Source organism: Asticcacaulis sp. DW145 (assembly GCF_037101385.1).
Classification (GTDB): domain Bacteria; phylum Pseudomonadota; class Alphaproteobacteria; order Caulobacterales; family Caulobacteraceae; genus Asticcacaulis; species Asticcacaulis currens.
In genome coordinates, this window is the sequence record NZ_AP029025.1 from 1,112,461 (window position 1) to 1,168,036 (window position 55,576).

General features: G+C 62.6%; 53 protein-coding genes (2 of these 53 running past the window's edge). 33 read left to right on the plus strand and 20 right to left on the minus strand.

Going from position 1 to position 55,576, the window contains the following annotated elements; translation table 11 throughout:
• The 7 genes from ruvX to dprA form a co-directional block, all read left to right on the plus strand.
• Positions 1-473, plus strand: the 3' portion of a protein-coding gene (ruvX, locus tag AACH73_RS16320; RefSeq protein WP_126424139.1) for a Holliday junction resolvase RuvX. It extends 31 nt beyond the left edge of the window; only the last 473 of its 504 coding nucleotides appear in the window; the start codon falls outside the window, past its left edge; its stop codon occupies positions 471-473.
• The gene (locus AACH73_RS16325) at positions 470-1,414 is read left to right on the plus strand and encodes an AEC family transporter (protein ID WP_338735887.1); all 945 of its coding nucleotides are present in this window, start codon (positions 470-472) and stop codon (positions 1,412-1,414) included. The genes ruvX and AACH73_RS16325 overlap by 4 nt, the downstream gene beginning before the upstream one ends.
• A gap of 136 nt (positions 1,415-1,550) precedes the next feature.
• A complete protein-coding gene (locus AACH73_RS16330; RefSeq protein WP_338735888.1) occupies positions 1,551-2,597 on the plus strand; it encodes an NAD(P)-dependent alcohol dehydrogenase in 1,047 nt (348 codons plus the stop codon).
• A gap of 91 nt (positions 2,598-2,688) precedes the next feature.
• The gene (locus AACH73_RS16335; protein ID WP_226745240.1) at positions 2,689-3,684 is read left to right on the plus strand and encodes an aspartate carbamoyltransferase catalytic subunit; all 996 of its coding nucleotides are present in this window, start codon (positions 2,689-2,691) and stop codon (positions 3,682-3,684) included.
• Positions 3,681-4,976: a dihydroorotase gene (gene pyrC, locus AACH73_RS16340; protein ID WP_338735889.1), complete on the plus strand. Its 1,296-nt coding sequence runs from the start codon at positions 3,681-3,683 to the stop codon at positions 4,974-4,976. Before AACH73_RS16335 ends, pyrC begins: the two co-directional genes overlap by 4 nt.
• Positions 4,977-5,115: 139 nt before the next feature.
• Positions 5,116-5,763: a glycerol-3-phosphate 1-O-acyltransferase PlsY gene (gene plsY, locus AACH73_RS16345; protein ID WP_338735890.1), complete on the plus strand. Its 648-nt coding sequence runs from the start codon at positions 5,116-5,118 to the stop codon at positions 5,761-5,763.
• Positions 5,764-5,766: 3 nt separating this feature from the next.
• Positions 5,767-6,912, plus strand: a complete 1,146-nt coding sequence (gene dprA / locus AACH73_RS16350; RefSeq protein WP_338735891.1) for a DNA-processing protein DprA — start codon at positions 5,767-5,769, stop codon at positions 6,910-6,912.
• Between the two features lie 5 nt (positions 6,913-6,917).
• Here dprA and AACH73_RS16355 read toward each other — a convergent pair whose 3' ends face one another.
• Entirely contained in the window at positions 6,918-7,103 is a 186-nt protein-coding gene (locus AACH73_RS16355; RefSeq protein ID WP_338735892.1) for a hypothetical protein, read from the minus strand.
• A 201-nt stretch (positions 7,104-7,304) separates the two neighbouring features.
• Here AACH73_RS16355 and topA point away from each other — a divergent pair, with 201 nt between their 5' ends.
• The 3 genes from topA to rpmG all read left to right on the plus strand — a co-directional run bounded on the left by topA (position 7,305) and on the right by rpmG (position 13,444).
• The gene (gene topA, locus AACH73_RS16360) at positions 7,305-9,929 is read left to right on the plus strand and encodes a type I DNA topoisomerase (protein ID WP_338735893.1); all 2,625 of its coding nucleotides are present in this window, start codon (positions 7,305-7,307) and stop codon (positions 9,927-9,929) included.
• A 530-nt stretch (positions 9,930-10,459) separates the two neighbouring features.
• Complete coding sequence (gene rnr, locus AACH73_RS16365; RefSeq protein ID WP_338735894.1) at positions 10,460-12,841, plus strand: ribonuclease R; 2,382 nt, start codon at positions 10,460-10,462, stop codon at positions 12,839-12,841.
• 435 nt (positions 12,842-13,276) lie between these two features.
• A complete protein-coding gene (gene rpmG / locus AACH73_RS16370) occupies positions 13,277-13,444 on the plus strand; it encodes a 50S ribosomal protein L33 (RefSeq protein ID WP_013480935.1) in 168 nt (55 codons plus the stop codon).
• 165 nt (positions 13,445-13,609) lie between these two features.
• Here the strand turns inward: rpmG and AACH73_RS16375 are convergent, their stop codons facing one another.
• From AACH73_RS16375 to AACH73_RS16390, 4 genes are all read right to left on the minus strand, one after another.
• A complete protein-coding gene (locus AACH73_RS16375; protein ID WP_338735895.1) occupies positions 13,610-16,684 on the minus strand; it encodes a TonB-dependent receptor in 3,075 nt (1,024 codons plus the stop codon).
• A 552-nt stretch (positions 16,685-17,236) separates the two neighbouring features.
• Entirely contained in the window at positions 17,237-17,386 is a 150-nt protein-coding gene (locus tag AACH73_RS16380) for a hypothetical protein (protein ID WP_272741846.1), read from the minus strand.
• 75 nt (positions 17,387-17,461) lie between these two features.
• Entirely contained in the window at positions 17,462-18,265 is an 804-nt protein-coding gene (locus tag AACH73_RS16385; RefSeq protein ID WP_338735896.1) for a DUF1499 domain-containing protein, read from the minus strand.
• A gap of 149 nt (positions 18,266-18,414) precedes the next feature.
• Entirely contained in the window at positions 18,415-19,863 is a 1,449-nt protein-coding gene (locus AACH73_RS16390) for a bifunctional aminoglycoside phosphotransferase/ATP-binding protein (RefSeq protein ID WP_272741844.1), read from the minus strand.
• A gap of 94 nt (positions 19,864-19,957) precedes the next feature.
• Between AACH73_RS16390 and AACH73_RS16395 the strand changes: the two genes are divergently transcribed.
• Positions 19,958-20,572 carry an HAD family phosphatase gene (locus AACH73_RS16395; protein ID WP_338735897.1) on the plus strand — a complete coding sequence of 205 codons (615 nt, stop codon included), beginning with the start codon at positions 19,958-19,960 and terminating at the stop codon, positions 20,570-20,572.
• A 399-nt stretch (positions 20,573-20,971) separates the two neighbouring features.
• Here the strand turns inward: AACH73_RS16395 and pdxH are convergent, their stop codons facing one another.
• Positions 20,972-21,622, minus strand: coding sequence for a pyridoxamine 5'-phosphate oxidase (gene pdxH / locus AACH73_RS16400; protein WP_272741842.1), 651 nt, complete (start codon positions 21,620-21,622; stop codon positions 20,972-20,974).
• 121 nt (positions 21,623-21,743) lie between these two features.
• Here pdxH and AACH73_RS16405 point away from each other — a divergent pair, with 121 nt between their 5' ends.
• The 3 genes from AACH73_RS16405 (at position 21,744) to AACH73_RS16415 (ending at position 24,359) form a co-directional block, all read left to right on the plus strand.
• Positions 21,744-22,475 (plus strand): DnaJ C-terminal domain-containing protein, encoded by a 732-nt coding sequence (locus tag AACH73_RS16405; RefSeq protein WP_272741841.1) that lies wholly within the window; start codon positions 21,744-21,746, stop codon positions 22,473-22,475.
• Between the two features lie 170 nt (positions 22,476-22,645).
• On the plus strand, positions 22,646-23,752 hold the full coding sequence (gene aroC / locus AACH73_RS16410; protein WP_272741840.1) for a chorismate synthase: 1,107 nt from the start codon (positions 22,646-22,648) through the stop codon (positions 23,750-23,752).
• 58 nt (positions 23,753-23,810) lie between these two features.
• Positions 23,811-24,359, plus strand: a complete 549-nt coding sequence (locus tag AACH73_RS16415; protein ID WP_272741839.1) for a mismatch-specific DNA-glycosylase — start codon at positions 23,811-23,813, stop codon at positions 24,357-24,359.
• Here AACH73_RS16415 and AACH73_RS16420 read toward each other — a convergent pair.
• Complete coding sequence (locus AACH73_RS16420) at positions 24,334-25,221, minus strand: hypothetical protein (RefSeq protein ID WP_272741838.1); 888 nt, start codon at positions 25,219-25,221, stop codon at positions 24,334-24,336. The genes AACH73_RS16415 and AACH73_RS16420 overlap by 26 nt on opposite strands.
• A complete protein-coding gene (locus AACH73_RS16425) occupies positions 25,218-26,228 on the minus strand; it encodes a glycosyltransferase (protein WP_338735898.1) in 1,011 nt (336 codons plus the stop codon). The genes AACH73_RS16420 and AACH73_RS16425 overlap by 4 nt, the downstream gene beginning before the upstream one ends.
• A 294-nt stretch (positions 26,229-26,522) precedes the next feature.
• Between AACH73_RS16425 and AACH73_RS16430 the strand changes: the two genes are divergently transcribed.
• The 3 genes from AACH73_RS16430 (at position 26,523) to AACH73_RS16440 (ending at position 30,449) form a co-directional block, all read left to right on the plus strand.
• Positions 26,523-27,047 (plus strand): RNA polymerase sigma factor, encoded by a 525-nt coding sequence (locus tag AACH73_RS16430; protein ID WP_272741836.1) that lies wholly within the window; start codon positions 26,523-26,525, stop codon positions 27,045-27,047.
• A gap of 74 nt (positions 27,048-27,121) precedes the next feature.
• A complete protein-coding gene (locus AACH73_RS16435; protein ID WP_338735899.1) occupies positions 27,122-28,081 on the plus strand; it encodes a FecR domain-containing protein in 960 nt (319 codons plus the stop codon).
• Positions 28,026-30,449: a TonB-dependent receptor gene (locus AACH73_RS16440; protein ID WP_272741834.1), complete on the plus strand. Its 2,424-nt coding sequence runs from the start codon at positions 28,026-28,028 to the stop codon at positions 30,447-30,449. The genes AACH73_RS16435 and AACH73_RS16440 overlap by 56 nt, the downstream gene beginning before the upstream one ends.
• Positions 30,450-30,615: 166 nt before the next feature.
• Here the strand turns inward: AACH73_RS16440 and AACH73_RS16445 are convergent, their stop codons facing one another.
• Positions 30,616-30,948 carry a hypothetical protein gene (locus AACH73_RS16445; protein WP_338735900.1) on the minus strand — a complete coding sequence of 111 codons (333 nt, stop codon included), beginning with the start codon at positions 30,946-30,948 and terminating at the stop codon, positions 30,616-30,618.
• A gap of 231 nt (positions 30,949-31,179) precedes the next feature.
• Entirely contained in the window at positions 31,180-31,632 is a 453-nt protein-coding gene (locus tag AACH73_RS16450) for a hypothetical protein (protein WP_272741832.1), read from the minus strand.
• A gap of 627 nt (positions 31,633-32,259) precedes the next feature.
• On the opposite strand from AACH73_RS16450, the gene AACH73_RS16455 reads away from it, so the two are divergent.
• Entirely contained in the window at positions 32,260-32,829 is a 570-nt protein-coding gene (locus tag AACH73_RS16455) for a DNA-3-methyladenine glycosylase I (protein ID WP_338735902.1), read from the plus strand.
• A gap of 43 nt (positions 32,830-32,872) precedes the next feature.
• On the opposite strand, the gene AACH73_RS16460 is transcribed toward AACH73_RS16455, so the two are convergent.
• Positions 32,873-33,640 carry a pseudouridine synthase gene (locus AACH73_RS16460; protein ID WP_338735903.1) on the minus strand — a complete coding sequence of 256 codons (768 nt, stop codon included), beginning with the start codon at positions 33,638-33,640 and terminating at the stop codon, positions 32,873-32,875.
• Between the two features lie 73 nt (positions 33,641-33,713).
• On the opposite strand from AACH73_RS16460, the gene AACH73_RS16465 reads away from it, so the two are divergent.
• Positions 33,714-34,283 carry an SOS response-associated peptidase gene (locus AACH73_RS16465; RefSeq protein WP_338735904.1) on the plus strand — a complete coding sequence of 190 codons (570 nt, stop codon included), beginning with the start codon at positions 33,714-33,716 and terminating at the stop codon, positions 34,281-34,283.
• Positions 34,280-34,843: a uracil-DNA glycosylase family protein gene (locus tag AACH73_RS16470; RefSeq protein ID WP_272741828.1), complete on the plus strand. Its 564-nt coding sequence runs from the start codon at positions 34,280-34,282 to the stop codon at positions 34,841-34,843. The genes AACH73_RS16465 and AACH73_RS16470 overlap by 4 nt, the downstream gene beginning before the upstream one ends.
• Positions 34,844-35,009: 166 nt before the next feature.
• Here the strand turns inward: AACH73_RS16470 and AACH73_RS16475 are convergent, their stop codons facing one another.
• Positions 35,010-35,669, minus strand: a complete 660-nt coding sequence (locus AACH73_RS16475) for a cation transporter (RefSeq protein ID WP_338735905.1) — start codon at positions 35,667-35,669, stop codon at positions 35,010-35,012.
• Positions 35,670-35,806: 137 nt separating this feature from the next.
• Between AACH73_RS16475 and AACH73_RS16480 the strand changes: the two genes are divergently transcribed.
• The gene (locus AACH73_RS16480; protein ID WP_272741826.1) at positions 35,807-36,361 is read left to right on the plus strand and encodes an NADPH-dependent FMN reductase; all 555 of its coding nucleotides are present in this window, start codon (positions 35,807-35,809) and stop codon (positions 36,359-36,361) included.
• 322 nt (positions 36,362-36,683) lie between these two features.
• Here AACH73_RS16480 and AACH73_RS16485 read toward each other — a convergent pair whose 3' ends face one another.
• From AACH73_RS16485 to AACH73_RS16495, 3 genes are all read right to left on the minus strand, one after another.
• Entirely contained in the window at positions 36,684-37,253 is a 570-nt protein-coding gene (locus tag AACH73_RS16485; RefSeq protein ID WP_338735906.1) for a hypothetical protein, read from the minus strand.
• A 52-nt stretch (positions 37,254-37,305) separates the two neighbouring features.
• Entirely contained in the window at positions 37,306-37,443 is a 138-nt protein-coding gene (locus AACH73_RS16490; RefSeq protein WP_272741824.1) for an entericidin A/B family lipoprotein, read from the minus strand.
• Between the two features lie 109 nt (positions 37,444-37,552).
• On the minus strand, positions 37,553-37,759 hold the full coding sequence (locus AACH73_RS16495) for a DUF2061 domain-containing protein (protein WP_338735907.1): 207 nt from the start codon (positions 37,757-37,759) through the stop codon (positions 37,553-37,555).
• A 236-nt stretch (positions 37,760-37,995) separates the two neighbouring features.
• On the opposite strand from AACH73_RS16495, the gene AACH73_RS16500 reads away from it, so the two are divergent.
• Complete coding sequence (locus tag AACH73_RS16500) at positions 37,996-39,189, plus strand: TIGR03862 family flavoprotein (protein WP_272741822.1); 1,194 nt, start codon at positions 37,996-37,998, stop codon at positions 39,187-39,189.
• Positions 39,190-39,195: 6 nt separating this feature from the next.
• Positions 39,196-39,519, plus strand: a complete 324-nt coding sequence (locus AACH73_RS16505) for a low molecular weight protein tyrosine phosphatase family protein (RefSeq protein WP_338735908.1) — start codon at positions 39,196-39,198, stop codon at positions 39,517-39,519.
• Here AACH73_RS16505 and AACH73_RS16510 read toward each other — a convergent pair.
• Positions 39,488-40,348, minus strand: a complete 861-nt coding sequence (locus AACH73_RS16510; protein ID WP_272741820.1) for an NAD-dependent epimerase/dehydratase family protein — start codon at positions 40,346-40,348, stop codon at positions 39,488-39,490. The genes AACH73_RS16505 and AACH73_RS16510 overlap by 32 nt on opposite strands.
• A gap of 377 nt (positions 40,349-40,725) precedes the next feature.
• Here AACH73_RS16510 and AACH73_RS16515 point away from each other — a divergent pair, with 377 nt between their 5' ends.
• Together AACH73_RS16515 and AACH73_RS16520 are read left to right on the plus strand one after the other, a co-directional pair.
• Complete coding sequence (locus AACH73_RS16515) at positions 40,726-42,318, plus strand: UbiD family decarboxylase (RefSeq protein ID WP_272741819.1); 1,593 nt, start codon at positions 40,726-40,728, stop codon at positions 42,316-42,318.
• A gap of 8 nt (positions 42,319-42,326) precedes the next feature.
• Positions 42,327-42,737, plus strand: coding sequence for a hypothetical protein (locus AACH73_RS16520; protein ID WP_272741818.1), 411 nt, complete (start codon positions 42,327-42,329; stop codon positions 42,735-42,737).
• A 535-nt stretch (positions 42,738-43,272) separates the two neighbouring features.
• Here the strand turns inward: AACH73_RS16520 and AACH73_RS16525 are convergent.
• Positions 43,273-43,773 (minus strand): hypothetical protein, encoded by a 501-nt coding sequence (locus tag AACH73_RS16525; RefSeq protein ID WP_338735909.1) that lies wholly within the window; start codon positions 43,771-43,773, stop codon positions 43,273-43,275.
• A 507-nt stretch (positions 43,774-44,280) separates the two neighbouring features.
• On the opposite strand from AACH73_RS16525, the gene AACH73_RS16530 reads away from it, so the two are divergent.
• The gene (locus AACH73_RS16530) at positions 44,281-45,525 is read left to right on the plus strand and encodes an SGNH/GDSL hydrolase family protein (protein ID WP_338735910.1); all 1,245 of its coding nucleotides are present in this window, start codon (positions 44,281-44,283) and stop codon (positions 45,523-45,525) included.
• Positions 45,526-45,579: 54 nt separating this feature from the next.
• The gene (locus AACH73_RS16535) at positions 45,580-45,741 is read left to right on the plus strand and encodes a DUF6496 domain-containing protein (RefSeq protein WP_272741815.1); all 162 of its coding nucleotides are present in this window, start codon (positions 45,580-45,582) and stop codon (positions 45,739-45,741) included.
• Positions 45,742-45,813: 72 nt separating this feature from the next.
• On the opposite strand, the gene AACH73_RS16540 is transcribed toward AACH73_RS16535, so the two are convergent.
• Positions 45,814-47,778, minus strand: a complete 1,965-nt coding sequence (locus AACH73_RS16540) for an EAL domain-containing protein (RefSeq protein WP_338735911.1) — start codon at positions 47,776-47,778, stop codon at positions 45,814-45,816.
• A gap of 188 nt (positions 47,779-47,966) precedes the next feature.
• Between AACH73_RS16540 and AACH73_RS16545 the strand changes: the two genes are divergently transcribed.
• From AACH73_RS16545 to AACH73_RS16555, 3 genes are read left to right on the plus strand one after another with little or no spacing between them, the layout of a single operon-like run.
• Complete coding sequence (locus AACH73_RS16545; RefSeq protein ID WP_272741813.1) at positions 47,967-49,334, plus strand: TldD/PmbA family protein; 1,368 nt, start codon at positions 47,967-47,969, stop codon at positions 49,332-49,334.
• The gene (locus AACH73_RS16550; RefSeq protein WP_338735912.1) at positions 49,334-50,146 is read left to right on the plus strand and encodes a 3'(2'),5'-bisphosphate nucleotidase CysQ; all 813 of its coding nucleotides are present in this window, start codon (positions 49,334-49,336) and stop codon (positions 50,144-50,146) included. Before AACH73_RS16545 ends, AACH73_RS16550 begins: the two co-directional genes overlap by 1 nt.
• A gap of 10 nt (positions 50,147-50,156) precedes the next feature.
• Entirely contained in the window at positions 50,157-50,381 is a 225-nt protein-coding gene (locus AACH73_RS16555) for a DUF4170 domain-containing protein (protein ID WP_013480963.1), read from the plus strand.
• A gap of 44 nt (positions 50,382-50,425) precedes the next feature.
• Here AACH73_RS16555 and AACH73_RS16560 read toward each other — a convergent pair whose 3' ends face one another.
• Positions 50,426-50,740 (minus strand): hypothetical protein, encoded by a 315-nt coding sequence (locus tag AACH73_RS16560; protein ID WP_338735913.1) that lies wholly within the window; start codon positions 50,738-50,740, stop codon positions 50,426-50,428.
• Positions 50,741-50,974: 234 nt separating this feature from the next.
• Positions 50,975-51,667 (minus strand): protein tyrosine phosphatase, encoded by a 693-nt coding sequence (locus tag AACH73_RS16565; RefSeq protein WP_126424109.1) that lies wholly within the window; start codon positions 51,665-51,667, stop codon positions 50,975-50,977.
• 432 nt (positions 51,668-52,099) lie between these two features.
• On the opposite strand from AACH73_RS16565, the gene AACH73_RS16570 reads away from it, so the two are divergent.
• The 3 genes in view from AACH73_RS16570 to AACH73_RS16580 are tightly spaced (each overlapping or abutting the next) and all read left to right on the plus strand, a layout consistent with a single transcriptional unit that may run on beyond the window.
• Entirely contained in the window at positions 52,100-53,923 is a 1,824-nt protein-coding gene (locus AACH73_RS16570; protein ID WP_338735914.1) for an ABC transporter ATP-binding protein, read from the plus strand.
• A complete protein-coding gene (locus AACH73_RS16575; protein WP_338735915.1) occupies positions 53,920-54,630 on the plus strand; it encodes a lysophospholipid acyltransferase family protein in 711 nt (236 codons plus the stop codon). Before AACH73_RS16570 ends, AACH73_RS16575 begins: the two co-directional genes overlap by 4 nt.
• On the plus strand, positions 54,627-55,576 hold the 5' portion of the coding sequence (locus tag AACH73_RS16580) for a 3-deoxy-D-manno-octulosonic acid transferase (protein WP_338735916.1). Its footprint extends 376 nt past the window's final position; the window shows 950 of its 1,326 coding nt (coding positions 1-950); its start codon is at positions 54,627-54,629; the stop codon falls past the right edge of the window. Before AACH73_RS16575 ends, AACH73_RS16580 begins: the two co-directional genes overlap by 4 nt.

Below are 55,576 nucleotides of genomic sequence, written 5' to 3' on the forward strand. Positions count from 1 at the left end.
CCGCCCTGCCGCCGCGCCGCGCCCTGATCGGGCTCGATCTGGGGGAAAAGACCATCGGCGTCGCCGTCAGCGACATCTCCTTAAGCATCGGTTCGCCGCTGGAGCTGATCAAAAAGAGCAAGTTCACGCAGGAGGCCGAACGGCTGCTGCTGCTGATGAAGCAACGCGAAGCGTCGGGCCTCGTCATCGGCCTGCCGGTCAATATGGACGGCACAGAAGGCCCGCGCTGTCAGTCGGTGCGCGCCTTTGCCCGTAACCTGTTGCGCTTGCCCGCTGAAAAGTTCGCCGCTGCGGGTCTGGACCCCGACCTGCCCATCGCCTTCTGGGACGAGCGCTGGTCGTCGTCGGTGATGAACCGCTTTCTGATCGAAGAGGCCGATCTGACGCGCGCCAAACGCGCCGAGGTCATCGACCGTTCCGCCGCCGCCTATATTCTTCAGGGCGCGCTCGACCGTATAAGAAGCGCCACATGAGTCTGGCAATTTTCATCAACGGCATACTGCCGGTGTTTCTGCTGATCGCGCTGGGCTTCGGGCTGAAGGTATCGGGCTTTCTGCCGCCGTCGGTCTGGGGGCCGATCGAGCGCATCGCCGTCTATGTCTTCTATCCGGGCTTTCTGATCCCGGCCATCTGGCACGCCGACCTGTCGGGCCTCAGCGCCGGCCCGATCAGTCTGGCCGTCAGTACGTCTCTGGCCCTGTCCATCCTGATCGCCTTTGCCCTGAAACCGGTGCTGCGTCTGTCCGGCCCCACCTATACCAGCGTCTTTCAGGGCCTGATCCGCTTCAACTCCTTCGTCTTTTTGCCCATTGCCACCTCGATCTTCGGGGCGCAGGCCATGGGCCTGGCCGCCGTGGCCATGAGCGCGCTCATCCCCTTGAGCAATATGGCCTCGATACTGGTGCTGGCCCGCTGGGGGCAGCCCGAAGGCGAGGACACGGTGGACCGCAGCCTTCGCGGCGTCATGGCGCGCCTGTTCACCAACCCGATCTTCCTGTCGTGCCTGATCGGGCTGGCGCTCAACATGGTGCGCGCGCCGTCCGTGCCGTTTATTGAAAAAGACCTGAAGATGCTGGGCGATGCGGCCATTCCCACCGGTCTTATTCTGGCCGGTGCCGGGCTGAACTTCGCCTATATCCGCAGCCAGCCCGTTCTGGTCGTCGCCACCTCGGCGTTTAAGGTCCTGATCGTGCCCCTGATCAGCTGGGGCCTGTGCCGGCTGTTCGGCGGCGATGCTTTGGCGCAGGGCGTGGCCCTGTGCTGCGGGGCCGCGCCGTGTGCCGCCGTCGCCTATGTACAGGCGCGTCATATGGGCGGGGACGCGCCCCTGATGGCCGGGATCGTGGCGCTCACCACCTCGCTCAGCCTGATCAGCCTGCCCCTGCTCCTGTGGCTGTATCATCTGCTGACGTAAGAGATTTACGCACAGCTTCGGGCTGGCAAGGGCCCGGCGCGCTTCCTATATCCGATCCGTTCGCCCGCCTCAGCCGTAACGGCTCACGCCACACCTTTTCTGCGGCCGAACGCCCCCGATTTTGCAAGGATTTCCCATGACGCTCGCCAAAGCCTATGCCGCGCCTTCGCCCAAGGCCCCGCTCGAACCCTTTACCTTTGAACGCCGCGCCCCCAATGAAGACGATGTGGTCATCGACATCCTCTATTCGGGCGTCTGCCATTCCGACATCCATCAGGTGCGCGACGAATGGTTCCCCGGCATCTATCCGCAGGTCCCCGGCCACGAAATCGTCGGTCGCGTGCGTCAGGTCGGCGCAAAGGTGACCAAATTCAAGGAAGGCGACACGGTCGGCGTCGGCTGCTTCGTCGATTCCTGCCGCCTGTGTCAGACGCGCGATGAAGACCGAGAGCAATATATGCCGGGCCTCGTGCAGACCTATAATGACCGCGACGCCGATGGTCAGCCGACCTATGGCGGCTATTCCGACCATATCGTGGTCAAGGAAGGCTATGTGCTGCGCGTGCCGGACCACCTGCCCAAGGACGCCGCCGCGCCGCTTCTGTGCGCCGGGATCACCCTGTGGTCGCCGCTGAAGCACTGGAACGCCGGGCCGGGCAAAAAGGTCGCCATTATCGGTCTGGGCGGGCTTGGCCATATGGGCGTCAAGCTGGCCCACGCGCTGGGGGCCGAGGTCACGGTGCTCAGCCAGTCTCTGGCCAAGAAGGACGACGCCCTGCGTCTGGGGGCCGATCACTACTACCCCACCAATGACGCGGAAACCTTCAAGACTCTGGCGGGCACCTTTGATCTGATTATCAATACGGTGTCGGCGCCCATCGACTGGAACGCCTATCTGGGCCTGCTCAAGGTCGATGGCACCATGGTGCTGGTCGGCGTGCCGGACAACCCCATCCCGGTGCACGCCTTCTCGCTGATCCCCGGCCGCAAGACCCTGGCCGGGTCGATGATCGGCTCGATCAAGGAAACGCAGGAGATGCTCGACTTCTGCGGCGAGCACAATATCGTTTCGGATATCGAGCTGATCGACATTCAGGACATTAACGACGCCTATGAGCGCGTCATCAAGTCCGACGTGCGCTACCGCTTTGTCATCGACATCGCGTCGCTGAACAAGGCGTAAGGGTCTTTGCGCATCGCCGCTGCCTGACTGCGGTCGAGCGGCGGCGATTGCCCCTTCCCTCCCCTTGAGTCGTGGGGTATAGCCGCCCTTTATGACGCGCATTGCCCCCCAAGATCCGCAGGTGTTGCTGGAGATGATCCAGTCGCGCCTTTTTCCCTTCCCCAAACGGCATTTCAACGCCGCTCAGGACCTTGATCCGCCTGACATTCTGGCCCTGCTCGATCTGGCCGACGTGTTCGTCGAACTGAACCGGCGGACCAATAAAAAGCTCGACCTGCTCAAGGGGCGCACGCAGGTCAATCTGTTCTTTGAGAACTCGACGCGCACCATGTCGTCGTTTGAGCTGGCGGGCAAGCGTCTGGGGGCCGATACGGTCAATATGAACCCGCGCACCTCCAGCGTGGCCAAGGGCGAGACCCTGATCGACACGGCGGTGACGCTCAATGCCATGAAGCCCGATCTGCTGGTCGTGCGCCATTCGGCATCAGGCGCGGCGCAGCTTCTGGGGCAAAAGGTCGGGTGCAGCGTCGTCAATGCCGGCGACGGTCAGCATCAGCACCCCACTCAGGCCCTGCTCGACATGCTGTCGATCCGCCGCGCGTTTGGCCATGTCGATAGCCTGACGGTCGCCATTTGCGGCGATGTCGCCCATAGCCGCGTGGCGCGCTCCAACGTCATCCTGCTCAACGCCATGGGGGCCAATGTGCGCCTCGTCGGGCCGCCGACGCTCATTCCCGGCGACGCCGACGAATGGGGCGTGGAGGTCTATCACGACATGAAGGCCGGGATTACCGGGGCCAATGTGGTGATGATGCTGCGCCTTCAGCTTGAGCGCATGGACGGGGCCTTCATCCCCTCGACCCGCGAATATTTCCGCTATTTCGGTCTGGACCGCGAAAAGCTGGCCGTCGCCGCGCCGGACGTGCGCGTCATGCACCCCGGCCCGATGAACCGCGGCGTCGAAATCGACTCCGAAGTGGCCGATGATCTGTCGATCTCGCTCATTCAGGATCAGGTGGAGATGGGCGTCGCCGCGCGCATGGCCGTTCTGGCCTCGCTGGCCGCGCGTCTGGAGACCGACCGATGAAACAATCCCAAGCCATAGCCCTTGTGAACGCCCGCCTGATCGACCCGGCCAGCGACTATGACGGCCCCGGCAGCCTGATCCTCACCGAAGGCGTTATTGCCGAGGTGCTGCACACGGCGCATCTGCCGTCGGGCTCCGCCGACATGAGGGTTATCGACTGCGACGGCAAGGTGGTCTGCCCCGGCCTGATCGACCTGCGCGTCAAGACCGGCGAACCGGGGGCCGAGCCCAAGGAAACGCTGAAATCCGCCAGCCGCGCCGCCGCCGCCGGGGGCGTGACCTCGATGGTGGTGCAGCCCGACACCGACCCGGTGATCGACGAGCCGGCCATGGTCGATTTCATCCTGCGCCGCGCCCGCGATATCGAACTTGTCCACGTCTATCCCGCCGGAGCCGCCACCAAGGGTCATAATGGCAAGCAGATGGCCGAAATCGGCCTGATGAGTGAATCCGGGGCCGTCTATTTCACCGATGTCGAACGTCCAATCATCAATTCCAAGGTGCTGGCCCGCGTCCTCTCTTACGCCAACGGCTTCAACGCCCTGATCGCCCACCGCCCCAAGGAGCCGTGGCTATCGGAAGGGGCGGTCGCCACCTCTGGTGAAATGGCGGCACGCATGGGGCTGTCGGGTGTGTCCGCACTGGCGGAGCGCATCGCGCTGGAGCGCGATCTGGCTCTGGTCGAGCTGACCGGGGCGCGCCTGCTGGTCGATCAGATCACCACCGCCGGGGCCATCAAGGCCATCGCACAGGCCAAGGCGAAGGGGCTCGATGTCTATGCCTCGGCCTCGATCAACCATCTGGTGTTCAACGAAATCGACATCGGCGATTACCGCACCTTCTACCGCCTCGACCCGCCGCTGCGTTCCGAAGACGATCGTCTCGCTCTGGTGGACGCGCTGGCCGACGGCCTGATCGACGTGGTGGTGTCGAACCACACGCCCCTGCCCGCCGAAGACAAGCGCCGCCCCTTCTCCGAGGCCGAACCGGGCGCGATTGGCCTGCAAACCCTGCTGGCGGCGCTGATCGGCCTGCACCATGATCGGGAGATTCCGCTGATCGACCTGCTGCGCACCGTGACGATCAATCCGGCGCAACTGATCGGTCTGGAGGCCGGGCGGCTAACGCCCGGTGCGCCCGCCGATCTGATTTTGGTCGATATCGACGCGCCCTTCGCCCTGCGCGAAAGCGACATCCTGTCGAAATCGAAGAACTCCCCCTTTGAAAACCGCACATTACAGGGCAAGGTAGAGTTGACCCTGGTGGACGGTCGAATCGTCTATCAGGCCTGATACCAAGGGTCATTGAAAATGACACCTAGTATGCCTTTCGAGAATGGCTCATGTCGCTTACACATAGGAGACATTCTCGAGTCTTCAACGGCCGGATGCGGCAGCATCTTCGGCCGTTGGTATGAGTGAAAGCGCTGTAATGCCTCTGCCCGACTGGACCATATTTGCCCTTGCCGTGATCGGCGGCTACCTCTTTGGGTCGATCCCCTTCGGCGTCGTCACGACGAAGCTGGCCGGTATCGACATCCGCAGCATCGGTTCGGGCAATATCGGCGCGACCAATGTCTTAAGAACGGGCCGTAAGGATCTGGCCCTGATCACCTTTCTGGGCGATACGGGCAAGGGCGCGATGGCGGTCGGTCTGGCCTTCGTCCTGCTGCTCAGCGTCGATCAGGCGACCCGTCAGACCGGCATGGCGCTGGCCGGAGGGGCGGCGTTTTTAGGCCACCTCTTCCCCGTCTGGCTGAAGTTCAAGGGCGGTAAGGGCGTGGCGACCTTCCTCGGCACCCTGTTTGCCGCCGCCTGGCCGATGGGGCTGCTGGCCGCCGGGACGTGGCTTCTGACCGCCTTTATCTTCCGTATTTCGTCCTTGAGCGCGCTGGTGGCCGCGGCCCTGATCGCCCCGCTGGGCCTCCTGACCGATCAGCCGCACGCCTTCGTCGTCATGGCCCTGTTCATGGCGGTGCTGATCTATTTGCGCCACCGCGACAATATCCGCCGTCTGCTCAAGGGCGAGGAACCGAAGATCGGCAAGAAGAAAGACGCCGAACCCGCCGCGGACGCCTGATCCATGAGCGACGGGGGGGAGGACTTTTTCGGACGCTTTCCCGCCTGCACCAGCGACGCGGAACGCTTTGCGCGGTTACGGCTGGCGCGCACGAACCGTATCGGCCCGGTGCATTTCCACCAATTGATCCTGCGCTTCGGCAGCGCCGTGAAGGCCGTCGAAAACCTGCCTATGATCGCCAGACGCGCCGGCGGCGGCATCGTCCCCGCCCCGATTGAGGCCGTCGAAGCGGAAATGGCGCGCGGTCGTGCCGCCGGGGCGCGTCTGGTCGTGCTGGGGGACACAGCCTATCCCAAACTGCTGGCCGACGTCGCTGCCGCGCCGCCCGTCCTGTGGATGCTGGGCGAACAGACCGCCCTGCCCGACCGCGCCATCGCCATTGTCGGCGCACGCAACGCCTCGGCGGCGGGTCAGCGCATCGCGCACGCCCTGGCCAGAGAGCTGGGCGAAGCGGGCTTTTTCGTCGTCTCCGGGCTGGCGCGCGGCATAGATACGCAGGCCCATACGGGCAGCCTCAAGACCGGGACGGCGGCGGTGCTGGGCGGTGGCGTCGATGACATCTATCCGCCCGACAATGCCGACCTTTATCAGGCTATTCGCACCTATGGCGTGCTGATCTCCGAAAGCCCGGTGGGGTATCGCGCCCGCGCCGGAGACTTTCCGCGCCGCAACCGTGTCATCAGCGGCCTGACGCGCGGCACGATTGTGGTAGAGGCCGAGCTGAAATCCGGCTCTCTGATCACGGCGCGACTGGCCAACGAACAGGGGCGCGAGGTGTTTGCCGTGCCCGGTTCGCCGCTTGATCCGCGCTGCCGCGGCACCAATGACCTGATCCGTCAGGGTGCCACCCTGTGCGAAGGCGTGGACGACATCCTGCGCACGCTTGACGCCCAGATGACCCTGTTCGAGAGCCCTGCGCCCACCGTGCCGCTGCACGCCGTCAGTGCGTTTGACGATACCGACCTCGATGAGGCCATCGACTCCCTGCGTGACCGCCTGCTGAGCCTGATCAGTCCCGTCCCCACCCCGCGCGAAGACCTGTTGCGCCTCAGCGGGGCCCCGGCCCGTGTCGGTCTGGCGGCCCCGGGGGAGCTGGAAATCGCCGGCCTGATCGTCACGACCTCTGACGGGCAGTATATCCGCGGATAAGTGACCTACAGCGTACTCGCCTTCTGATAGGCCTTGCGCAGGCAGTCGCTCAGCGGCGGACATTGCGCCCGTTCGGCCAGCACCGACAACTCCTTCGTCATATCGCGGATATAGCGGATCACCTCGGCCCACTGTTCGTCATCGGTAATATAGGCCGTCGGTTCCGGCAGGGGAGAAGGCGTGTCACTCATGAACATATCTGGGTTTGACGTTTACTCATCTTAAGTATGAATAATAGGCATTTTTAACTTAAAGTTGCAACCGGCAAAATGACCCGCCGCCGGATGGAATTTCGCCTCTGCGTTGACACGCTGGCCGCACAAGCCCATGTTGGCGGGGATTTTAAGCGACCGCTTATTGCTATTGTCCGTTTTCCTCCTATTAAAGACCTCATGAACCTCGTCATCGTCGAAAGCCCGGCCAAGGCCAAAACCATCAACAAATACCTGGGTAAGGACTACACCGTGCTGGCCTCCTACGGCCATGTGCGCGACCTGCCCTCGAAAGACGGCTCGGTCAAACCGGACGAAGACTTCGCCATGAGCTGGGAGGTGGACGCCAAGGCCTCAAAGCGCCTGAGCGACATCGCCGATGCCGCCAAGAAGTCCGACCGCGTCATTCTGGCCACCGACCCCGACCGCGAAGGCGAGGCTATTTCGTGGCACGTTCTGGAAGTTCTCAATAAAAAGAAGGTGTTGAAGGAAAAGATCGTCGAACGCGTTACCTTCAACGCCATCACCAAGGCTTCGGTTCAGGAGGCCATGGCCGCCCCGCGTCAGATCGACATGGAGCTGGTCGAGGCCTATCTGGCGCGCCGCGCACTCGATTACCTCGTGGGCTTTACCCTGTCGCCGGTTCTGTGGCGCAAGCTGCCGGGCGCGCGTTCGGCCGGTCGTGTGCAGTCGGTGGCGCTCAAGATCATCGTCGATCGCGAGCTGGAGATCGAAAAGTTCAAGTCCGAAGAATACTGGACCGTCGATGCCGAGGTATCGGCCAATTCGCCGCCATTTACGGCGCGTCTGAACGTTCTGAACGGCAAGAAGCTCGCCAAGTTCGACCTCAACGACGCCGAAAAGGCAGAAGCCGCGCGCAAGGCCATCTCGCTGTCGAAGTTCGCCGTCGAATCGGTCGAACAGAAGCCGGGCAAGCGCACCCCGCCCCCGCCCTTCACCACCTCGACCCTGCAACAGGAAGCGGCGCGTAAATTGGGTTTCTCCGCGCAGCGCACCATGCAGACGGCCCAGAAACTTTACGAAGGCGTCGATATTGGCGGCGAAACGACCGGCCTGATCACCTATATGCGGACCGACGGTGTGTTTATCGACCCGGCGGCCATCGGCGAGATTCGCAAGGCTGTGGGCGAGCGCTTCGGGAGCGCCTATGTGCCGGCCGAACCGCGCCTCTACAAGGTCAAGGCCAAGAACGCGCAGGAGGCCCACGAAGCCATCCGCCCGACCTCCATTTTCCGCCGTCCGGAGACCCTGCGTCTCGAAGGCGATCAGGCGCGCCTGTACGAACTGATCTGGAAGCGCACCATGGCCGCCCAGATGGAGGCCGCCCGCGTTGAAAAGACCACGATCGACCTGCTCAATCAGGACAAGTCGATCGGTCTGCGCGCCACGGGTCAGGTCATCACCTTCGACGGCTATCTGGCGCTCTACGAAGAGGGCAAGGACGACGAGACGGACGAGGACGGTGGCCGCCTGCCGCAACTGCGCACCGGCACGCTGGTCGATGTGCACGACATCAAGCCCGCCCAGCACTTCACCGAGCCGCCGCCGCGCTATTCCGAAGCCTCGCTGGTCAAGCGCATGGAAGAGCTGGGCATTGGTCGCCCCTCGACCTACGCCTCGATCCTCAGCGTGCTGCGCGACCGCGACTATGTGCGCATGGACAAGAACCGCTTTATCCCGGAAGACAAGGGCCGTCTGGTCACCGCCTTCCTCGATCAGTTCTTCTCGCGATACGTGCAGTACGATTTCACCGCCGACCTTGAAGAAAAGCTCGACCTCGTTTCGGCGGGCGATCTGAATTGGAAGGCGCTGCTGCGCGAATTCTGGCAGGATTTCCACGCCAAGGCCGGTGAAATCAGCGAATTCCGCGTCTCCGAAGTGCTGGACCGCCTCAATGACGCGCTGGGGCCGCACATCTTCCCGGACAAGGGCGACGGCTCCAATCCGCGCGCCTGCCCGACCTGCGGCACGGGTCAACTGAGCCTGAAGACCTCGCGCTTCGGGGCCTTTGTCGGCTGCTCCAACTACCCGGAATGCAAATATACCCGCCCCGTCGGCAACCCGGAAAACGCCTGGGAAGACGCTGCGGCCTCCGGTGACCGCGAACTGGGCAATGATCCGGAGACCGGCAAGGTGGTGTCGCTCAAAATCGGACGTTTCGGCCCCTATGTGCAGCTTGGCGAGGCGGAGTCCAAGGACGACAAGCCCAAACGCTCGTCTTTGCCCAAGGCCTGGCCACCGGCGTCGATTGACCTCGACCGCGCGCTGAAGCTGTTGTCTCTGCCACGAAAAGTCGGCGACCACCCGGAAGACGGTAAGCCGATCACCGCGGCACTGGGCCGTTTCGGGCCGTTTATCGAGCACGAAAAGACCTATGCCAACCTGCCGAGCTTCGACGACATTTTCGAAGTGGGCCTCAACCGTGCCGTCGTGCTGCTGGCCGAAAAGCGCGCCAATGCCAAGGGCAAGGCCTCATCGGTGGCGCCGTTGAAAGAGTTGGGGGCGCACCCGGAATCGGGCGACGCCATTCAGGTCATGGCCGGTCGTTATGGCCCCTATGTCAAGTGCGGCAAGGTCAACGCCACCATCCCCAAGGACACCGTGCCCGAAGACGTGACGCTGGAACAGGCGCTGGCGCTCATTGAGGCCAAGGGCGGCGTGAAAAAGACCGCGGCAAAAAAAGCCCCGGCCAAGAAGGCGGCCACCGCGAAAAAACCGGCGGCAAAGAAGGCAACGACAGCCGCTAAAAAGACTCCGGCAAAAAAAGCCAAGGCGGAGGCTTAACCTCCCCTCTCCTCCCTGTGCCGCAGGCAGGGGAAGGAGACAGGACAGTCCCTCTCCTCCCTGTCGCGTAGCGATGGGGAGGGGGACCGCCAGCGAAGCGCAGCGCCCGCTTTCGAACTAATGGCCGATGCGGATGAGGTGGCCGAAGGCGTGTACCGACTTGCCATCGAGCGTTTGGGCAAGGCCTGAGTCGTCCCCTCCGCTTCGCTACGCTCAGCACCTCCCCATGCCTTCGGCACAGGGAGGAGACATGACAGCCCCTCCCCTCCCTGTCGCGCAGCGATGGGGAGGTGGCGGCGAATGCAATGAGCCGACGGAGGGGGATAACTGCATCAGTGTACACACCGCGCCGCTACCTTTAAATCTCGAAGATGCGTCACAATTGGCCACTGAGCGTTTGATAAAGACCTGAGCTATCCCCCATCCGCTTCGCTACGCTCAGCACCTCCCCATGCCTTCGGCACAGGGAGGAGAAGGGCGGCCATAAGAAAACATCGCCTCGCACCGCCAAACCCTTTACAGTGCGACTCATGAAAACACCCTCTACGCCCCGCCCAGCACAAAAAAAGCCTGATGGCCTGCCGGATGACGACACCCTCCTCGAAGTTCTAAAGTCCGCCCGTGAGCTGGATGTCGGCGCCCTGGCCCGGCAGTTCGGCCTCAAGGGCGAAGACCGCCGCGCGCTGCGCCAAAGGCTCAAGCAACTGGCCGACTCCGGCAAGCTGAACAAGAGCGGGCGCAAGTCGTTCGGGGCCGTCGGTGCCCTGCCCGAAACCGGCGTCGCCGAAGTTGTCGAGCGCGACATAGACGGCGATCTGTGGGTCAAGTGGGGCCAAAGAAATGGAATGTCGGACCATCCGAAGCTGAAGCACAAGCCGCCTCTGGCCCGCCTCGCCCCGCTGAAAAAAGCCATCGCCCAGACACCCCCGGCCGTCGGCGATCGCATCTATGTGCGCTTTGAGCAGACCTCTGAGGAGTGGATCGCCCACCTCGTCAAGGTGCTGGATCAGGGCGCGCCCAAGCTGGTCGGCGTCGTGCGCATCGGCAAGGCGCGCAAGGGCCCGCGCGACATCCGCCTCGAAAGCGTCGATCGCAAGTCGAAGGACAGCTACACCCTCGTCGCCGGGGCCATCGACGCCCTCGAAGACGGCGATGTGGTGATCGCCGCGCCGCAAGGTGGCAACCACCGCTATGGCCCCAAGCCCGCCAGGCTGATCGAGGTGATCGGCAAGGAAGACTCCCCGCGCATCGCCTCGATCATGGCCATCCATGCCCACGGGCTGAAGGTCGGCTTTGACTCATCAACAGAAGCCGAGGCTGAGGCCGCGCAGGCTCCGGACCTCAAAGGGCGCGAGGACCTGCGCCACCTGCCGCTGATCACCATTGACCCGCAGGACGCCCGCGACCACGACGACGCCGTCTATGCCCATGCCGATGATGACGACAGCAATCCCGGCGGCTACGTCGTGTGGGTGGCCATTGCTGACGTGGCCCACTACGTCAAATCGGGCTCGTCTCTGGATCGCGACGCCCGCGAAAAGGGCAATTCGACCTACTTCCCGGACCGCGTGGAGCCCATGCTGCCGCACGTGCTGTCGTCGGGCCTGTGCTCGCTTCAGGAAGGCGAAAACCGCGCGGCCCTGGCCGTGCGCATGGTCTTCAATGCCGAGGGCAACAAGATCGGCCATCAGTTCGTGCGCGGCCTGATGCGCTCTGCCGCCAAGTTGTCCTATGAGCAGGCGCAGGCGGCCATCGACGGCACGCCCGACGACAAGACGCAACCGATCCTCGATACGCTCCTGAGGCCCCTGTGGGCCGCGCACGCCTGCCTGAGCCGCGGCCGGCGCGAGCGTCAGCCTCTGGCCATCAACTCGCCTGAGCGCAAGGTGCAGCTCGATTCCGAGGGCAATGTCGTGGCCATCACCGCCCGCGTCAGCCTTGAGGCACATCAGCTCATCGAAGAGATGATGATTCAGGCCAATGTCTGCGCCGCCGAGACGCTGGAAAAGCACAGAACGCCGCTGATCTATCGCGTGCACGAACAGCCCAGCCTCGAAAAGGTCGGCAATCTGGCCGATTTTCTGGCCACGATCGGTCTGCCGTGGAACAAGGGCGAGCCGCCGCGCACCGAGCGCTTCAATCAGTTGCTTAACAGCCAGAAGGACGGGCCGCACGCCGAAATCATCAATGAGGTGGTTTTGCGCACCCAGATGCAGGCCCATTACAGCGCCGAGAATTTCGGCCACTTCGGCCTCAATCTTGACCGCTATGCCCACTTCACCTCGCCGATCCGCCGCTATGCCGACCTGATCGTGCACCGCGCGCTGATCCGCGCGCTCAAGCTGGGGGACGACGGTCTGACCGACTATGAGGTCAAGACCATGGCCGATACGGCCGAGCACATCACCGCCACCGAGCGGCGCTCGATGCAGGCCGAACGCGAGGCCATAGAGCGCTACGTGGCGGCCTTCCTTGAGGACAAGGTGGGGGCGACGTTTGAAGGCCGCATCGTCGGCGTCACGCGCTTTGGCCTGTTCGTCAAGCTGACCGAAACGGGGGCCGACGGCATCATCCCCGCCTCGTCCTTCGTGGATGACTACTATATCCATGACGACACGGCCCACGCGCTGGTGGGGGAGCGCCATCACCGCCGCTGGACGCTGGGGCGCAAGATCGAGGTGCAGTTGCTGGAGGCCATGCCGATGACCGGCGGGCTGGTCTTCAAGGCCCTGTCCGAGCCCGAAGCCCCCGATCCCAACGCCCCGCGCCCGCGTCTGGGCGTGCGCTCGCGAGTCGATACGGCGCTGCGCCGCAAAGGACCGGGCGGGCCGAAGGGTAGCCCCAAAACGGGCAAAGCGCGCCAGAAGGGCATTACCGAAAAATCGAAGACCAAGAAGGGCAAGCGGCGCTAATCCCTACCGTCTGTTTATGCGAAAGCCCCCTGCCCCCAACGCCTTGCCTCTCACGGGCGGGCGAACGGGGGATGGCTTTCTTACGGGGCCTGTCGGACACTGAGCGGCATGAGCGAGCGTCTGCCCCCTGTCACTGTCGCGCAGACCGCCCCCCATGGGTGGCCAGACGCGCCCGCGCCTACGGCAGCGACGCGCCGTTTATGGACGCCTGGCGTCAGGCAGAGGCGCATCGGGCCTATGGCGAGCACAGGGGATAACACAGGCCAAGCGCAGCCTGTGGCCTTTTCCGCGCCTGGCGTTTATAGTTCAGGGAAATCGAAGCCGGGGCCATATTGGCCATTGACTTCCGCGCGTGGATGCGTATTTTCCGCGCTCCTGAATATTTGTGCGGCCTGGAGATTCCGTTGGTCGCGATCCGTTTGTTAAGGTTCCGCCATGGCTAAGCCCGCCTCCATCAAGATCCGCCTGAACTCGACGGCGGACACCGGCTTCTTCTACGTCACCAAGAAGAACGCCCGCACCAAGACCGAAAAGCTCGTGCTGAAGAAGTACGACCCGGTTGTGCGCAAGCACGTCGAATTCCGCGAAGGCAAGATCAAGTAAGATCACGCTTCACGGCAGATAATACAAAAAACCGCGTCCGGCTCTCCGGGCGCGGTTTTTGTTTGCGCGTTCGTTACACGATTAGAAAGCCCGCATACGCAGACACAAAACGAAAATGGCAGGCCCGAAGGCCTGCCATTCCGTTCATCCAACAGAGAGGCTGGATTAGAAGTTATAGCGCATCGTCAGACGAACAGACCGCGGGGTCTGGAAGCTGAGCGGACGGCCATAGTTGGGCTCATAAGTGGCTGCGCTCGCTCCACCACGCTGCGAAGTTTCCAGCACAGTGAGGGTTTCACGCGAGTTAAACAGGTTCGACACGTCGAGATAGAAGGCTACGTGATTGTTGGCCCAATTCGGACGGTACTGAACCTGCGAATTGAAGGTCACCGTCGTCGGGGTCCGCCCCAGCGTACCGCGTTCGGCCACATACTTTGTGCCATCAGCACGTGAGCAGTAGAACGAAGAGGCGCTGTAAAGAGCCAGTTGCCCCTTGTCGGCGGCCGAGAGCGTCGGGTCAGTGGTGTCCACATAGCCCGTGCAGTTGATCGGACGGCCCGACGTGACTTGCAGGAAGCCACCCAGGTTGAACTCTTCCGTCAGGCGGTAGTTACCGAACAGTTTCAGAGAGTGAGTGCGATCGTTCGGCAGCAGGCCGCGCGAACCAACTTCGAACAGATAGTTGTCGAAGTCCTGCACCAGACCGGCGTCCGACTGCCCCAGGGTCGTGTTCACATAGCCTTCCGAGTTGCCGTAGCTCTTCGACAGGGTATAGGAACCGTTCAGGTTCAGCTTGCCAACATTGTAGCTGCCGAACAGCTCAAGGGCGGCATAGGCGCGGTCATATTCCGGCAGCTTGAAATAGCTGGCCGGGATAGTGTTCTGGGTCGGCGTACCCGTTCCGTTATTGTCGAACTCCAGCACGACATCCTTGCCGGGGTTGATGATCTGGCACGACGCAACATCGTGGTAATCGAAGTTGGTGTAGCCCTTGTCCTTCGCCCAGTTTTGGTAGGGGCTGTAGGTACAGTGGTCATCAAAGCCGTTCTGGACCTTACGGTAGGTTGCGCGCAGACCGAGGGTCAGCTCATCCGAGAACTTCTTTTGAGCGCCCAGAATGAACTCGTCCTGGAACATCGGCTCCAGATTTTCCGAGGCCACCGAAGCCGCCGACGGTGCCGTCTTGGAACCGTTGAGCGAGGTGCTGCCGATTTGCGCGCCGATCGAGGTCGGGGCACCGGTCGCGGTGTTCACGCCACCCACGTAGAAGAAGCTCTCTTCGGTCCACTCCACGCCCGAAGCACGGATATTGGTGTTCGCAGCCACTGGAATGTAGTAGCGGCCGAAATTACCGAAGACCTTGAAGCTGGAGTCGCCGTTGACGTCCCAAGAGAAACCAAGGCGCGGGGCGATGGTGTTGTCGGCATGGACGAAGCGTTCGTTGTTAGAGTTGTAGTTCGAGAACGACTCCGAACGCAGACCGCCGTACAGCATAAGGGTCGGGGTGATCTGCCAGCTGTCTTCAATATAGAAGGCCGAGTTTTCGATCTTGTACGAAGCGGAACCGGTTTGGTAAACGCGCAGACGTCCGTAGAGGGTACCAGCCGGAACAACCACACCAGAAACCGTTTGATTATTGGTGCGCTGATAGTAACGCCAGTATTTTTGGCCGGAATAGGTTTCACCGCGCTTGGACGACTCGAAGGTTTCGGAGTCGTAGCCGAAACGCACCGTGTGGTTGCCCAAACGCCAATCGATGTCTGCACGATAGGCCTTGCGCTCGTCGGTTTCCTTCGGCGCTGCGGGATCGGGGATCGTGAACTGATCCTCATTCCAGCACCCGATATAGTTCAGGGCAGTGGCGTCAGCACCACGCGAATCGTAAGCCGCGATACAGGCCGCACCGGCCGGATCGGCAACCGCCGGGTTGCGCGCACCATTGACGCTGTACAGCTTGCCGCCCATGAGCGACAGGGTAAGATTATCGGTGATTTCGCCGGTGTACTTCAGGATATGGACATAGCCGCCGTTTTCCACGTCATAGTTTGACGTCGGGGCCTGATGCGCACCAACATACTTCAACGGCTTACCATACTGGTTAACGTCGGTATATTTGAAGTTCTGAACCTTGTCGATCGACTTGTTCAGGATGCCCGTATATTCGAAGTGGTGCTTCGGCGTGAGATAATAGTCGAGCTTCAGCAAGCCGTTCGGTGAGGTGTTGACCACGCGCTGCGACGTGTTGACGCCAAAAGTATCCGTTTGTTGCTTGCCCTTTTCGAGCGAAGCAAACATGAACAGCTTGTCTTCGATGATCGGACCGCTGACCCAGTTGGTCCACAGGGCTTCGGTATAGCGGTTGGCGCTGCGATAGGCCAGATAGGGTTCAGGCTCGTTCGGGCTGGCAGCCGTCGCAGGCTTACGCTTAGCCGGATCAATCGAAAGCGCGTCCTTCGCCTTGGCATCCCATTCGGACGGGGCGTAGGTCACGGAGCCGCCGTAGCGCCATTGGTTGGTACCGCGCTTGGTCACGACCGAGATCACACCGCCGAGCGAACGGCCGTATTCAGCACCGTAACCACCCGTCTTGACCTGCTGCTGACCAACCGCATCGTAGGAAAGGTTAGCATAGGACAGGAACTTACGGATGTTGGTAACGTCAAAACCGTTGACGTAGTAACCGTTTTCAGCGACGGACGAACCACCAACGCTGACCGTATTGCCGAAGTCTGCCGGCGAACCGTTGGCCAGCGTACCCGGTGCGAGCAGGGCCACAGCCGAGATTTCGCGCGTAACCGGCAGGTTTTCGATTTGAGACGCCGTCAGAATGGTCGTCGATTCCGTCGATTTCACGTCGATACGGTTCAGGTTGCTGCGCGAGCCGCGCACCACGACTTCCGTAACGCTGAAGTCAGCGAGGGCACCGCTACCGGCCACGACGGTGACGTCGACGGACTTACCGCTGGCAAGCTTGACCGTATATTCACCGGGGGGGAGCTGGGCAAAGCTGAAATCGCCGGAGGCGTTGGCCTTGGAGGTATTCGCCACGCCGGTTTCTTTATCCGTCAGGGTGACGGTTTCACCCGCCGCGGCCTTACCATAGACCGTACCCACCGCACTCTGGGCCATAGCCACCTGAGGCACAATCGACGTTACCGCAGTCAACGCCATGGCCGACAGCAACGCGCCGCACAGCGTCGTCGAGACCATCAGGCCTGATCGCTTCGATTTGTTGATCACTCTAGTTCTCCGGATTTGGGGCCTTGAAGAGAGGTCAAAGCCCACTGTTATCCAGCCCTTTATGAGCTGTTGGCGAAAGTAAGGCACCCGCGTCATAAATCCGTCAATCGCGCGTCACTAAAGATTAAATAACGTTTGCAACCTGTTCCAATTAAGTCACACCGGAAACCGCTGCCTTTCAATCGCCTAAAAAATGAGGCTACTGAGGGAGTTGCCACGACCTGAAAATAAAATTCTCTCGTTTTTTCAGCGCATTAATTACAAAACTGTAAGGTGGTAAGCGTCGGCTATTTCCTTGCCGAGTCTGCCACATTCAACGAATGGTCTGGAAATTTTCAGTTTTTCGCCTTTTGGGGAGCAAATTATCCCCATAAAAGTGAAAAGAGAGGCGACCTATTTGCCACGGCCCGCGAGCCGCACAATGTTGCAAAAGAAACTTATTTTTAAGGAACGCTGTTCGCTATATTGCAATGCAACATAAATGAGGCGGCCGCGATTTATGGAGCGGCCGCTACGGAAACTGATGTTTTATCTTGGTGTTACGCGGGCCGCTCAGCGTTCGGCGCTGATGCGCACGGCATAGCCCGTGACGGGTTCCGGCGTACAACTGGCGACGCTCAACTGCGCTGCAAACAGGATCAGCCAGCCCGTCGCCAGATAAAGGGCGCGTTTTGAGACAATATAGCCAAAACGGGACAACATGGCGGCCTCCTCTCCTCAGATGGAGAGGGTTAAGCAAGTCTTAAGCCGCCCGGTGTGGCAAAATTCCCCGTGGGGTCAGGATTTGAGGCGCTGGATCAGCGCCGTGACGCGCTTGCAGTTGCCGCCCAGATCGACGGCCTCTTCGCGGCTGACCGAGCGAATATCGGTCTTGTCCGGATCGAGCCGCACGACCAGGTCCGAGCGATTGCCCCACCACGGATCTTCCCAGATGGCTTCGACGCGCCAGTCGGACTGACCGAAGACGACATAGCCTTCCTGCCGCAGAATACGCACCACAGCCGCCGCATCCTTGGGACGGCCGGGTATGGAGGAGGCCATGGGACAGGTCTGCGCATTGATCGCCGCCAGCGACTGCCCCGCCCATTCATAGGCGACGTTGCGCCCGACATAGGGCGAATCCTCGACGGGATGCGCCGAAGGACCGCGCGCCATGGTCAGCTTGCTCGAAAAGGTCACCGGGCGCTCCCAGTCAGTCGCCACCTCGTGAATCGGCGGGTTGGCCTTCAGGCGCAGCTCATAGGCGTAATAGCCCGCCAGCACCGAACCGGAGACGATCACCGCCGCCAGGGCCCACGGCCCGTAGGTCTTCGGCGCCTTGAAGACGGAGATAAGCAGCGAGAGGGCCGACAGAATCATCGACACCGTGGCGATCTTGGGCACATAGGTCAGGGCGATGGTGTTGAAACCCAGATCATAGCTGATGTAGCCGCTGCGCGTCGCCAGCATGGCCACGCCATAGGTCAGGGGGGCAAACAGGCTGATGACAAAGGCCACCGGCGCAAAGCCAAGGCCCTTCCTGCGCCCCTGCCCCGTATCTACCGCGGTTTCGGCGTCAAAATGCGTCACTTCGTCCGGCACGTTGTCCCAGCCTTAAAAACTTTACTGTCCCCAGCGGACCCTCGGCTAATCGCAAGGCGTCGTCACCGGCCTACCTGTTATCGCGCGAACTATACGCAGGGAACGTGTCAAAAATGCACCTGTTCACGCGATATTTACCTTGGTTTCGATCACGGATTCGGCGTCATCGTCCACAGGTCCGTATCGAGCGCCGGATCGGTCTGCGCCCCGGCAATGTCCGGCGTGGCGTCCGACACATCATTGCGCCTTTGCAGGACGCGCCGCAGCCGCTCATCCGCCGGGACGTCCATCCACAGGGCGCGGAAGGCGACGCCCTGCGTTTCCGCCAGCGCCTTCGCCTCACGCGCCCGGTCCTGATTGCGGAAGGTGGCGTCGAGAATCACCGACTGACCGCTCCGCACCGCCGTGCGTGCCAGATCGAACATGTGCGTATAGACGCGCGCATTCTCTTCCGGCGTATAGGCCTCCTTCGGCAGGGTCTCGAACTCCGGGCAGGCCCACAGGCGTTTGCGCATCTCGTCCGAACGCAGCACCAGCGCGCCGGGGGCACGCCCCGTCTGCGGCGCAATATGGCGCGAATGGGTGCTCTTGCCCGACCCGGACAGGCCGCCGACGGCCAGTAATTCCGCCGGCTTCATTTCCAGAAAGGCGTGCGCGGCCTGGAGATACATCTTCGCCTTTTCCATGGCGTAGTTGGGCGTGCCGCCATAGTTGGCATTGACGTGACAGCGCACCCCGGCGCGCACCGACATATAGAGCGGCAGCAGTTTCAGCCCGGCATAGACGCTGTGGATGTCGTCCTCCAGCCGCGCGGCCTTTTCGACATAGATATTGAGCACGGTATTGGCAGCGACGTCATGCCCCCGCACCCACAGGTCCATCAGCAGGAAGGCGAGGTCATAGAGCACGTCGATCTGGCTTAGCCGCTCATTGAACTCGATGCAGTCGAACAGCACCGGCCTGTCGTTCTCGATCAGGATATTGCCGAGGTGCAGATCGCCGTGGCAATGACGCACATAGCCTTCGGCGAAGCGGCGTTTCACATCCTCGACCAGTTCCGCATAGGCGGCCTGAATAGCGCGGTCATAGGCATCAACAGCCTCGGCCCCCAGTTCCTCGCGGAAGACCTCGATATTCTTCTTGTTCGAGTCGATGACGTATTTGACGTTAAATTCGTGCTCGGCATCGCGGCAGATTTCCGAGCCGGCGTGGAACTGCGCGATGATCTGCCCCAGATCGTGCATCAGGTCAGGATCGGGCGTCCAGTCGGCGCGCAACTGGCTCTGTTCAGCCAGCACACCCGCCGTGTCGAAGCGGCGCATGACCAGCACGCTTTCGCCTTTGATTTCCTCAACCCCCAGATAGATGTCGGCGGCCATGCGCTGATTGTAGCGCAGTTCGCGCAGCAGGGCCTTGCGGCGCTTTTCGACCGAGGTGAAGTCGAGAAAGCCGTAATCGACGCTCTTTTTGACCTTGTAGGCGCGCTTGCCCTTCAGGATCACCACGGCGCAGGAGGTCGTGATGATGTCATCGGCCCCTTCGGACAGGTGCGCAATAAGGGCATCAGGTAGCGCGTCGGGCAAAAAGGCGTCGGTCATGCAGGATACTCAGAACACAGGAAAACCCCGTCTGTCTGGACTCCCGCCGTCTTTTCGTCAAGCCATGACGCGGTGGTTGGTATAGACAGTTCGGATGATGTTCGCTGACTCGCTGCACCCACCCGCACACGCCAAAGCCCTGATCTTCGATTGTGACGGGACTCTGGCCGACACCTTCGCTGCCCATTACCGGGCGTTTCGGGCGGCTTTGGCCCCCTTTGGCATCGACTTTCGCGCTGACTTTTACGCCGCGCGGCTGGGCTGGTCGCGCAAAGCCCTTCTGGAAGCCGTGGCGCAGGAAACCGGCACGGCGTTTGATGCCGAGGCCGTCGCCGCACGCAACGCACCCCTGTTTCTGGCGCACATCGACGCCGTGCAGGCCATCCCGGCCACCGAAGCGCTGGTCAGGGCCTGTTATGGCAAGCTGAAACTAGGGGTCTGTTCCGGCGGGCAAAAGGGAATTGTCGAGGCCACTCTGAAAGCCATCGGACTTTATGAGCGCTTTGACGCCGTGGTGGCGTTTGAAGATACGGGCGTCGGTAAACCTGCCCCGGACCTTTATCTTGAGGCTTGTCGCCGTCTGGGCGTCGCGCCGTCCGAAGCTCATGCCTATGAGGACAGCGACGAAGGTATTGAGGCCGCCCATACAGCGGGCCTCAGCGTGTCGGACGTGCGGCCCTTCTACAGCCCCGATCCATCCGGGTGGTGAGAGGGAATAAGGTTTAACCACAGATAGACACGGATGCTGCCCGCCCGCGGGCACCCACGGATATTCTGAGCTTATGACGGTTTAATCGCGCGCTGACCATCCGTGACGACCGCCGAAAGGCCGTCATCCGTGTCTATCCGTGGTGAAAATGCTTACGCGTTCACGAGCGTGGTACCTTGACCGCTGGCTAATGTCTTCGATGCGCAGATTCCTAAGTCGCGCCCACGCGGCGGCCTTAGACCGACGCTCTGACATTATTGAGAACCAGAGATTACACAGATTGCACAGATTGGCGCTGCGCGACTTTAGACTCCCCCCATAAGGTCATCTGAGACTCAAAATCTGTGTAATCTGTGGTTCCTAAGAAAGCACCCGAACTGCCTCCAGGTTTCGCACTTTTTACGGATAGAGCTTCGACTTCACCCACCCGTCGCCGGCCCGTTCGAACTTGAGGCGGTCGTGCAGCCGGAACGGTTTGTCGCGCCAGAATTCCATCTCCGTCGGCACGATGCGGAATCCCGTCCAGTGCGGCGGGCGCGGCACCGCCCCGATGCCGAATTTCAGACCATATTCGGCGACGCGCTTTTCCAGCGCAAAGCGGCTTTCCAGTGGCCGTGACTGCTCCGACGCCCAGGCCCCGATCTGCGAATTGCGGGCGCGCGACGCGAAATATTCATCCGCCTCGGCCTCTCTGACGAGTTCGACTGTGCCACGGATACGTACCTGACGGCGCAGCGACTTCCAGTGAAACAACAGGGCGGCCTTGCGCGCCTCCAGAATCTGACGCCCCTTGGCGCTCTCAGTATTGGTATAGAAAACAAAGCCCTGCCGGTCGAAATCCTTGAGCAGCACCATGCGCGCGTCGGGCATGCCTTCCGGGTCCACCGTGGCCACCGTCATGGCGTTCGGGTCGTTCGGCTCCTTGCCGCGCGCATCCATCAACCATTGACCAAACAGATCAAACGGCTCGGCCCCGTCGATATCGGCCTCGTTCGCGGCATGGGCATCGGCATAGTCAGGGCTGGGAGGAATCAGATCGGAACGGGACATAGGGGTTTCTCCAGACCGGTGTCTCCCCGCCTGCGGCGGAGAGCTATAATGGGTTTGTTAACCCGCTGTTGACCATAGGGGAGCACAGTGCGTCAATATATCTCCGGCCCGTCTCTTCAGAATGAACAGAACCTCCGCCCTCGGCCTCCTCGGTCTCAGTGAACCGATCCGCGCGCAAGACGTACAAGCGGCCTTTCGCCAGCGGGTGAAACGGGCACATCCGGACCTGAACGGCACAGATGCGCCGTTGCGACGGTTGATTCTGGCCCGCGATCTTTTGATGCGACAGCTCAGGAATGGGCCGGATATATCGGAAATCATAGAAGAACTGTCCGACCCGGCAGAGCCCCTGCGTCTCAGCGTCGAGACAGCCGTCACGGGGGGCGGCATTGTCACCGATGTGCCCCTGCCGCTGGAACTGATCCATGACGCCGGACCGGGTCGCAGCCTGATGCACCGCAAGACGTTGCGCATCACCCTGCCGGCGGGCCTGCGCGACGGGGAACGGCTGCGGCTTAAGGCCGCACGGCCCGGTGGTACGGAGCACGTTTTCCGCATCGAGATCGAACGCCGCGAGGACCTGCACGCCGAGGGTCATGATCTGTGTCTAACCGTGCCGGTCGAGGCCCGCCGCCTGCGACTGGGGGGACAGGTGCGCGTCGAGACACCGCACGGCCCGCAGACGGTCGATCTGAGCGACGCCGTCGATAACCGCCTGACGCTTAAAGGCTTGGGCCTGCCCGCCACGGCACGCTATCCGGCGGGCGATCTGCATCTGCGTTTTGAGGCCTTTGAGACGCCTATGCGCCCGGCCTCAGACCTGCTGGCCGAATTTCACCGCAAGTGGGCTTAAGACTTCAGCACGATTGAGTTGCGCGCCCCGCAGAAGTGCCGTAAGGCCACGGCATAAAAAAGGCTGGAGCGTATTTCGTTCAAGTTGAAGCGAAATTACGCTCTGATTTTAGGCTTAACGCGCTTTTGTATCCGAAAAGTGCGTCCCACTTTTCGGAAAGCGCTGGCTCCATGTCGCACAACAGCTTCGGTCATCTTTTCCGCGTTACCACCTGGGGCGAAAGCCACGGTCCGGCGCTCGGCTGCGTGATCGACGGGTGCCCGCCGGGGATTGCGCTGTCCGAGGCCGATCTGCAAGGGGCGCTCGACCGCCGCAAGCCGGGCGGCTCGCGCTTTGTCACCCAGCGCCGCGAAGCCGACGAAGCGAAGATTTTGTCGGGCGTGTTTGAGGGCAAGACGACCGGCACGCCGATTTCGGTGCTGATCGAAAACACCGATCAACGCTCGAAGGACTACGGTGAAATCGCGCGTCAGTTCCGGCCGGGCCACGCCGACTACACCTATTTTGCCAAGTACGGTATCCGCGACTATCGCGGCGGGGGCCGCTCCAGCGCGCGCGAAACCGCGGCGCGCGTCGCCGCCGGGGCCGTGGCGCTGAAGGTGCTGAAAACCCTGATCGGGCCGCAGATCGCGGTGCGCGCCGCCCTCGTGCAACTGGGGGTCCACACCATCGACCGCGCGCACTGGGACTGGGCGCAGGTCGATCAGAACCCGCTGTTTTCGCCGGACGCCAGCACGCTGGCGCAATTCGAAGACTATCTCGACGGCATACGCAAGGCGGGCTCCTCCATAGGCGCGGTGGTCGAGGTGCAGGCCGAAGGCGTGCCCGCCGGCTGGGGCGCGCCCATCTATGGCAAGCTGGATTCGGACCTTGCGGCCAATCTGATGTCGATTAACGCCGTCAAGGGTGTGGAAATCGGCGAAGGCTTCAACGCGGCTACCCTGTCCGGCGAACAGAACGCCGATGAAATGCGCATGGGACCGGACGGTATCGAATTCCTATCGAACCACGCGGGCGGCATATTGGGCGGCATTTCGACGGGGCAGACGATTGTGGCGCGGCTGGCGCTAAAGCCGACCTCGTCCATCCTGACCGAGCGTCAGTCGATCGACATTGACGGCAAGGACGTCGATATCCGCACCAAGGGCCGCCACGACCCCTGCGTCGGTATCCGTGCCGTGCCGGTGGCCGAGGCGATGATGAGCTGCACCCTGCTCGACGCCTGTCTGCGCCATCGCGGCCAGACCGGCGGCGCGGCCTTTGTGCCGGGCGTGTAATGGGTGCAGGGGCTGAGCCCCTGCCCGCCGGAGGCTCTTTCTTAAACAGGCATAACCCATGACGCCTTTGGACCGTGCTGGTCTTTTGCCCGACGCGCACAAGGTGCCGGACCTGTTGCGGCCGGGGCTGAAACTGGTGTTTTGCGGCACAGCGCTGGGGCGGGTGTCGGCGCAGAAGCGGGCCTATTATGCGCATCCGGGGAATTTTTTCTGGCGTACCCTGCATAAGGTGGGTCTCACCCACGAACGGCTGTCGCCGACGGAGTATCCGCGCCTGCTCGACCATGGGATCGGGCTGACGGACCTGTGCAAGGCGCACTATGGCAATGATGTGGACCTGCCCGCCGAGGCGTGGAACGCCGAGGCCTTAAGGGCCAAGATCACAGAATATGCGCCGCGGCATCTGGCCTTCACCTCGAAGACGGCGGCCAGCGTCTTTCTGGGGCGACCGACGGGTCAGATTGCGCTGGGGCGGCAGGTGGAAACGGCGGGAGAGACGACGCTGTGGGTGCTGCCGTCGCCATCGGGTCAGGCGCGGCGCTTCTGGGATGAGGGCGCGTGGCGCGACCTGGCGCAGGTTGTTACCGCTTCCCCAGAGCCTTCCTGAGCTTGAATTGCAGCTTGATCAACGGCTCCGCCGCTGAGCGATGCAGGCGTTTGACGTCGATAAAGGTCACACCGCCGTGCCCCGACAGGGTATGAAAACCGTCGCCATAGCCTTCCAGCAGGCCCTCCCCGTTCAGGCGTGCCACGGGGCCGGCGCAGAAGCGTTCCGGCGTCAGGGTGTCGATGCGCAGCAGGTTGATCGCCGCGCCATAGGTCGCCACGCAATCTTGCATGGGCAGGTGCAGCTTGCCGTCGCGGACAAAGGGCGTGCCGCCGGGGCGTGAGGTTTCAAGCCCGGCGCGCACCGGGTTGGCGGCGTGCGGCTGCCACGGCCCCAGAAGGTCGTCGGCATAGGCCACATGCAGTTCGCGCATTGCCCGCCGCTCGGCCCCCGGCAGGGCGTAGAACATCCACCAGCGCCCGTCGTGCCTGACGACGGTGGCGTCGATGGCCGGGACGTCCAGCAGGGTCTTGACCGGCGCCCAGCGGTCGGGAAAGCGCTCGCAGCGATAGAGGGTCAGGACGCCGCTCTTGTGCGCTTCGGGCAGCATATAGAGTTCACCCGCCTCTTCGATCAGGAAGGGATAGGACAGGTGAAACGGCGCGATCAGGGCCGGGCCCGAAGCGATCAGGTGGTAGTCGTGATCATATTGAAAATAATGAATTTCGCCGCGCTTAATGCGATAATCCCAGGTCTCGGCGAAGACGGTGATCCCCTCTTCGCGTCTCAGGCCGAAGGGGTCGGCGACAAAACGGAACGCGCCCTGCGGCGGCAACCACACCACCTCGTCGGCACGCGGCGCAGCAAAGGCCACGTCCTCAAGCGGTCGCGGGACGAAACCCGCCTGCCACAGTTCGATCACGCCAACGCCTCGACCGTGCGGCGCAGACGGCGGCGACCGGCGTCAAAACCGAAAGAGTCGATGGCATAGGTCTGCGCGTCGCGCGCCCGGCGCAACCAGTCGGACCAGTTGTCGAGCGCGCCACCGAGCGCCTGCGCCAGGGCTGCGGTGTTTTCCCGGGGGAACAGGGCACCGAACTGACCGCCACACAGAACTTCGCGCGGGCCTTCGGTGTCCGACGCCACCACCGGCACCCCGGCGGCCAGCGCCTCGATGACGACCAGGCCGAAGGATTCCTCACGAGACGGCACAACGAACAGATCGACCCCGTTAAGGAAGCTCAGCGGGTCCTTGACCCAGCCGCAGAAGCGCACGTGATTTTCAAGGCGGAACTGACGGGTCAGGGCTTCGAGCGCGGCGCGCTCAGGGCCGTCCCCGGCGATGCGCAGCTCAAAGCGCTGACCGGCGGCGCGCAGCTCAACACAGGCCTCCAGCAGCAGGTCGAACCCCTTGATCGAATGCAAACGCCCCATGGCCCCGATGACCGGCACCGGGTTGCCCTTCGGCTTCACCGGCAGGGCCCGGAGATGCGAGAAGTTGGCCACATCGAACAGGCGCAGACCGGGAAAACGCGACTGCGCCCCTTCGCGCACACGGCCGCTGACGCACAGGGCGGCGGACACGTCTTTCAGGTGCGGCTTGTACGACGGGGTGTGCAGCACCTGAACCGTACGCTGGCGTGTGCCGATAAAGGGCAGCATACAGGTGCGCCCGGCGCGGTTGCCATGGGCAATGACCAGATCAGGCCGGAAGCTGTGCGTATAGCCCGCCAGACGCAGGGCGCAGATCGGGTCGGAGATAAAACGGTTATTGAGCGGTCGGAAGCCCGGCAGATCGGACAACATGCCGTCCGGATGGCCGACGCTCACCACGTCGTAGCCTTCCGCCGTCAGGGCTTCGTGATAGTGACGCGCCATCAGGCCGTCTCCACCCTTCGCCTTGGTCAGCATGATGTTCAGCAAACGCATCGACACAGCCCCGCTCGCAGGAATTGCGGAAGAAAATCCGGACGTCGCAGACTCACGACGTCCGGCTCAGGTTTAAGGTGAAGGCCCCGGTCTCCGCCTGCCCCCCGCAGAGCTGGCGGTCACCTTCCGGAGGAGCCTCCTGATCAGATGACACCGTCGATCGGGGCAACCCTCATGCCCTGTCTTAAAATTTTTATAATTTTTTTACTTTGCTGCGTGCCACCCCGCAGAAAGGCTTGTCGGCGAAGGAAAATCGCTCCTATATCAAGACGCTGCGTCAACCTCAGAGAGCCGATGACCCACCCCGCGCGCCTGACGGAAACCTATTTCGCCAAACGCGACGTGCTGCTGCGTTACCTGACGCGGCTGTGCGGCGACGAAGCGAGCGCCGAGGACGTGCTGCAGGACCTTTATCTGCGCCTGATGCGCGGCGGCATAGACGGCGATATTCAGGAACCTCTGGCCTTTCTGTTCCGCATGGCCAACAATCTGTGGCTCAACCGACGCCGCGCGCTCAGCCGCCGCGAGGCGCGCGAAGACGCGTGGCAGGGCCTGAACCCACAGATGACGGGCGAAGCCGACGCCTCACCCGATGCCGAGGCCAGGCTGGGGGCGCGTCAGACCCTGCGCGCCGTCCTGAAGGACATTGACGCCCTGCCGCCCCGGACACGCGACATCTTCCGGCTGCACAAGCTGGAGGGCCTCAGCCAGACCGAGGTAGCCCGCCGCCTCGACATCTCGCTCAGTTCGGTCGAAAAACATCTGAGCAGCGCGCTCAAACACCTTCTGGCGCTCAACCGAAGTCGGCGGCTGAATTAATTTACCGCGGTGCGAAGGAAATTTTACGGGTAACAGCGTATCAGGGTGTCATCAGGTCAGAGAGGCCAATAACCATGTCGGACATCGACGCGAAAATCGAAGCCGAAGCCGCCGACTGGGCCATCCGGGCACAGTCGGAGACGATCGGCGAAGCCGAGATCGTCGCTCTGATCGACTGGCTCGACACTTCACCGCGCCATGCCCGCGCCTATGCCGAGGCTCTGGCCCTGTGGAACGCGCTGGACGCCGATGCGCCCGCATCCAGCGAAACCCCCATTGTTCGCCCCCTGCCCGTGCGTCAGCCGACGCGCCGTTTCGGCCTGATGGCCATGGGCGCCAGCGGACTGGCTGCCGTCGTGGCGGGCGTCTTCCTTCTGGCCTCCGGCACCCTGTCGCCGACCGAGGTCTATGCCACGCAGAAGGGACAACGCCAGTCCGTCACCCTGGCCGACGGCACGCAACTGATGCTCAATACCGACACCCACCTGTCGGTAAAGATGACCGCCTCGGCGCGCACCGTCACCCTCGACCGTGGCGAAGTGGCGGTGACCGTGGCGCACAAGGCCAATCAGCCCTTCCGCCTGCGCACCGGCGACCTGACCCTGACCGACATCGGCACCGAATTCAATGTCGCACGCCTCAATGGCGAGGTGCGCGTGGCCGTGCGTGAGGGCGAAGTTGAGATGGCCGATGGTCGCGCGGCAACGCGCCTGCGACCCGGTGATATGGGCACTTACCGCGAAGCGTCGGGCACCCGGCACCTGGCCAAGGCCGACCCGTCGGAGGCCTTTGCGTGGCAATCATCCCGTGCTATCTATCGCAATCAGCCGCTGTCCGTCGTGGCCGCCGACCTGAACCGGTATTTCGATAAGCCGATCATCGTCGAAGGCGACGCCGCGCAGTTGAGGCTGAATGCCATCCTGACCCTCGATTCGCAGTCTGCGGTTGCCGGGCGTATAGCTGAGTTCTTACCGGTCGATGCCCGCACGACGCCCGAAGCCATCTATCTGCGCCAAAGGGCTTCTGACCGCTAGCGTTTGCGCTGCGGTATTCAGCGTCTCTGCCGCTCAGGCGGCCGATCGTCGCCACGCGCTCGACCTTCCCGCCCGTCCCCTGACCCAGTCCCTGATCGCGCTGGCTGCCCGCAGCGGCATTTCCGTGGGCGGCGTCGATCCGGCCCTGTGCGCCGCCACCCCGCGTGCCGTCAAAGGCCATCTGTCGGCACAGCAGGCCCTGCAAAAGCTCCTGTCCGGCAGCCAATGCCGCGTCGAGCGCGTCGATGCCGTCACCTATCGGCTGGTCCGCGATACGCAGCCCCTCGCGGTCGTCGCCCGTCCCGCCGCACCGCCTGCGCCCCGCGCCGTCGCGCCGCCGTCCGATGACGACATCCCGCTGATCATCGTGCGTCACCCGACGCGCCTGTTCGACACGCCGGCCGGGGTCAGCGTCGTCGCGCCGCCCATGCTGTCGGGCAATGATACCGATCTGTCGAGCCTGGCCCCCCACGTCGCGGGCATGACCGTCACCAATCTGGGGCCCGGGCGCGACAAGATCTTCCTGCGCGGGGTTTCCGACAGCGTGCTGACCGGCCGCACCCAGTCGATGGTCGGGCTTTATCTGGACGATACGCCCATCACCTATAATGCGCCCGACCCCGACCTTCTGCTGGTCGATATGGCGCGCCTCGAAGTCCTGAAAGGACCGCAGGGCAATCTGTACGGTCAGGGGGCCCTGTCGGGCGTCGTGCGGCTGGTCACCAACAAACCGCTGCTCGATCATTTCGAAGGCGAAGCGGGCGTCGCCCTCGGTACGGCCTCCGAGGGCAAGCCGTCGTGGCGCACCACCGGCATGATCAACCTGCCCCTGCCGGGCGAAGCGGCGGTACGCGCCGTCCTGTGGGATGAAAAATCCGCCGGATTCATCAAGGATGTGGCCCTTACGCGCAACGCCAGCAACGACACCGAACGTTCGGGCGGACGTCTGTCCGTCAAGTGGCAGGCCACGCCGGGCCTGAGCTTCGATTCGACCGTGACCATGCAGGACCTGCGCTCGTCCAACAGTCAGTACGTCATGGGGCGCACAGGCTCCTATCGCCGCGCCCTGTCTCTGGCCGAGCCGCACGACAATATTTTCCAGAACCTGGCGATGGGGGTGACGCACGAAAGCGCGTCCGGGACGTGGCGGGTATCGCTCAACCGGTTACGTCACAAGATTCACACCGGGTATGATGCACAGCCCGTCGGGCGCTACGTCTCCGTGGCCAATTCCGGCGTTTTCTTCTTCGAGGAGGATCAGATCATCCGTCTGTCCAGCCTCGAAGCCAGTTACGTCTCGCCGTCCGACCGTCCGGTCCGTTGGCTGGCCGGGGTGTTTGCGGCCCGAAGCGAAGAAAGTTTTACCCCGCTGCTGATCGACGTCTATACCCGGCGCACCCTCTATGACGAGGATCGCTCCGACCGTATCGACGATGCCGCCGCCTTCGCCAAGATCACCTGGGACCTGACGCCGAAGTGGACCTTGTCGGCGGGTCTGCGGGCGCAAAGGTCGCGTCACCGCACCCTCAGCGATATCGCGCGGGTGCGCCTTGTGGACTATGCCACCAGCGGGCGCATCACTGGCGTCATCAATGCCAATCCGGTGACGCACGAACTGATGCTCAGCTATCAGCCCTCCGCCTCGCTGATGCTCTATGCCCTGTCGTCTGACGGGTTCCGCACCGGCGGCTTCAACACCACCACGGCTCAGAAGAGCATCGTCCCCGGCACCTATAAGGGGGACCGTCTGTCCAGCCTTGAGACCGGTCTGAAATACCGCGCGCCGGATGGCCGTCTGCGGGTGGACGCCGCCCTTTTCCATATCGAATGGCGCGATATCCAGTCCGATCAGTTGCGCCCCACCGGCCTGCCGGTGACGCTGAATATCGGCGATGGGCGTAATACCGGCCTCGAAATCGAAGGCGGGTGGCGACCCATAGACGACCTGACGCTGCAACTGCGGGCGCAGTTCAGCGATCCCAACCTGCATAAGACCAATCCCATCTATGCCAAGGTGCGCGAAGAGGGGATGCCCTATATTTCACGTCGCATGGCCAGTCTGAGCGCCCAGTGGCGCACGCCGCTGTTCACCCTGCCGCTGGAGAACACCGCCGTCCTGTCATACCGCGACGGCTCGCCCCTCAACTACGGCATCAGCCGCATCATCCGCATGAAGGGCTATGTCAATCTCGATCTGGGGAGCACCGCCGATCTGGGGGCCTATACGCTGGCCCTGCGCGTGACCAATGCCACGGGCAACAAGAGCAACAGCTTCGCCTATGGCAACCCGTTCGCCCTCGACACCGCCTCGCAAAATACGCCCCTGCGCCCGCGTACCTACTGGCTGTCGGTCAATCGCCGCTTCTGAACCTCTCCAAACATTAGAGCGTATTTCGTTCATTCTGAATCGAAACAACGCTCTAAGTTTTTGGTTTACTGCGCTTTTTATCCGAAAAGTGCATCCCACTTTTCGGAAAGCGCTCAAAGGCCGCCCTGCAAGGCAGGACGGCCGGATCAGGGGCGGGGCGTTTGCCTCAGTCCTTGTCGATCACCGCTTCCAGACGCGGTGCGGGATCAATGTCGCGGCGGGCATAGGCGTCGCGGGCCGCATCACGCGCGCGATCCCAGCTCAGATCGCCGCGCTCCGGATAGGTGTCCCAGCGATGGCGCAACTGCTCGTCGCTGAGGTCGTTGAAGGCCGTACCTTCGTGTTCGCCGTAAAGGTCGTAGCCAAAGCGATAGGCCGGGCGAAACTGACCATAGCTCTCTTCCGCTCCATAGGGCCGGTTGGCAAAGTCGCGTTGCCAGAAGGCATCATGCTCGTTCCAGTCGCTTAAGGGGCCGTTGGTGATAAGGTCGTTCATCATATCCTCCTGTTTTATTGACATTAATTCTGTCCGCACCCCGATAAGAAAGCGATCCGGAGACGGGCCTGCGATGATAAAAACCCCCCTCTCTGGCGATATAAAAAACCCCATCCGGAGGGGTGGCCGGACGGGGTTTTCGCTGAGTGGCCCTCAGTGCCCCGGAGGGGCGGCGGGGCTGACCGATGCCCGTCGGCGGGCACCGGTTGAGGCCTTTAGCTCAGGTCAGCCGACTTACTGAGCGGGCTGCTGAGCCGGTTCAGTGGCCGGAGCCGGCTCCGTGGACGGCGAAGACTGCGCGCCCGAAGAGTCCGCCGGGGCCGAGGTCGCCGCAGCGCCCGACTTGGCGAGCGAAGACGCCTTCAGGGCCATCTGGTCGGCGCTCAGGGTACCGGTGACGGTCACTTCATCGCCGATGGCGAAGGGTTGGCCGTCAGACGTAGCGGCCGAGGCGTCAACGGCGATTTCCTTGGCCGCCGGGGCCTCACCGACCTTCAGGGTGAAGGTGCCGGCCTTTTCGCCCGCAGCGGCGATCTTGCCGGTCAGGGTGGTGGAGGCCGCCGGGGCTTCGGCCGTGGCCGTAGCGTCGGTCGAAGGGGCCGTTTGCGCCAGGGCCGGAGTCATGGACAGGGCGGCACCGGCAATGGCGAAGGCGGCGATCTTGGTGGTCAGGTTAAAACGGGTCATGGTGGGGTTCCTTTCGGTTCCAGTTGAATGTGTGTCCGTGGCGCTTTCCATCCGCGCATCCGGTGCGAACAGAAAGACCAGCCGGTGTCTCCCCCTTGAAAGGGAAAGCCTGCGTGCTGGGCGTTCAAGCTGTGTGGCTCAACAGCGCCCCGGCTGAGTTTCAGGCTACGGACCGGGGGGTAAGTAAACCATCGGGAACCGGCCCCTGTACGCGTCATCTGCGGGTAAAACACGCTTTGGCCGCAATGCGGAAGGCAGGGCCGCATTTCCGCCGCAGCCGCGCCGCCGCTGGCGGGCCGCCGCGTCTAAGCCCTTGCGGTAGCGGTAAAAAGCGCAAAATCCTTAATCGCCGCAATGCGGCCATTCCGCGACACACCGTGTGATCCGGATAAGCGGTCGATAAGCTCAGCGGATCATTTTGTCAGGCCTGCGTAAGGACCGGAAATGGCGCGCGTGACTCAAAATCCACATCGTCGGCAAAAGTTTTACGGATTCGCAGGTCGCCTCGCGCTTATGCTGACATTAATACGCGCCAAATGGGCTAAACCTGCGCTGATCTTGTGTTTGGTCGCGCATGAGCCCAAAAACCGTTTCACACGTTTTGGCATGCGCTCAGGAGCAGACAAAATGAGCGACGGACGGACGCGCTGCGGCTGGGTCAACGAAAGCAAGCCGCACTATGTACACTACCACGACCACGAATGGGGCGTGTCGGTCCACGACGACCGCCTGCTGTTCGAAATGCTGATCCTTGAAGGCGCACAGGCCGGGCTCAACTGGGAAACCATCCTCAAACGCCGCGACGCCTACCGTGCCGCCTTCAAAGGCTTCCACATCGCCGCCTGCGCCGCCCTGAGCGACGCCGAGCTTGAGGCGCGGATGCACGACGACGGCATTATCCGCAACCGCCTCAAGATCGCGTCGGTGCGTAAAAACGCCCTCGCCTTCCTGGCCATTCAAAAAGAGTTGGGCAGTTTTGACGCCTATCTGTGGGGCTTTGTCGGGGGTCAGCCGCAGCGCAACCGCCCGCAGACCCTGCGCGACGTGCCCGCCTCAACGCCCGTGTCCGACGCTCTGTCGAAAGACCTCAAAAAGCGCGGCATGAGCTTTGTCGGCTCCACCATACTCTACGCCTATATGCAGGCGGTCGGTCTGGTCGATGACCACGTGGCAAGCTGCTTCCGGGCGGCGAAGTAACCAAAAGAGCCTCCGGCGGGCAGGGGCTTGGCCCCTGCACCCATTAAAGGCGCAGCAAGGCCGCCCGCTCCTGCGGCGTCAGCAGCCGCCACTGGCCTTCGGGCAGGTCGCCGATCTCCACCGGACCGATGCGCGAGCGGTAGAGGTCGAGAACCCTAAGTTCGCACATGTCGCACATGCGGCGGATCTGACGGTTGCGGCCTTCCTTCAGGATAAAGCGCAGGGTCTGTTCCCCTACCTGCTCGACCACGGCGGGTTTCAGCTTGCGCCCGTCCAGCTCCAGCCCGTGCCGCAGCCATTTCAGCTTGGCCTCAAAAATGGGCCCGCGCACCCGGACGGTATAGTCCTTCTCCAGCTCGCTGTCCGGTCCGATAATCGCCTTGGCCAGGACGCCGTCCTCCGACAGGATCAACAGCCCGCGCGAGTCCTTATCCAGCCGCCCGACCGGCGCCAGCTTCGAATCCTGATCGGGCCATTGGGTGAGCTGCCCCCAGTGGTTCGGGCGGCGGATCATGCGCACCGCCGGAGTCTCGCCGGCTTCGGGCTGCCCCGACACAATACCCACCGGCTTGTGATAGACGACCGTCAGCTTGGCATCGAGCGATGCCTGCGCGTGCGGATTGAAGCTGACGCTCTGTCCCGCCTCGACCTTGCGCCCCGCATCGCGCACCACCTCACCCTCGACGCTGACCAGCCCGTCGGCGATAAAGGCGTCGGCTTCGCGGCGCGAACAGACGCCCGATTGCGCCAGCCATTTATTGAGGCGGATCGGCTCAGCGCCGTCATAGATGCGGGTAAAGGGTGCAGACATGCCGCCCTCCCTAACGAAAAACGAAGGATGGCGCGAGTCTTGTTTTGGGCGTGCGGCCCCCTATACTGATCCCATGTGCGGACAATTCCTGGCCCTGAAAGCGTGGCGCGACTTTCTGATCAGCCTCGGCATGACCGATGAGGCTGTGGCTGAGGTACTCAACGATGTGGTCAAACCCACCGACGCCTACCCTATCGTCACCGCCGGGCCACGGATGACGCACGCGCGCTGGGGGTTGATCCCCGGCTGGGCGAAGGCGACGCCGAAAGCCTCGACCTTCAATGCGCGTATCGAAACCGCGGCGGAAAAGCCGACCTTCCGCGACGTCTTTGCCCGGCGTCACGCCCTGGTGCCGGTGGCGGGTTTCTACGAATGGCATCAAGGTCGCCGCCACCGCATCACGCGCCGCGATGGCGAACCGCTGGTGCTGGCCGGGCTGTGGGAAGGCGACACCTTCACCATACTGACCCGCCCGGCGCGCACGCAGATGGCCGCCTTGCACGACCGCGAACCGGTGATGGTCGGGCGTCGGCAATGGCAGGGCTGGCTCGATAACAGTGTCTTCGATCCGGCCCTGCCGCCCGATGACCTGTTCGATATTGTCGATGATGACGCGGCCCCGGTGCAGGACACGCTGTTTTGAGCCTGCTCGACGACATCGCCGCCTGCCGGGTATGCGAAGCGAACCTGCCTTTCTGGCCTCGGCCGGTGCTCCGCGCCGCAGACCCCGCCGCGTGCGTGCTGATCGTCGGTCAGGCACCGGGCACCAAGGTCCACGCCTCGGGCATTCCGTGGGACGATGCCTCGGGTCAGCGCCTGCGCGACTGGATGCAGGTGACACCGGAGTCCTTCTATGACCAGAGCCGCTTCGCCATCCTGCCGATGGGCCTGTGCTATCCGGGTCGGGGAAAGAGCGGCGACAATCCCCCGCGCCCGGAATGCGCTCCCCTGTGGCACGCCCGGGTGCGGCAGACCCTGCCGAACATACAACTGACCCTGCTGATCGGGGCCTATGCGCAGGGCTATTATCTCAATGATAGCCTCGGCCTGACCGAACGCGTGCAACAGGCCGATCAGTACGGCGCGTTTTTCCCGCTGGTGCACCCTTCGCCGCGTAACCGCCTGTGGCTGAGCCGTCATCCGTGGTTCGATGCTGAAATCGTGCCGCAACTGCGCGCGCGTTTGCGAGGTCTGGGCCTTTAATCTCCTCTCCTCCCTGCGGCTTTGCCGTGGGGAGGTGGCGCGCAGCGCCGGAGGGGGATGACTCTAAAGCCCCGGCCGCGCTAAAAAGCCTGGAGTCATCCCCCTCCGCCTCGACACGCTTCGCTTGCTCGGCACCTCCCCATGGCTGCGCAACAGGGAGGAGGGATTATTGCCCCTTCAATTCGGCCCACGCCTGTTCCGTGATACGCGTCGCGGCCTGAAGGCCCATCGCCACCATAATCAGGGCCACAATGGCATCCGGTAGCGTATTCTGCGTGAAATACACCCCGACCGCCGCCCCCAGCACCATCAGATTGCCGATGGCGTCGTTGCGCGTACACAGCCACACCGACATCATGTTGGAATCGCCTTCGCGGTACTTCCACAGCAAAAGCGCCGAGCCGACATTGGCCGCAACCGCCAGAAGACTGATCAGGCCCATCACCTCGGCGCGCGGCACATCGCCCGTATAGACCTGCCACAGGGTCGTGCCCATAATCCACAAGGCGAAGACAAACATACTGGCCGCCTTGAGCAGCGAGGTCCTGGCCCGCACCCTGACCGCCGCCGTCAGTACAAACAGGCTGAGCGCGATATTGGCCGCATCCCCGGCAAAGTCGAGGGAATCGGCCAGCAGGGATTTCGACTGGCTTTGCAGGCCGGCACCGATTTCGACGAAGAACATTGCGGCATTGATGGCCATGACCCACCACAGGGCGCGGCGATAGGCGGGATCGGTCGCCGGGCCTATGTCGTGGCTGTGGCCGTGAGGATCGTGCCCGTGATCGTGAGAGCTGTGATCGTGATGATGGGAATGCGTGGACATAGAACCTCGTTCAGCAGGCAAACAGCTTGCGCCTTTTCATCTGCCGGGTGCAAGCTATTATCCTGATCAGGGTTGCAGCCCCGTCAGGCCCGGCCTATGTGTAGCCAAAGTCATTACAGATCACGCGAGGTACCGCCATGTCCAGCCCGAAGCTTATCGCCCTTTCCGGTTCGCTGCGTAAAGCGTCCTACACGACGGCCCTGCTGCGCACACTGGCGGCCAACGCCCCGGCCGGTGTTGAAATCGAGGTGGCCGAAGTCGCCGATATTCCCGTCTATAATCAGGACCTTGACGTCGAGCCCTATCCGGAAGGCGTGGCGCGTCTGCGGGCGCAGGTTCAGGCGGCGGACGGCGTTCTGGTCGGTAGCCCGGAATATAATTACGCCATGCCGGGATCGACAAAGAACCTGCTCGACTGGCTGTCGCGCCCCTATGGCAAGGCGGCGCTGGCGGGTAAGCCAGCCCTGATTATAACCACCTCACCGGCCTCGACCGGCGGCGTGCGGGCGCAGGCGCAGATTCGCGGGACGCTGGCGGCCATTGGTGCACATCCGCTGGGCGGCGCCGAGGTGGTCGTACCCTTTATCGACAAGAAGACCACCGACGGCGTGTTTACCGACGAAGGCACGCTGAGCTTTATCGAAGCTCAGGTCAAACGTCTGGTCGATGAGATCGAGGTACGTAAGAAGTAAGGGATTTCGACCACCAAAAACCCGAAAAGCACGAAAAGGCTGTCCCACTGCCATGGCCCGAAGGGCCCCTTGCCATCAGCGCAACTTGCACGAGTGAGGGGCAAGGCGCGCCGAAAGGCTTTGAACCACAGATTACACAGATTGGCGCTGCGCGCCCCTGCGTGACGCAGACACGGATAATCTGTGAAATCTGCGTAATCTGTGGTTTCTAAAAAATCTCACGTGACAAAACACAGCCCTTGATACGTCGGGCGCAGCCCCGTGCCACAGGCTCACATTCGTGTTTTTGGCTTCGCCGAACTACGTTTCGTGGCCAATAGTTTTAAACCAGCCGCACCGACTTTGCGCCGGATTCGTTCAGCAGCAAGAAAAGGTCGATGACCGCCTTGGGTGGGGCCGAACCGAAGTCGATGCGAAACCGCCCGTCTTCGAAACGGAAGCTGTGCAGCACATTGGCCAGCGCCTCGCGGTGTTCGTCCTCGCCTTCGCGCGGCGTGGTCCAATCTTCGAACCACACCTGAAGATCGGCCTTTGACGGCAGGGCGACATCGCTTGACACCACCACATCGTCCCAACGCAGGCGCTCAATGACAATATCCATGCCGTTGATCGTCACGGTAATCGGCTTGAAGCTCAGCATCCGCGACGGCTCAAAGCGCACGACGCGCGGGTCAGCGTCGGTGATCAGATAGTCGGCTACCAGAAGACCGTCGAACAGGGCAGCGTCTTCGGCTTCGAGCAACACCTCAGGCTCGCCGGCATTGCCCGCCATGCGGTGATTTTCTATAAATGAGCGATATTGCTCAAGGTAATGCGTGCGCGCCTGCTGGAGAAAATTCACCAGAGGCCGCAGCCCGTGCTGGGTATAGCGTTCGGAAGCCGTGTCGGTCATATCTGCCCTGATAGCGGTTTCAGGCGACAGACGCCAGACCTACCTGCCCTGCCTAGCGCGTCGATTTGTCGAGCGCGTCGCCGACCGATTCGATATCGCGGCCGACGCCCTTGATGGTGTTGCAGGCCGAGAGGGCCGGCAGGATGGCGATCAGCGAGAGGATGACAAGACTCTTCATAGGGCGCTTCATGGGGCAATCCTTCTGGAAAACAGGATAGATGCAAAACGCTTAATCCGAAACGGCTGCCGCTGGCAATGAGAGAGTCATGCCGGAAGATAAGGGCAAAATAAAGAAGTCATCAATGACTGTGGAACAGGCTCAGCTTTTCCGGTGCCTTGCGCTCCCACAGATATTCATGCAGCGGGAAGACTAGGGTCTGCACCACCGGCTCCAGCAGGCCGATTCCGAACGCGATCGCCCAGTTGCCGGTCAGGATAAAGGCAACGGTCGAAGCGACCAGAACGTGAATGGTCCCGTAGGACAGGGTTTTGGCAATCAGACGCATGGCGGGTCTCCTGCGGAGCGATCTCCGGTGTGTGGTGCCATCATAGGCGCGCGCCTCATAAGAGGGAAATTGATCCTCTTTGAGTTTTAAGTAAGATAAATCTATACCTCCCTGCTGGCGGGGAGGGGGACCGTGAGCGAAGCAAACGGGGGTGGGGTGGACTTTCCGTCCGTCCATCAAACCCAAGACTCAAACGGCGGCTTGCCTTAAGGCGAAGCATAGGCCTAAACAGCCGTATGACTACCTCCCCTTCCATCGCCGTGATCGGTGCCGGCCCCGCCGGGCTGATGCTGGCCGAACGCCTGAGCGCCGCGGGCCTGCGGGTCGATATCTATGACCGTATGCCGTCGGTGGCGCGCAAGTTCCTGATGGCCGGGCGCGGCGGACTGAACCTCACCCATTCCGAGCCTCTGGCGGCCTTTATCGGGCGCTATGGCGTGCAGGCGGCGGCGCTCAAACCCGCCATCGAAGCCTTTCCGCCCAAGGCCTTGCGCGACTGGGCCGACGGGCTTTCGGCCGACACCTTTGTCGGGACCAGCGGGCGGGTCTTCCCCAAGGCGTTGAAGGCCTCGCCCCTGCTGCGCCAGTGGCTGACGCGACTGGAGACGCCAAATTCTGGCATGGGGGTGCGCTTTCATCTGCGCCACACATGGACGGGCTGGGACGGATCAGCCCTGACCTTCGAGCATCAGGGCCAAACCGTGCGCGTCGCAGCCGATGTGACCGTGCTGGCGCTGGGCGGGGCCAGTTGGCCGCGGCTGGGCTCAGACGGCGGCTGGACGCGGTTGCTCAGCGACAAGGGTGTACCCGTCGCGCCGTTGCGCCCGGCCAATATGGGCTTTCGCGTCGGCTGGAGCGCCCTGCTCCGCGACAAAATCGCCGGAGAGCCGCTGAAAAACGTCGCCCTGACCTTTGACGGCCGCACGCGCAAGGGCGAGCTGATGCTGACCCGCGACGGGGTCGAAGGCGGGCTGATCTACACCTTTGCCGCCGCCCTGCGCGACGCCATCGAACGCAAGGGCGCAGCGGTGGCGTCGTTAGACCTCAAGCCCGAATGGTCGGAGGCGCAGATCCAGAACCGCCTGTCGCGCGGGGCCAAAAACGACAGTCTGAGCAATCGCTTACGCAAGACTCTGAACCTGACGCCGGCGCAGATCGCCGTACTGCGCGAAGGCGATCAGCCGGTCACCCCAGCCCTGATTAAGGCCTTGCCCCTGACTCTGACCGGGGCGCAGGGGCTGGCGCGCGCCATATCGAGCGCCGGCGGCATCCGCTTTGACGCTCTGACGGCGGATTACGAACTGAAGGCCCTGCCCGGTGTGTACGCCATCGGCGAAATGCTCGACTGGGAGGCCCCGACCGGCGGCTACCTGCTTCAGGCGTGCTTCAGTCAGGCGGTGTGGACGGCGGAGGCGATCTTGCGTATTTGAAACCCCATGCAACGCATCCTGTTCCTTTGTACGGCCAATAAACTGCGCAGTCCTACGGCTGAACAGGTATTTTCGCAGTACCCCAATCTCGAAGTGTCATCAGCGGGACTTGGCAATGACGCCGCTGAGCCATTGACGCCTGAGCATCTCGAAGGTGTGGACACCATCTTCGTCATGGAAAAAGCGCATCGTAACAAGTTGAGCCAAAGATTCAAAAAGCACATAGGCAAGGCCAAGGTCATTTGCCTCAACATTCCGGATGAGTACGCCTATATGGACCCGGAACTTATCACCTTGCTCAAGACCCGCGTGGGTCCGCACCTGCGGTGAACTCCGGCTTGAAAATCCCTGGATCATAACCGAAATCGCGCCTGGCCGCTGTGTGGTCGAAGACCAGATCGGTATTCATACGCAAGGCCATATGCACATTGCCTTTCAACGCGGAACCGGGCCGCAGAACGCCCAGCACCCCGAACCCCAATCGCCACGCCCACTCCGGCAGGCTGAGGATGCGCGCCGGGCGGCCCTTAGACGCAAATATCCGCGCCACCATCTCGCGATAGCTGAGCGTCTCGCCGCCCGACAGGTCATAGGCGCGGTTGGCCGTGGCATCGGTTGAAAGCACGCCCAAAGCCGCCTGCGCCAGATCACGGGCATGGACCGGCTGCCGCAGGCCCGACGCCCGCCCGCACACCGGAAAGACCCCCAGCCGGTCGATGGTCGCCGCGATACGGCTGACGTTCTGATCGCGCCCTTCATCATAGATCAGAGTCGGCCGCAGGATCGTCCAGTCCACATCGTGCGTGGCACAAAAGGCTTCGATACGCGCCTCGGCCTCGCTCAAAAGTTCGACGACGCGGCGTTCCTCGGGCTGCGGCGAATAGGTCTTCGAAAAGCGCGAGGTCGAGGAAAAGGCGACGATCCGCTTCATCCCCTGCGCCCATAACGCCTCCAGGACGGCCTCGCTGATCAGCCAGAGGGGCGAGGTGACAATCACATGCGCAAAACCCTCGCCCTCAAAGGCCTGCGGGTGCATCAGGTCGAGAAACAGGTCGTTCGGCTGTTTCGGCTTGCGCGTGGTGAATGCGGCCTGCGGCACGATGTCGCGCAGCCTCTGCCCCACAAGGCTTGTCGCACCGATCACTAATATCTTGCTCATACGGCTTCCTGTCATACCTCCCCAGCTTTACCGGGGAGGTATAAAAGCTGTGGCACGCCCTTTTTCCTCACGCAAGTGCAGCAGACCCTACCCTCCCCCCCTGTCGCGTAGCGATAGGGACGTGTCAGCGAAGCTGACGGAGGGGGGCGACTCTACGGAGGACCAATCCCCTGCCTCTTGAGAGGGTGCACGGCTAAAACCCGTGCCACACCCGCCTTCAGAGTCGTCCCCCTCCGTCTTTTGCCTTCGGCAAAATCCACCTCCCCACGCTGACGCGCAGGGAGGAGAGATCACGCAAACTCCGGACGGAACGCCCTTGCAGGCGTCGCGCCATCGGCCTATGTCTCGCAGCCATATTTCCAAGAAGAGTCCCGGTCATGAGCGCCTACAAATCCCTGCGAGATTTCATAGCCAAGCTCGAACGCGAAGGCGAGCTGGTACGGGTGACGGAGCCCGTCTCCACCCACCTCGAAATGACCGAGATCCAGACCCGCCTGCTGGCCGAAAAAGGCCCGGCTGTGCTGTTCGAAAACGTCATCATGCCCGATGGCTCAAAGTCCGACATGCCGGTGTTGGTCAACCTGTTCGGCACGGTGAAGCGCGTGGCCATGGGCGTGACCCTTGAGCGCGACCCGAAAAGTGTTGAGCGGTTTTCGGATGAGGTCGCGCGACCTAACAAAAATGAAGGGAAAGATCGCACCAATCCGCAGGACCTGCGCGAAGTGGGTGAGCTTCTGGCCTTCCTGCGGCAACCCGAACCGCCGCGCGGCTTTAAGGACGCGCTCAGCATGTTGCCGCTGGCCAAGACCGTCATGGGGATGCGCCCGAAGACCGTCTCCAAAGCCCCGGTGCAGGAGGTGGTGCAGACGGGTGATGACATCGACCTGACGCGCCTGCCGGTGCAGGGCTGCTGGCCCGGTGAGCCGGCACCGCTGATCACCTGGGGCCTTGTGGTCACCAAGGGGCCGTCCGAAGCGCGCGAAGACGATTTCAACCTTGGTATTTATCGGATGCAGGTTCTGGGCAAGGACCGCGCCATCATGCGCTGGCTGGCGCACCGCGGCGGCGCGCAGCATCATGCCCGCTGGAAAAAGGCCAAAAAGACAGGGCCCCTGCCCGCCTGCGTGGTGCTGGGGGCCGATCCGGGCACCATTCTGGCCGCCGTGACGCCGGTGCCGGATACGCTCAGCGAGTATCAGTTTGCAGGCCTGTTGCGCGGGGCCAAGGCCGAGCTGGTGCCCGCCAAAACCGTGCCTTTGATGGTGCCCGCCGAAGCCGAAATCGTCCTCGAAGGGCACGTGCTGCTCGATGACTATGCCGACGAAGGCCCCTATGGCGACCACACCGGCTATTACAATTCGGTCGAAAAATTCCCGGTGTTTCAGGTGTCGGCCATCACGCGGCGCAAGCAGCCCATCTATCTCTCAACCTTCACAGGCCGCCCACCCGACGAGCCGTCCGTGCTGGGCGAAGCCTTGAATGAGGTGTTTATCCCGCTGATCCGTCAGCAGTTTCCGGAAATTGTCGATTTCTGGCTACCGCCCGAAGGGTGTTCCTATCGCATCGCCGTCATCTCGATGAAGAAGGCCTATCCGGGCCACGCCAAGCGCGTGATGATGGGCGCGTGGTCGTATCTGCGCCAATTCATGTACACCAAGTGGCTGATCGTGGTGGATGATGACATCAACTGCCGCGACTGGAAGGACGTGATGTGGGCGATTTCGACGCGCATGGACCCGGCGCGCGACATCACGGTCATTGAAAACACGCCGATCGACTATCTCGACTTCGCCTCGCCCGAAAGCGGTCTGGGGTCAAAGATCGGGCTGGATGCCACCAACAAGTGGGAGCCGGAAACCCACCGCGAATGGGGCGAAAAACTCTATATGGAACAGGACGTCATCGACCGCGTCAGCGAAAAATGGACCGCCATGGGCCTGCCCGGGACAGGTAAGCCGATCTGGAAATAGGAGGGGTTATGTGGGGGGTATGGCTGCTTCTGTTCAGCATCACGGCGGTGATCGGCAACGGTATTTTTGCCTTTACCGATCTCGCCTGGCGGCTCTCAGGGGCTCCGACGGAAAGCTATCCAGAGATTCTTTATGCGGCGTATTTCTTTCCGACCTCTGTGCTGCTTCTGATCGACTCTACACTTCTGCTGTGGACGAAAAAGCCGTTGCCCCAGAATGAGCTTTGGCTTGCTGCAAATGCAAAACTGGTCGGATTGGGTCTGCTGAGCCTGTTGTTTGTACTCCCGTTTAATGGGAAATGGTCGCTCGTGCAGTCGGTCGGACAAGTCATTATCGACTGTTATGTGTTTGTCGCCTACCCGCTTTATCTGTTTCTGACTGCACGCGGGATCAGGCAGATTTGGCGTTTTCAGGTGTGAAATTAGCGACCCCCATCGCCTCATCGTCATTGACTGGTTAAGCCTGTCGATCTGGAAACGCCTCTGCTACCCGTGCCGAGAGTGGGCAATATCCTGTGAAAAGGCTTATCTGGCGTCCTGTGCGGATGTCGGGAGTTCTATATGGACACTGACTTTCACCAGCACAAAGAAGGCAATGATAAAAGCGATCACCGCCAAAACCAGAACAAGCCAACTTCTGTTTTTCTTCTGCATCCCCGCCCCCTGCTGAACGGGTCTTTTATATCTCAGCCTCAGGCAGATTCAATATCTGGGTGGATCGCGGATAAACCGCTCTCCTCCCTGTCGCGTTAGCGATGGGGAGGTGGATCCGAGTGAAACGAGGAGACGGAGGGGGATTGCACCGTTGGTCATCACATACGTGGTACTTTGGAGGTATGCCCCGTTAAGGCCAGTGTAGGCCCCTATTCGAGTTTCCCCCCTTTTTCCGCTCATTGCGTTCGCGTCCACCCACGTCGGCGACCCGGTCCCGACGGCAAGGCCGCAGGGAGGAGAGTTAGCCGGACTTCTTATACGGCGTACCGTCGGGCCATTTGCCAATCCGGGCGGCGCGTTGTTCGCGCATCTGAGACTGTTTGTCGGCCCAGCCCTTTGACCACTCGCCGTGCGAAGAAGCGGCGGGCGTTGCTTGTGACTTTGCCGCCTCTGACGGTTCAGGGGCTTTCTCCCCTACCGTCACGGGGCGGCCTGTCTCCTCCCCTGTAAGCCCGTCAGGGCGCACCGGAGCGGGTGGATCGGCGCGAAGGCGGCGAGATGCAGCGGGCGTCTCGGCTGTTGCTTCATTGATCGGCTTCGGTTTCGCCTTCAGCAACGGGGTGTATATCCCCCGCAACATCCGCTCGACGGCCATGATGGCGCGGGCCGTTCGGCCAATCTCGATAGCCGTGGTCGGACGCGGTGCGGTTTCGAGCGCGGTCAGAATCTGATCCGCAAGGCGAATCAGGCGGTCATAGGCGGCGGTGTGGGCGGCGGGGATGTGAGCGGCGATCTGTGTCATGGGCTCAGCATGACAGAGGTTCACGCGGCGGGGACAGATTGTGAGAAAACGCGCTTAAGTGATTGAAATTGTGCATGTCTCAGCGGGGATAGATTTTTGCCACGGATAGACACGGATGGCGGGCTTCGCCCGCCGAACACGGATGCTCTGCGCTCTGTGCCTCTCAGGCGGGCAATGAATATCCGTGAGGCCGCGCATCTGCGCGGCCATCCGTGTGCATCCGTGGTTAAAAAACAAAGGGCTTCGCCCGAAGAGGGCGAGTTAGACACCTCCACACGCACATCGGAAAAAGAGTCTCCACAGATGACACAGATGCGGCGGGCAAAGCCCGCCTGACACAGATGATCCGCGCGCCGAACCTCTCAGGCGCACAATGAATATCCGTGAGGCCGCGCATCTGCGCGGCCATCCGTGTCTATCCGTGGCCAAGCCAAACCCTGTTTCCCTCAGGCGCAAAATCGCGTTAGATGCAGGCCCAAAGCCAAAAAAGCCATCAGGGGAGTCGCCATGTCCATTCTGAACCGCCGCGCGTTGATGTCGGGGCTGAGCGCCGCCGGGGCCGGGCTGGCCCTTCCGGCGCTGGCCCGCCCGACGATGCATTGGACACCGTCGTGGTACGCCGCGCCTGAGCCATCGGGCAACAAGGCGCAGGCTCAGGACATCACCCTGCGTCAGATCGTGCGCCTCAGCGCGGGCGGCAGCGCCGTGCGTATCCGCCTGTCGAACGCCTATGGCGACACGCCCCTGCGCATCGACGTCCTGCGCGTGGCCCGCCGCCTGTCCGGCGCGCGGATCGACCCGCACAGCGACCGCGCCGCGACCTTTGACGGCCAGACGTCCGTGACGATCCCGCCGGGCGCCTATGTCCTCAGCGACCCGATCCCCCTGACGGTGGCGGCCCACAGCGACCTCGCCATCAGCCTGTACGTCACGGGCCCCGCCCCCCTGACCACCCTGCACGAACTCCAGCGCAGCGCCCTTTACGTCGCCAGCGGGCCACAGACCGCAGCCCCCGAACTGCCCACCACCAAGCCCGATATCGGCATCGGCAATGCCTTCCCGTGGGTGTCGGGCGTCGAGGTCGCCACCCCCAACACGCAGGCGCTGGTGGCCTTTGGCGACTCGATCACCGACGGATACGGCATAACGCCGGATCAGGGCCGGACCTGGCCCGACCTGCTGAGCCAGCGCCTTCGCGCCGCCCGCATACCCTTAAGCGTCGTCAATGCCGGCATCAGCGGCAATCGCCTGCTCAATCATGGCACCTGGGCGCGTTTCGGCACCGGCGCTCTGGCGCGCTTTGACCGCGACGTGCTAGCGCAGCCCAATGTCGCCGCTGTGGTGCTGCTGATCGGCATTAACGACCTCGGCCACGCGGGCGGCCCGGACAGCCCCGGTTACGCCCCGCTGGACGACCTGAAGATGGGCCTCAGCCAGATCGCCGCCCGCGCGCAGGCGCACGGCATCCGCACCTATGCGGCGACGCTGACCCCGTTCAAGGGCACGACCTTCAAAGACTATTACAACGACGAGAAGGAGACGCGGCGCGTGGCGCTCAATGCCTGGCTGCGCCGCACCGATGTCTTTGACGGCCTGTTTGATTTCGACAAGGCGCTGGAAGACCCAGCGCGTCGCGGCTGGCTTTTGCCGGGGCTGGGCATGGCCGACAATCTACACCCCAATGATGCGGGGGCGGCGAAGACGGCGCAGTCGATCCCGCTCAATACTTTTAAATGGGTGCGTAAGGCCTGATCGCTTCCTGATGCGGGCAGGCCCACAGTCCGCGCTCCCCACAGGAGGACGGCCATGCCCAGGCAAACCCCGGCTCAGAAGCGCAAAATCGACAAGGTCATGCACGAATTCAAGGACGGCGACCTCAAAAGTTCCAGCGGTGAAACGGTCAAAACCCGCGATCAGGCCATTGCCATCGCCCTCAGCGAGGCCGGGGCCTCGAAAAAGGACGATTAGTCTCGAAGTTCGCGGCAAGATACAAATGTTGAGCGGGATGACGCTTCACCTGAAATCCGCCCGCTCTAAGCCCTAACCCGTCTGCTTCAGCCCTTCACGCCACGACTCCGCGGTCAGATAGGCCCTGATGGCCTCAGCCCGCATCGGTTCGGCGAAGTAATAGCCCTGAATATAACGCGCCCCGATCTCTTCCAGACGACGCAGCTCCGCCGCCGTTTCCACGCCTTCGATGACGTGATCAAGCGACAGGTTTCCGCACAGGTCGATCAGGGTCTTGACGATCTTCACCGTCGATTCATGGCGCAGAAGCTGGGTCACGAAACTGCGGTCGATCTTGATCTTATCGGCCGGCAGACGGTGGATATAGCCGAAGCTGGAATAACCCGATCCGAAGTCATCGAGCGCGATACGGCTGCCCATGCCCTTGAGCAGGGCCAGTGCCTCCAGCGCCTGATCGAGGTCGCTCAGCATGGCGGTTTCCGTAATCTCGAACTCGATACGCTGCGCATCAATACCGGACAGCCTGACCGTGTCGCAGATGCGCCGGATGGCGGGCAAAGAGCGCAGATCGCGCGCCGAGAGGTTGAAGGAGACGCGCATATCCGCAGGCCAGTCACGCACCGCCACCAGCGCCTTGCGCAACAGGATCAGGGTGATGTCGCTGATCAGACCGGACCGTTCGGCGGCGCGGATGAAGATATCCGGTCTCACAGGCCCGAGCTTTTCCGACTGCCAGCGCGCCAGCGCCTCGAAGCTGACGGTGCGCTGCGCCCGCAGGTCGATCTGCGGCTGAAAGACGATGTAAAGCTCGCTTTCCAGATCGGAGGAGCGCAGGGTCTGATCCACGGCGCCGAAATCCTGCATCTCGCTTTCGTGGCGGCGGTCGAAGATGACCGGCGCGCCACGCAGGTTCTGTTTGGCATAGTAGAGGGCGTAGTCGGCGCGTTCCAGCATTTGCGAGGCGCTCCACTGGGCCGCCGGCTCGGAATGAACGAAACCGACCGAGCCCGAGATATTGGCGCAGACCCCGCCGCCCAGCAGATAGGTTTCACGCAAGGCGTCACACAGGTCTTCGCCGAAGCGCCGCAACGCGTCGTCGCTCCTTTGCCTGTTGAGGATCAGCGAAAATTCATCACCGCCCAGCCGCGCCACGACACCGCCGTCGCCCACCACCGCCCGCAGACGCTTGCCGACCTCAATGAGCAGGGCATCGCCGACGCTGTGGCCATAGAGGTCGTTAACCGGCTTGAAGCCGTCCAGATCGATCAAAGCCAGATCGAAAGCGTGCCCGCGCGTCGCCCCGATCAGGGCCACATCCAGCTCGGTAAAAAAGCTGCGCCGGTTGGGCAGGCCCGTCAGCGCGTCATAATGGGCCAGAACCTGCGCTTCATGGCGGTGCTTGTCGGCCAGAACGCGCGCATGGACGGCGCGGAAGATGGTGGTCCGCATGATGCCCGCCATGCCGAAGGCGGTCACAATACCGGCAATGCCGACCCACACGTGCTGTTTCAGCACCGGATAGCCCGCGTGATGGGCCATAAAGAACATGGTGACAATGGCCACCAGCGAGGACGGCAGCACGACCCGCAGCGACACCGCCGAGGTGGCATAGACCAGAGTCAGCAGAACGAAATAGACCAGCTTGGGCGGCTCGAAATGCAGGCTCTGATAGGCCACCACATTGATATACATCAGCAGATTGACAACCAGACCGCTGATTTCCAGCCGATGCGTGTTTTCAGTCCCTCGCGTCCAGAAGAAAAAGACCCAGCTCGCCAGCGAGGTGAGCCCGGCCAGACTGGCCATGATCGGAAGATCCATCCCCGTCTCGTAGAAGAAGTGCGAGATGAAGATGATGATGTAATAGCTGCCGACCACGCCGCACAGGCCGCGCACAATGGGGCGCAGGGCAATCGCTCTTTGCCGCTTCAATTCCGCCGGATCGACTTCGCCCCGACGATAGTCCGCCCGCATACAACGGAACAACCGGTGGAAATACCGACGCCATTCTGCGGTGCGCTCGGTCCGTATCAGCATAAAACCCCTGCGAGATATCACGCAGCCCACCACAGTCTGCGTATCTGGGGGCTAAGCCTAGAGGATCGCCCTAAAGATTATACTAATCGTCAGGAAATAATCCTGTAAAACAAGGTTATAGTGCTCAGGTCTGCGAATCGTTCCAATTGAGACTTGCGCCCTGCCCCTCGCCGCGCCTAGAAAGACCTATGCTGCATATGCAAACAGACACGCCCGCCCGCACCGATCCCACGGCGTTACTTGAACACGTCATCGGTCTGGCGCGGGCGCAGGGTGCGGATGCCGCCGAAGCCGTCTTTTCCAGCAGCCGCTCGCTCAGCGTCGGGGTACGCAAGGGCGCGGTGGAGACGGTCGAAAGCGATGAGGCCACCGATCTGGGCCTGCGGGTGTTTGTCGGTCAGAAACAGGCCGTGGTGTCGGTCTCCGAATTTTCCGGGCGCACGCTGCAACGGCTGGTCGAACGCTGCGTCGCCATGGCGCGACTGGCCCCGGATGACGCCTATGCCGGTCTGGCCGACCCGGCGCTGCTGTGGCGCGGAGACGGTGTGGATCTCGATATTTTCGACCCCACAGAGCTGAGCGCCGATGCCTTGCGCGAGCGGGCGCTGGCCTGTGAAGCCGCCGGTCTGATCGACCCGCGCCTGCAAAGCGACGCGGCCAGTGCGGGCCAGAGCTTCACCCGCTGGCAGCTTCTCACCTCGGACGGCTTTGAAGGCCGCCACCGCACCAGCCTGTCCTTTCAGTCGGCGCGTCTGATCGCCACGGACGAAACCGGCGGCATGGAGCGCGACGGCGAAGGCCGCTCGACGCGCTACCTGTCCGATCTGCCCGCCCCCGAAGCCACGGGGGCTATTGCCGCCGAACGTGCGTTAAAGGCGCTGGGCGCGCGCAAGATCGACAGCCGCACCGCCCCGGTCCTGTTCGAACCGCGCACGGCCAAGTCGCTGATCGGCCTGTTTCTGGGGGCCATTTCTGGCCCGTCGGTGGCGCGCGGCTCCAGCTATCTGAAGGACAGGCTAGGGCAGCGCCTGTTCGCACCCGGTGTGCACATCATCGACAATCCGTTTCGCCCGCGCGGTCTGGGCTCGTGCCTCTATGACGACGAAGGCGTGGCGGTGCGTGAGCGCGCCCTGATCGACGACGGTATCCTGACCACCTGGCTGCTCAACAGTGCCGCCGGGCGGCAACTGGGCATGGCTTCGACCGGCCACGCCTCGCGCTCTCTGGCGCATCCGGCGGGCGTATCGGCGCATAATGTGACGCTGAGCCCCGGTACGACCTCCGCCGACGACCTGATGAAAGCCGCCGGTTCCGGCGTTCTGATCACCTCGATGTTCGGCCCCAGCGTCAATTCGGACACAGGCGACTGGTCGGCCGGGGCATCGGGCTTTGTGTTTGAAAATGGCGAACTGACGCACCCGGTCAATGAAATCACCGTCGCCGGCAATCTGATCGACATTTTTGCGCGCCTTCAGCCCGCCTCAGACCTTGAGATCAAGGGGACGCTCGACACCCCCTCGATTCTGGTCGATGGCCTGAGCATCGGGGGCAAGTGATGAGCCGGGCCGCGCCGACGCTTCAGGACGAGCTTGATCTGCTGATCGACCGGGCGCGCCGCGCCGGGGCGCTGGCCCAGCACCTCAAGGCGCAGGGGCTGAATATCTCTTACAAATCCGACGGCTCCATCGTCACCAATGCCGATCTGGAGGTCGATCTGTGGCTGAAGGAGGCGCTTTTGGACGCGCGCCCCGGCTATGGCTGGCAGAGCGAGGAATCGCCCGACACGCCCGCCCGCCTGACGCAGTCGCACCTGTTCGTGCTCGACCCCATCGACGGCACCATGGGCTTTACCAAGGGCTCCCCCTACTGGACCATCGCCCTCAGTCTGGTGCAGGCGCGCCAGCCCGTCGCCGCTGTGGTCTATGCGCCCGACGCGCAGGAAATGTACAGTGCGGGCAAGGGCCTGGGCGCGTTTCTCAATGGCGAGCCGATCCGCGCCTCCGAGACTTCGGACCTCAGCGCGGCACAGGGGATCGGCGATGCCCGTCTGTTCGGCCGCGACATCTGGCCGGAGCCGTGGCCGAAGATGAGCATAACCTCTCGCCCCTCGGTCGCCTATCGCATGGTGTGCGTGGCGGCGGGCCGCGCCGATTTTACGCTGGCCCTGACGCCCAAACGCGACTGGGACGTGGCGGCGGCCACCCTGATCTGCCATGAGGCCGGGGCCATCGTCTCCGACCATCTGGGGCAGGCCTATGACTTCAACGCCCCCGACAGCCTCAAAGCCTCGCTGATCTGCGCCAATGCCGGCCTGTATCCCGAAATCCGGCGTCGCTGCGCCGCCCTTCCCTCCCTCGAAACCCTCTGAGAGTTTGACCATGAGCGACAAACAACTGCTTCACATCGTCATCGGCGGCGAACTGCAAGCCCCCGGCAGCACCGACTTCAAGGACCTCAAGGCGGTCGAATTTGTCGGCGCCTATGCCAGCTACGAAGAAGCCAAGACCGCCTGGCGCGCCAAGGCGCAATCGACGGTCGATAACGCCCTGATGCGCTATTTCGTCATCCACGCCCACCGCCTGCTGAATCCGGCCAACGATTAATTACCCCTCTCCACATCGCCAGCGATGTGGAGAGTTTGACCTCATCAGTTCTTTGTCGGGGTCACCGCCGTGCCGCGCGGCAGCGGGTCCGGACGCGAGGTGTTGTCCTTCCACATCAGCGTATTGAGACAGTCGGCGTCGCCCAGCACCAGCAGCGCCGATTGCTGGCACTTGGCCTGCGCCTCCGTGACGCAATAGCCCTTGCCGTTGGCGTCTTTCGTAAAGACCAGATCGCGCGCCTTGCACGCCTTGGGCGACGGCAGGGCGGCCTGCGGGCTGCCCGCCACGGGTTCGGGCGTGGACGCACAACCGGTCAGGGCCAAGGCCGCCAGCGTTATAGCGATGAATTTCAGCGACATGGCCATACCCCGTTGCCATCAGCTTAGAGCGGATTTCGTTCAGGTTGAATCGAAATCCCACTCTAATGCTTTGTTTTGTCGCGATGTTTTTGCGGAAAACCGTTCACACTTTTCCGCACATCGCTCTAATGCTTTGTTTTGTCGCGCATTTGATTCCGAAAACCGTTGCACACTTTTCGGAATGCGCTCTAAGCCAAAAACGTGCGCGAAAAAGGGCGAAGGCGCAACCGTCACCTACTCCCGACGGAAAATCTTTTCGGTCAGCAGCGTGCCCCACCACGCCGCCTTGAAGTCCGACTTGATCTTCACCGGATCATACAGGTCCGACTGCGTCCATTCGACGAAGGACATGCCGCGCGGTTCGCCCTCGGCAAAATAGCAGTCGAAAATATAGTCGAGCACGCCCGTCTTGCCCGCCTTCATGTGCAGGGTGCGCAGGCCCAGTTCGGAAACCGCCTCGCGCAGGGGGTGTTTGAGGTGCAGGTGGCGGTACAGGACGCTCATGATCCCGGCGCGGTCCGCCCCGGATTTACAGTGCATCAGGGCCGGATACTGGATGCTGTCGAACAGCTTTTCGGCCTCAAGGATCGCTTCGGCCGACGGCACATCGCGCGAGGTGACGATGAAATCGACCAGATCGAGCCCTAGTTTTTGGCAGGCATGGCGCTCCAGCGCGAAAAACGCCCCCTGTCCGCCGCGCAGATTGATCACCGTGCGGATGCCGTCGTGCTTTTTGAACCAGGCGAGCTGAAACGGCCACGGCTGGTTGGTGCGCACCATCTTGTCGTCGATCCAGTGGGCATTGGTGAAGCCCAGCCGCAAATAGGCGTGGTCGTTCCACAGAAAGGCCAGATAGGTCTTGAACAGCCCCCATGGGGTGGAGGTGTCGAAAACCTTGGGCGTTTTACGTTTCTTGAACAGCTTCACGGGGTACCATTTAAAAAGTGAGCGCTCTAGATCGAAATGACTTTAAGAGGAATCGCCATTTCGCTCTAAATTTTTGTTTTGTCGCGATGTTTTTGCGGAAAACCGCTCACACTTTTCCGCACATCGCTCTAACCTCATACTCCCCCGGCGTGCCGGGGGAGGTGGCACGCCGCAGGCGTGACGGAGGGGGGCTTGCGACGTTTCAACCCGTCGCGCTCGCCGGGCTTAAGAAGGCCCCCACCACCCCATCTCACCTGTCTTCGCCAAGGCTCGGACAGGCTCGTGCGGTCCCCCTCCCCAACAAGTTGGGGAGGTATGAAGATGATCCAAGCGCGCCATATACAGATTTCCACGCCGGAACACAAACTATTGGCTTTGCCCGTTAAGGGCATATCCCTATATAGTTTGAGGTTCAGAGAGTTACACGTTTTCATGACCCCCATTGCCGCCGATACCCCTGCCCTGCCGGAGACCGGCTCGCGCGCCGTCATGGCGCGGGTGTGGCGCGATTATCTGCAAAAATACAAAGGCTTTCTGGGGCTGGCGCTGGTCTGTGCCGTCATGGTCGCGGTTTCGACCTCATTCGTCATCTGGTGCCTGAAGCCCGGCATCGAACTGTTGTTCGGCGAAAGCGATTCGGCAGCGGCCTCCGAAGTCCCGGCCTTTGTCGCCGCCCACCCGCTGATCTGGGTGCCGGCGGTGATGATCGGGGCGACGCTGGTGCGGCTGGTGTCGCAACTGGGCTTAGCCACCTCGGTCAACCGCGTCGGGCACCAGCTTGTGGGGCGCATCCAATCGCAACTGTTCGGCAATATGGTCCATGCCGACCTCGGCCACCTCAACAAGGCGCATTCGGGCAGCTACCTGTCCTCGGTGCTGTTCGACGCCGGGCTAATGCGCGAAGCCACCACCAATGGCGTCGTCAACTATGTCCAGCACGGCGGCATCGTCATCGGGTCGCTGGCCTATATGGCCTTTATCGACTGGCGCATGACGCTGGGCGTGCTGATCGCCGGGCCCGTCATCGCGGCGGTGCTGGGGCAGTACAACCGCCGCACCAAAAAAGCCGCGCAGGGCGCGATGGACGAAACCTCGTCCCTATCGACCGCCATCATGGAAAGCCTTGATGGTGTGAAGATCGTCAAGATCAACAATCGCGAAGCCTATGAGCAGGGCCGCGTCGATGCCGTCATCGCGCGGCGTCAGAAGCACATCATCAAGGGCGCCAACGCCCGCGCCGCCGCCGCCCCGGTGACCGAGGCCCTGACGACCATCGTGCTGGCCCTCGTCGTGGTTTATGCGGGCTGGCGCGCTCAGTCGGGGGCCATGACGCTGGGCGGATTTACCGCCTATATCTCCTATCTGGGCGCGGCGGGGCAGTCCCTGCGTCAACTGGCCAATCTGCAAACCGTGATGGCCGAAGGCTTTACCGCGGCACGCCGCCTGTTCGCGGCGCTGGACGTCGCGCCGGAAATCGCCGATGCGCCGGATGCGCAAGCGCTGAAACCCTTTGACCGCGTAACCTTTGACACTGTCGCCTTCGCCTATGGCGACAAGCCGGTGCTGGACGGGGTGAGCTTTGAGGCGAGGGCGGGTCAGTCCGTGGCGCTGGTCGGGCCGTCGGGATCGGGCAAATCGACCCTGCTCAACCTCATTCCGCGCTTTTACGACTATACGGGCGGCGAAATCCGCTTTGGGGAGACGCCGCAGCGCGCCGTGACGCTCAAATCCCTGCGCGCCCACATCGCTCTGGTGTCGCAGGACCCGTTTCTGTTTGACGACACTATCCGCGCCAACATCGCCTATGGCCGCCCCGACGCCACCGAGGCGGAGATCCTACAGGCGGCGCGCGACGCCGCGGCGCTGGAGTTTATCGACGACCTGCCCGATGGTCTTGACACCCGCGTCGGTGAAGGCGGATCGCGCCTGTCCGGCGGACAGAAGCAGCGCATCGCCATTGCGCGTGCCTTCCTCAAAGACGCGCCGCTGCTGCTGCTCGATGAGGCGACCTCAGCCCTCGATACCCAATCCGAGGTCAAGGTGCAGCAGGCGCTGGAGCGGCTGATGGCCGGGCGCACCACCCTGATGATCGCCCACCGCCTTTCGACCGTGCGCCATGCCGACCTGATCCTGGTGCTGCGCGACGGGCGCATCTCTGAGCGCGGCACGCACGACGACCTGCTGGCGCGCGGCGGCCTCTATGCCGAGCTTTACCGCACGCAGTTCGAGCGGGTCCCGGAAGGGGCAAGCGCATGAAGTCCCTCCTCGAATCCGATGGCTTTCAGGTCTTTATGGCGCGGCTGATCGTCGGTTATCTGAAATTCTGCTACCGCACGACGCGCTGGACCCACGAAGGCCGTGAGGCCGCCGAATCCGTATGGGCTCAGGGCGGCCCGGCGCTGTTGCTGCTGTGGCATCAGCGCGTGCACTATGCCCCCGCCTGCTGGCCGCTCGACCGTGCGCAGAAGATGGCCATACTGGTCTCTTTGTCGAAAAGTGGTGATTTTTCAGTCCGTACCAACACACTCTTCGGCTATCACATTATCCGCGGATCGGCCGCCAAGAAGACAGACCCCACCAAACAGAAGGGCGGCGCGCAGGCCTTCCGCGACATGCTGCGCTGGATACGCGCCGGCAAAGCCGTGGCCCTGACGCCCGACGGCCCGCGCGGCCCGGCGCGCGACATGACCGAGGGGTCGCTGAAACTGTCGCAGATGTCCGGCGCGCCCATCATCCTGATCGGGCAGTCGTCATCGCGCTACCTGTCGCTCAATAGCTGGGACCGTCAGCGCATCCCCCTGCCCTTCGCCGTAGGGGCCATGCTGTGGGAGGTGCACCCGCCCATCGCACCCGATGCCGATGAAGCGCAGCTTGAGGCGCGCCGGATCGAACTGGGCGAGCGCTTAAGCGCCCTCACCGACCGCGCCGACGCCTTGACCGGTGCCGCTTCGGGGGCCGCATGACCCTGATGCTCCGCCTCTACGCAGCCGCCATGCAGGCCTTTCACGCCATCGCGCCCAACCTGTTGTGGCACCGCGCGGCGCGCAACAAGGAAGACCCGGCGCGCCTCAATGAGCGGCTGGGCATCGCCGGGAAGCCGCGCCCGGACGGGCCGCTGATCTGGCTGCACGGCGTCAGCGTCGGCGAAAGCCTGTCGGCCCTGCCGGTCGTCAATCAACTGTTGAACGACCACCCTGACCTGCACATTCTCGTCACCACCGCCACCACCACCTCGGCGGAAATCCTGTCGCAGCGCCTGCCGGAGCGTGCCGTGCATCAGTATGCGCCGCTCGATACGCCGCAGGCGGTGACGAAGTTCCTCGACCACTGGCACCCCGATCTGGCGATCTTTATCGAAAGCGACCTGTGGCCCAACCTGCTGAAAGGGCTCGATCAGCGCCGCATCACCCGCCTGCTGATTAGCGCGCGCATCACCGCCAAAACGCATCAGGGCTGGCAAAACATCCGCCGTTCAATGCAAAGCCTGCTGAAGGGCTTTGCTCTCATCCTGCCGCAGGACAGTGGCTCTGATCAACGATTGAGAGACATGGTGGGGACCGAGGCCGAACAGATGGGACCGCTGGCCAATCTGAAGACCATCGGTGCGCCCCTGCCCGATGACGCCCAAAAGCGCGAGGCGCTGGAGGCCCTGTTTGCCGGGCGCACGGTCATACTGGCCGCCAGCACGCATCCGACCGAAGAGGCCTATATCGCCACGGCGCTGGAAGACATCCTGCGCCAGACGGGGGCGCTGCTGGTCATCGCGCCGCGCCACCCGGTGCGCGCCGAAGCCATCCGGCTTGATCTCGAAGCCCTCGGCTTTCGCGTGGCACAAAGATCAAAACTGGACAGCCCGACCACAGAGACGCATATTTATCTCGCCGACACGCTCGGCGAACTGGGCGTGTT

What these genes read in the sequence shown, in the direction of transcription:
- AACH73_RS16510 (WP_272741820.1), bottom strand. Translation starts at nt 40,348, where the DNA reads ATGAGCAAGATATTAGTGATCGGTGCGACAAGCCTTGTGGGGCAGAGG.
- AACH73_RS16500 (WP_272741822.1), top strand. Translation starts at nt 37,996, where the DNA reads ATGACTACCTCCCCTTCCATCGCCGTGATCGGTGCCGGCCCCGCCGGG.
- dprA (WP_338735891.1), top strand. Translation starts at nt 5,767, where the DNA reads ATGAGCGACGGGGGGGAGGACTTTTTCGGACGCTTTCCCGCCTGCACC.
- AACH73_RS16415 (WP_272741839.1), top strand. Translation starts at nt 23,811, where the DNA reads ATGACGCCTTTGGACCGTGCTGGTCTTTTGCCCGACGCGCACAAGGTG.
- AACH73_RS16490 (WP_272741824.1), bottom strand. Translation starts at nt 37,443, where the DNA reads ATGAAGCGCCCTATGAAGAGTCTTGTCATCCTCTCGCTGATCGCCATC.
- topA (WP_338735893.1), top strand. Translation starts at nt 7,305, where the DNA reads ATGAACCTCGTCATCGTCGAAAGCCCGGCCAAGGCCAAAACCATCAAC.
- AACH73_RS16465 (WP_338735904.1), top strand. Translation starts at nt 33,714, where the DNA reads ATGTGCGGACAATTCCTGGCCCTGAAAGCGTGGCGCGACTTTCTGATC.
- AACH73_RS16475 (WP_338735905.1), bottom strand. Translation starts at nt 35,669, where the DNA reads ATGTCCACGCATTCCCATCATCACGATCACAGCTCTCACGATCACGGG.
- AACH73_RS16380 (WP_272741846.1), bottom strand. Translation starts at nt 17,386, where the DNA reads ATGTTGTCCCGTTTTGGCTATATTGTCTCAAAACGCGCCCTTTATCTG.
- AACH73_RS16325 (WP_338735887.1), top strand. Translation starts at nt 470, where the DNA reads ATGAGTCTGGCAATTTTCATCAACGGCATACTGCCGGTGTTTCTGCTG.
- AACH73_RS16545 (WP_272741813.1), top strand. Translation starts at nt 47,967, where the DNA reads ATGCTGCATATGCAAACAGACACGCCCGCCCGCACCGATCCCACGGCG.
- aroC (WP_272741840.1), top strand. Translation starts at nt 22,646, where the DNA reads ATGTCGCACAACAGCTTCGGTCATCTTTTCCGCGTTACCACCTGGGGC.
- AACH73_RS16520 (WP_272741818.1), top strand. Translation starts at nt 42,327, where the DNA reads ATGTGGGGGGTATGGCTGCTTCTGTTCAGCATCACGGCGGTGATCGGC.
- AACH73_RS16405 (WP_272741841.1), top strand. Translation starts at nt 21,744, where the DNA reads ATGAACAGAACCTCCGCCCTCGGCCTCCTCGGTCTCAGTGAACCGATC.
- AACH73_RS16455 (WP_338735902.1), top strand. Translation starts at nt 32,260, where the DNA reads ATGAGCGACGGACGGACGCGCTGCGGCTGGGTCAACGAAAGCAAGCCG.
- AACH73_RS16445 (WP_338735900.1), bottom strand. Translation starts at nt 30,948, where the DNA reads ATGATGAACGACCTTATCACCAACGGCCCCTTAAGCGACTGGAACGAG.
- AACH73_RS16395 (WP_338735897.1), top strand. Translation starts at nt 19,958, where the DNA reads ATGATGTTCGCTGACTCGCTGCACCCACCCGCACACGCCAAAGCCCTG.
- AACH73_RS16390 (WP_272741844.1), bottom strand. Translation starts at nt 19,863, where the DNA reads ATGACCGACGCCTTTTTGCCCGACGCGCTACCTGATGCCCTTATTGCG.
- plsY (WP_338735890.1), top strand. Translation starts at nt 5,116, where the DNA reads ATGCCTCTGCCCGACTGGACCATATTTGCCCTTGCCGTGATCGGCGGC.
- AACH73_RS16330 (WP_338735888.1), top strand. Translation starts at nt 1,551, where the DNA reads ATGACGCTCGCCAAAGCCTATGCCGCGCCTTCGCCCAAGGCCCCGCTC.
- AACH73_RS16555 (WP_013480963.1), top strand. Translation starts at nt 50,157, where the DNA reads ATGAGCGACAAACAACTGCTTCACATCGTCATCGGCGGCGAACTGCAA.
- AACH73_RS16480 (WP_272741826.1), top strand. Translation starts at nt 35,807, where the DNA reads ATGTCCAGCCCGAAGCTTATCGCCCTTTCCGGTTCGCTGCGTAAAGCG.
- AACH73_RS16425 (WP_338735898.1), bottom strand. Translation starts at nt 26,228, where the DNA reads ATGCGTTTGCTGAACATCATGCTGACCAAGGCGAAGGGTGGAGACGGC.
- AACH73_RS16575 (WP_338735915.1), top strand. Translation starts at nt 53,920, where the DNA reads ATGAAGTCCCTCCTCGAATCCGATGGCTTTCAGGTCTTTATGGCGCGG.
- AACH73_RS16460 (WP_338735903.1), bottom strand. Translation starts at nt 33,640, where the DNA reads ATGTCTGCACCCTTTACCCGCATCTATGACGGCGCTGAGCCGATCCGC.
- AACH73_RS16515 (WP_272741819.1), top strand. Translation starts at nt 40,726, where the DNA reads ATGAGCGCCTACAAATCCCTGCGAGATTTCATAGCCAAGCTCGAACGC.
- AACH73_RS16440 (WP_272741834.1), top strand. Translation starts at nt 28,026, where the DNA reads ATGCCCGCACGACGCCCGAAGCCATCTATCTGCGCCAAAGGGCTTCTG.
- pyrC (WP_338735889.1), top strand. Translation starts at nt 3,681, where the DNA reads ATGAAACAATCCCAAGCCATAGCCCTTGTGAACGCCCGCCTGATCGAC.
- AACH73_RS16450 (WP_272741832.1), bottom strand. Translation starts at nt 31,632, where the DNA reads ATGACCCGTTTTAACCTGACCACCAAGATCGCCGCCTTCGCCATTGCC.
- AACH73_RS16505 (WP_338735908.1), top strand. Translation starts at nt 39,196, where the DNA reads ATGCAACGCATCCTGTTCCTTTGTACGGCCAATAAACTGCGCAGTCCT.
- AACH73_RS16550 (WP_338735912.1), top strand. Translation starts at nt 49,334, where the DNA reads ATGAGCCGGGCCGCGCCGACGCTTCAGGACGAGCTTGATCTGCTGATC.
- AACH73_RS16530 (WP_338735910.1), top strand. Translation starts at nt 44,281, where the DNA reads ATGTCCATTCTGAACCGCCGCGCGTTGATGTCGGGGCTGAGCGCCGCC.
- AACH73_RS16535 (WP_272741815.1), top strand. Translation starts at nt 45,580, where the DNA reads ATGCCCAGGCAAACCCCGGCTCAGAAGCGCAAAATCGACAAGGTCATG.
- AACH73_RS16355 (WP_338735892.1), bottom strand. Translation starts at nt 7,103, where the DNA reads ATGAGTGACACGCCTTCTCCCCTGCCGGAACCGACGGCCTATATTACC.
- rnr (WP_338735894.1), top strand. Translation starts at nt 10,460, where the DNA reads ATGAAAACACCCTCTACGCCCCGCCCAGCACAAAAAAAGCCTGATGGC.
- pdxH (WP_272741842.1), bottom strand. Translation starts at nt 21,622, where the DNA reads ATGTCCCGTTCCGATCTGATTCCTCCCAGCCCTGACTATGCCGATGCC.
- AACH73_RS16525 (WP_338735909.1), bottom strand. Translation starts at nt 43,773, where the DNA reads ATGACACAGATCGCCGCTCACATCCCCGCCGCCCACACCGCCGCCTAT.
- AACH73_RS16570 (WP_338735914.1), top strand. Translation starts at nt 52,100, where the DNA reads ATGACCCCCATTGCCGCCGATACCCCTGCCCTGCCGGAGACCGGCTCG.
- AACH73_RS16540 (WP_338735911.1), bottom strand. Translation starts at nt 47,778, where the DNA reads ATGCTGATACGGACCGAGCGCACCGCAGAATGGCGTCGGTATTTCCAC.
- AACH73_RS16495 (WP_338735907.1), bottom strand. Translation starts at nt 37,759, where the DNA reads ATGCGTCTGATTGCCAAAACCCTGTCCTACGGGACCATTCACGTTCTG.
- AACH73_RS16335 (WP_226745240.1), top strand. Translation starts at nt 2,689, where the DNA reads ATGACGCGCATTGCCCCCCAAGATCCGCAGGTGTTGCTGGAGATGATC.
- rpmG (WP_013480935.1), top strand. Translation starts at nt 13,277, where the DNA reads ATGGCTAAGCCCGCCTCCATCAAGATCCGCCTGAACTCGACGGCGGAC.
- AACH73_RS16485 (WP_338735906.1), bottom strand. Translation starts at nt 37,253, where the DNA reads ATGACCGACACGGCTTCCGAACGCTATACCCAGCACGGGCTGCGGCCT.
- AACH73_RS16560 (WP_338735913.1), bottom strand. Translation starts at nt 50,740, where the DNA reads ATGTCGCTGAAATTCATCGCTATAACGCTGGCGGCCTTGGCCCTGACC.
- AACH73_RS16430 (WP_272741836.1), top strand. Translation starts at nt 26,523, where the DNA reads ATGACCCACCCCGCGCGCCTGACGGAAACCTATTTCGCCAAACGCGAC.
- AACH73_RS16435 (WP_338735899.1), top strand. Translation starts at nt 27,122, where the DNA reads ATGTCGGACATCGACGCGAAAATCGAAGCCGAAGCCGCCGACTGGGCC.